Genomic DNA, 57,671 nt, shown 5'->3' with positions numbered 1-57,671 from the left:
GTGAAATCAGGGAATTTGCCGCTTGCGCGCCAGTCAAATTTTCCGCCGTCAACGAGGATGCCGCCGATAGCTGTGCCATGGCCGCCAATGAATTTTGTAGCGGAATGCACGACAACATCTGCTCCGAATTCAATCGGGCGAACAAGATAAGGTGTGCCAAATGTGTTGTCAACAATTAAAGGAATTTTGTTTTCATGTGCAATGTCGGCAACAGCTTCGATGTCCAGTACATTAATTTTAGGATTACCGATTGTTTCGCCATAGAGTGCTTTTGTATTCTCCTGAATTGCATCACGGAAGTTTTCCGGATCATCCGGATCAACAAAAGTAACGTCGATACCAAGTTTTTTCAAGGTAACAGCAAACAGTTCATAAGTACCGCCATACAAAGTGGAGGCAGCGACAATATGGTCTCCGCTGTTTGCAACGTTCAGAATTGCGTAAGTAATAGCTGCCAGACCGGATGATGTTGCGAGTGCTGCTGAACCGCCTTCAAGCTGAGCAACGCGTTGTTCAAAAACGTCTTCTGTAGGGTTCATAATACGTGCGTACACATTACCCGGTTTTTTTAATTGGAAGAAGTCCGCTGCTTCGTCCGCATCTTTAAATACGAACGAAGTTGTCTGATAGATCGGGACAGCGCGCGCACCGGTTGTTGGGTCGGGCACCTGTCCTGCGTGTACTTGCAACGTTTCAAATCCATATTGCCTTTCTTCTGCCATGTTCCATCTCTCCCTGTGTTCTTTGTTTTCATTAAATAAAATCTTAGAAAGGAGGTGCGCAGATTAAAAGGCTACATTCCCGCAGAGTAGATGGGGAATGCAGCCTTTTCGCCGATTCTTTTCTTATCTGCCAGAACTTAATCTGCTGGAATTAACACCATACACACAATCTGTGCTGGTTGTCGGGCTTCGTCGGGCCAGTCCCTCCGCCACTCTTGATAAGATTTATTTAATTGAGTTCAGTTTAGTCTCGTTAAATGGATTTGTCAAGCATAAATACAAGTAAAAAGGTAGTTTTAATATAAATAAATAAGAGTGGAGAATTTCATTCTAAATTCTCCACTCCGTATTGATAAAATTATACGATTTGTTGCTACGAATCAATACAATCCGTCAACAGTTTCTTTTGTGCTGATGTAGATGTTCTTCGTTTGTGTATACGCATCAAGAATGCTCTTGTAGGTTTCGCGACCGATACCTGATTTTTTGTAGCCGCCGAATGGTGCACCTGCAGGAAGCTGGTTGTACGTATTTACCCACATACGTCCTGTACGTACATTGCGCGCAACGCGAAGTGCTGTATTAATGTCACGGGTCCATACGGCGCCACCTAGACCATATTCAGATTGATTTGCCAGTTTAATTGCTTCGTCAGCATCTTTAAACCTAATGACAGTGGCAACTGGTCCGAAGATTTCTTCCTGAGCAATCCGCATGTCATTATTCGCATCAGCAAGTAGGGTAGGTGCCATAAATACACCTTTTTCCAAATTGTTGTCGCTTAGCTTATGTCCCCCGGTAACAAGTTTTGCGCCTTCATCTTGACCGATCTTGACATATTCTAGGATCTTTTCCAGTTGGCGTTTGTTAACTTGAGCACCCATTTGTACGCCGTCCTCCCAAGGGAGGCCAACAGTAACTTTTTCAAACGCTTCTTTTAAAGCGCTAACAAATTTGTCGTAGATGCCTTCCTGAACGAAGATACGAGATCCTGCGCAGCATACCTGACCTTGATTAAAGAGAATACCCAGCTGAGCACCTTCGATCGCGCGTTCCCATGGAGCGTCATCGAAGAAGATATTCGCAGATTTTCCTCCGAGTTCCAAAGTCGCCGGAATTAATCGTTTTGCAGCGGCTGCTGCTACTTCATAGCCGATTTGAGTCGAACCAGTAAATGCGAGCTTTGCAAATCCCGGATGGTGAAGCATATAATCACCGGAGTCAGAACCGCGGCCTGTAATGACGTTAACGACACCGGCAGGGAGCACTTGATCCAGAATTTTTGCTAATTCGAGCAGACTTAGCGAAGTTGATGAAGATGGATGAATCACAACCGTATTCCCGGCAGCAATAGCAGGAGCGATTTTCCATGCGGCCATCAACAGTGGAAAGTTCCAAGGAACGATCTGTCCAACAACACCGATTGGTTCTTTCAAGTTGATGGTCAATGTATTTTCGTCGAGCGCGTTAGCTGTGCCTTCTTCAGAACGGATAACTCCTGCAAAATAGCGGAAGTGATCAGAGCTGGCAGGAACGTCAATCGCTTTTGTTTCGCGAAGCGGCTTGCCGTTATCGAGTGTTTCAACAAGTGCAAGATGATCGGCGTTTTCATCAATGAGATCAGCAATTTTCAAAAGCAATGTGCTTTTTTCCTGAACGCTGACTTCCTTCCAGGATTCAAATGCTTTTGTAGCCGCTTCCACAGCAGCGTCGACATCAGCGTGGCTTGCATCTGTGAATTCGGTAAGCTTTTTACCGGTGCTAGGGTTATAGCTTGCTATTTTTCGGCTTTCAGAACCCTCTACCCATTTACCGCCGATGTATAGTTTGTAATCTGTATCTACTGCTTGCTCCAAGACGTTTTCCTGAATACTCATGACCTATCATCCCTTCAATGTTTGATAATGATTAATATCACAAATCCATTGTAATGCAGACTTTCAAAAATTAAAAAGAAAACGCTCTCTTTTTTTAAAACAATTGTAAAAATCCCTTAAAAGGGATTTCTCAACTATTCTTTTTTATTCGAACGGATAGCGGATCCCCCACTGATCTCGTACATCGGTCATGATCTTCATTACGCCTTCAGTTAGCGGAAGTGTCTTTTCTTCAAGCTCTCCATTGACCACTGCATTCATATAATCATATTCATAGACCATAGCTTCTGCGGTGTTCCCGGCTTCAATGGTTTCCGTGCGTCCATCCGGATAAGTGATCGTTGCTTTGTCAGCTCTTGGAAAATTATCCACAGTAATATAGGCTTTATCGCCGGTGACGATGCCGCGCTTTGGTAATTTGGCTCTCATCGTCAGTGCAATGACAGCCATTTGATCATCCGGATTCTTCAAAATAATTCCAGATTGTTCGTCCACCCCGGTTTCGAAAGGCTTGACTGTCGTCAGCACCTCGGTAGGCTGGCTTGTAAGAAAAAATCTGGTAAAGGACAGGGCATAGGTGCCGATATCCAGAAGTGCGCCTCCTGCTAGGTTCATATTAAAGAAACGACCATTGACATCGTAAGGCTTCAGGCTTCCAAAAGAGACTTGTACCATTTTTACTTCACCGATTACGCCGCTATCAACAATTTCCTTTAATTTTTGGTATAGCGGCATGTGATAAATGGTCATCGCCTCAGCAACAATCAGATTCTTTTCTTTAGCAAAGCGAACGACGGGATCTAGCTGGCGACTGCTCACGGTAATTGCTTTTTCACAGAGCACATGTTTTCCGTTCTCAAGGCATTTTATCAGGTAGCCGTAATGATTTGAATGCGGTGTCGCTAAATAAATGACATCGATTGCTGGGTCATTCAGCATTTCATCGTAGCTTCCGTATGCTTTTTCGATATAATTCTTGTCGGCAAATGCTTGAGCACGTTCTAGACTGCGGGATCCGACACCATATATCTTTCGACCGTTGGCGTGCAGTGTCTGTGCGAATTCGGATGCGATTTGTCCGGGACCAATAATGGCCCAATTTAGTTCCTTCATTAATTCTTCACCTCTTCTGCAGGTTTGCTATACCATTTCATGTTGTTTTCTCCTGCGACGAGTGCTTTCGTTGCGACGTCAACAAAGAGTGAAGTATCAATCACTCCATGTATCGCCTGCAAATCGCTTTCTAATTTACTAATATCCGCCACATGATCAAAATACACATCCATTAATAGATGACCATTGTCAGATACGGTGAATCCGTCTTTTGCGTCACTCTGCCGCATAATCGGCTTACCGCCAAGCAGCTCAGCTTTCTTTTGGACATATGCCATCGAGTCTTCAAGAATTTCAAGGACAACAGGCTTTTCAAAAGTTAGTACCGGCACAAATTTGGATTCATCGACAAGCAGAATGTAATCATCCGCCATTGATGCGATCAGTTTCTCCTTTGTATGGATGCCCCCACCGCTTTTTAGTGCATTGAGTTGTTCATCGACTTGATCACATCCATCGAAGGCAAGGTCGATGTGATCAACGAGCTCTGTGTGAAGCACGTCCAGCCCGTTTTTCAAGCAAAGCAATCTTGTACTTGTCGATGGAGTTACAACGCTAATCTTGAAATTCGGCTTTTCCCTTATGAATTCGATAAGATGGCTGATTGTGCTGCCCCCGCCTAATCCAATCACGGAATGATTTTGAATGATGTCTAAGGCTTCTCGAGCACATGCTTTCTTGATGTCTCCAGATATTGTCATCACCCCCTTTAGCTTGCACATATGTGCATAAAAAATGCATATGTGCCATCTGATGGCTTAAGTATACGCTTTCTTAATTTTACTGTCAAACGATTTTTCTTACTGCTAACAGAATAATGAAATTATTATTCTGTTCAATATTTTACTTTATTAAAAGGTTATTTTTCTATCTTATTTTGTTTCTACCCAAGTATAAACTGAGGAACGCGTGGTGCGAAACTCCTGCGGGATCGAACCAGTTGATGCAGGCCAAGGGAGACTCCGCAGAGCGACTAGATTATTTGTTTGTAAAAAAATGCTAATTCGATCAAAAGTCATACATTGAATCAACTTTAGTTCTGATGTAATAAATGAGTCGTTTATTTATTCACAAGATGATAGCTCTTTTTTCTCAGAGCATAGAATCTCAAAAATAAATAGTGTATTATGTACTATTTAAAGGAATAATTGACAGAAAATAATTGATTTAAAAATAATTACAAAAGTTGTATAATCACCTATAAATTGTATTTTTCAAAGGAGGAGTCATTTTTGGTTAAAAAGAAAAATATAGCCTTTAATGTGGCCATGGGCGCAGCATTTCTGATGGCTATGTCAGCAGTAGGACCGGGATTTTTGACTCAGACGGCCGCGTTTACCGGGCAGCTTGGCGCGGATTTTGGTTTTGCTATCTTAATTTGCATTTTGGTTGATATCGGTGTTCAGCTGAACATCTGGCGAATTATTTGTGTCTCGGGTAAGAAGGCGCAAACAGTTGCTAATGAGTTAGTGCCTGGTCTTGGTTATCTGCTCACGGCATTAATTGTTATGGGGGGACTGACTTTTAACATCGGCAATATCGGTGGTGTTGGGTTGGGATTTAATGTACTCTTTGGCATTTCTCCGGAAAACGGTGCATTGATCGGCGGTGCGATTGCACTTGTCATTTTTCTAGTACGCAATGCTCTTATTGTCATGGATCGCACCGTTCAGGTTCTGGCGGTCGTCAAAGTGCTCCTGATTATATTTATTGTTGCGATCAGCTCACCACCGGTCGGACAAGCGGCTCTGCATACGTTTGTACCTTCTCACATCGATTTTTATTCAATCGTGACCATTGTCGGTGGTACGGTTGGCGGTTATATTTCCTTCTCCGGCGGCCATCGTTTGCTTGAAGGCGGGCTGAGAGGAAAGGAAAGCATTCGATACATAAATGCCGGTGCCTTGACTGGTATTGGCGTAGCGTCAATCATTCGTATTCTTCTATTTCTGGCGGCATTGGCAGTTATTGCGGAAGGGTACAAGCTCAATCCATTAAACCCGGCAGCAAGCATTTTTCAGTCGGCAGCCGGGAACTTTGGTTATAAATTTTTCGGTTTGATCCTGCTTGCAGCGGGTATGACTTCGACTTTGGGATCGACCTTTACATCAGTATCCTTTTTAGACTACTCTAAATCTGATGACAGAAACAATTTCTATCATAAATTACGTCCTTATCTCATTATTTTCTTTATTGTATTTTCTACGGCGATTTTCTACTTTATCGGCAGTCCGGCCAAGGTTCTTGTTATGGTTGGTGCAATCAACGGATTGATTCTTCCGATTGCTCTGGCAATCCTGCTGGTCGCTGTGACAAAGAAAAAGATTATGGGTGAATTGTATAAGCATCCATTATGGCTGACCATTTTTGGATGGATTATTGTTGTGTTCATGGCTTATGCCGGCGTTCAATCCGTTATTAAGGGTTTTTCATCGCTCTTCTGAAAAGCGCATTGTGAAAAAGGAATGATTGATTATGACTCAAATTGATTTAAATTGTGATCTAGGCGAGAGCTTTGGTCATTATGTGATTGGATATGATGAACAGGTATTGCCGCTGATTACTTCGGCAAACGTTGCTTGCGGCTTCCACGCCGGTGACTTTTCGGTTATGCATCAGACGGTAGAACGGGCGAGAAAAAATGGTGTTGCGATTGGCGCACACCCAGGCTTGCCGGATTTGAAAGGATTCGGCCGGAGAGAAATGAAGGTATCGCCTACTGAGGTTTACGATATGGTGGTTTACCAAATTGGAGCATTGCAGGCGATGACAGCAGCGCAAGGAACGCGAATGAATCATGTTAAGCCTCATGGCGCATTGTATCACATGGCTTCAGATCAACAAAAGATCGCTGAGGCAGTGGTTCAGGCTGTTGTGGATGTTAATCCAGACTTGCTGCTTTTTGGCATGGATGGCACATTCCTGACTGAAGTAGGTGAGAAAGCGGGCCTTCATGTGATTTATGAGGCTTACGCCGATAGAACCTATCAAACGGATGGGTCATTAACACCACGGTCGAGGCCGGATGCATTAATCACAGATTCTGATCAGGCTTTGGCACAGGTTCTTGAAATGATTCAATACGGAACCGTCACAACGACGACGAGAGAAAAAGCGAAAGTCCGTGCCGAAACGATCTGCGTCCATGGCGACGGAACGGCAGCGCTGGCTTTTGCTGAAACGATCAGACGTGAGTTACAAGATCGTGGGATAACAATAAAAGCATGGCAATAAGTAATGGAGATGATGGAAGGAATGATGGATATTCTAGATCTTGCCGGCAAAAGACCATCTGAGGTTCGTAATCTGATTCGCAGAGGTTCATGGACTCAACCTACTAGCGGTCTGTCAAATGGTTATACGCAAGCAAACTTAGTGATTCTCCCTGAAAAATATGCATACGATTTTCTGCTGTTCTGTCAGCGTAATCCTAAACCATGTCCGTTACTAGAAGTTCTGGATACCGGTGATCCTATCATTAAATTAACGGCAGAACATGCAGATATTCGAACGGATCTTCCAAAATATCGGGTTTACAGGAACGGCTTGTTGAACGATGAGATCACTGATATCACTTCGTTATGGCAGGAAGACTTTGTATCGTTTCTCATCGGTTGCAGCTTCAGCTTTGAACAGGCGCTGTTGGAAAATGATATCCCAGTACGCCAAATTGAGCAGCAGTGCAATGTACCGATGTTTCGCACGAACATTCCTTGCAAATCAGCAGGAGTATTTGAAGGCCCAATGGTCGTGAGTATGCGTCCGATGACGGAAAAACAAGCCATTCGAGCTATTCAAGTGACCAGTCGTTTTCCTTCTGTTCATGGTGCGCCGGTTCATTTTGGCAATCCAGAGAAAATTGGCATTCATGATTTATTGCATCCAGATTTTGGCGATCCAGTCATCATCAGGGACGGCGAAATTCCGGTGTTTTGGGCTTGTGGTGTGACACCACAGGCTGCCGTCATGGCATCCAAGCCGGAAATTGCCATTACTCACGCACCCGGCCATATGTTCATTACCGATCAAAAAGATACTGTATTTAGTATTTTATAAATGTAGTTTAGACATAAAATTCATTTAAACTTGCCACTTGGCAAGTTTCTTTATTAAGGGGCAACAGAGATATGAAGGTAGAATCTTTTGGTGATCAGGCCGTTCGTGTCATTTTTGGCGACAGGATCGCTCCGTCTGTTCAATTTCAAATTAACCAGTTTCTTATTCTATTTGACCGTTCTCCTTTTCATGGATTTATTGAGTATGTACCCGCTTATACAAATGTTGTCTTCTACTATAATCCGTTGGACGTTATTTGCGGCGGAAGGAAAGACCGCTCTGCCCAACGACAGGTGATGGATTATCTGGAGGATTTGTTAAAGCGTTTGGACATCAACTTAGAAAATGAGGGGAAAAGACGGGTGATCCATATTCCGGTATGCTATGGAGGTGAATTTGGACCGGATCTCAATGAGGTAGCAGCGCTCCATCATTTAACATGTGATGAAGTTATTGCTAAGCATTCATCACCGCAATACTTAGTGTATATGCTTGGATTTGCACCGGGTTTTCCGTTCTTAGGCGGACTTCCTGAGGAACTTGCAACCCCACGACGGGCAACCCCACGTCTCAGAATTGCTGCGGGATCGGTAGGGATTGCCGGTAAGCAAACAGGCGCCTATCCACTGGACTCTCCGGGCGGTTGGCAAATTATTGGCAGAACGCCTATCCTTTTGTTCACACCAAAAGAGAATCCACCTACTTTGCTTGCTGCCGGGGATTTGGTTAAATTTGATCCAATTACAGAACGGGAATATGCTCAATTGAAGGAGGGACATTCATGACACTGACATTGCTTCAAAAAGGATTTGCATCATCCGTTCAGGATCTGGGGCGATTTGGCTTCCAGAAATATGGAATTATTGTTGGCGGAGTGATGGACCCTCCTTCAGCAAAGCTGGCAAACTGGTTAGTTGGGAATACGGACTCTGCGGCTCTAATTGAGTATTCTTTTATGGGGCCATCCGTTCTTTTTACTGAAGATACGCTGTTCGCGCTTACCGGTGCCGATTGCCATCCAAGCCTTGACAGGCGGGAGATTGGAACGGGACGACCGTGTTTCGCACGACAAGGTCAGATTCTGACTGTGGGTGGCTTGGTCTCGGGCAGCAGAGGTTACCTTGCTGTGGCAGGAGGTATAGATACGCCGGAATGGTTTGGCAGTCGCTCTACCTATGAACGGGCTGGACAAGGCGGCTTTAAGGGAAGATTGTTACAAGATCAAGATCAAATACCGGTTGGGAAGCCCTCAGAATTTGCAATGAGGATCCTAGAAGAAATGTCTCGATCTGGAGAAACGATGTCTAAATGGTTCTTTTCATTTCACAGGTCATATCGGGGGACTAAAATTATTCGTATTATTCCGGATATGCTTTGGAAACGTTTTTCAGAAAAGAGTCGGCATGCGTTCTTGACAACTGATTATCAGATTACTGCATCATCTGATCGAATGGGTTATCGATTGGAAGGAGAGAGTCTTGAATTGGATCAACCGCTCGAACTTTTTTCGGAAGCGGTGACAAACGGATCGATTCAGGTTCCTCGAAGCGGACAACCAATAATTCTCCTGACTGATCATCAGTCAACAGGAGGATATCCGCGTATTGCACAGGTCGCCTCGGTGGATTTGCCGATGCTCGCTCAATTGGGACCAAGCAGTAAGCTGCGTTTTCATAGCATTTCTGTTGAAGAAGCAGAAATGCTATTCGTAAATAGCAGGAAAGACTTTGATCTGCTGCGAAAAAGAGTACATGCACAAATAGCTTCTACCGTATGTTAAATCTCAAAAAGGATATGTCATAATATCTAACATATCTTCTCATCCTTCAATGTGTTACCTTTGCTAAGCTATTTTTTTAGACATATAATGGTTTTTGTTAGTGAACTTTAAGGGGGAGAATGAAATGGCAAAAGAAATTTCAGCATCAATGATTGAGAAGTTTTCTGACAAAATACAGACTACGGCAGAAAATAAAGTAATTAAAGATGCAGTAATGAAGAACGGAATCAAAGCGGCAACGTTAAATAGTGAGGCAGTCGTATCGATGAATCCGGTATTCTCGGAGGAAATCGAGACCGGTAAAGTATCTGATCAGAAAGCAAGTGGAAGATGCTGGATGTTTGCCGCACTAAATACATTTCGCCACAAATTAAGTGACGCATTTAATCTCAAAGACTTCGAACTCTCGCAAAATTATACTCTGTTCTGGGATAAGTTTGAGAAATCGAATTTCTTCCTTGAGAGTATTATAGATACCGCAAATGAACCACTCGAAGGCAGGCTTGTCACTTGGCTCATGGACACACCGCAACAAGATGGCGGCCAATGGGATATGCTTGTTGCAATTGTTGAAAAATATGGCGTTGTGCCTAAGCAAGTGATGCCGGAAACGTTCCAGAGCGGTAGGACATTGGAACTGAACCGCGTGCTGGATACAAAGCTGCGCGAGGATGCCGGTGTTCTGCGAAATATGAGTGCAGACGGGAAATCAAGAGAAGAACTTGAAGAAGCAAAAACAGGTATGTTGAGCGATATTTATCGCATTCTCGCGTTCGTGCTTGGTGAACCGCCGAAGACATTTGACTTTGAATATCGCGATGAAGATAAGGATTTCCACAGAGAAATTGGTATAACGCCACAGGCCTTTTTCAAAAAATATGTTGATCTTGATTTGAATGATTATGTCGCCGTGATCAACGCGCCAACCAAAGACAAGCCATATAACAAGACCTACACAGTTCAATACCTCGGTACCGTTGTCGGCGGCCATCCAATCAAGTATTTAAATGTCGACATGGAAACACTGAAGAGTCTCGCAATCAGCCAGATCAAGAATAAGGAATCGGTATGGTTCGGCTGTGATGTGGTCTTGTACTCAGATAATACGCTCGGCATTATGGATACGGACTTGTTTGATTATGATACAGCGTTTGGCACCGAGTTTAAAATGACCAAAGCTGAGCGTCTAGATTACAAGCACAGCTGTCTGTCACATGCAATGGTACTAACGGGTGTTAACCTCGTTGACGGCAAGTCGAATCGCTGGAAGGTAGAAAACAGCTGGGGCGAGAAGTGGGGAACAAAGGGCTATTTTGTGATGAGTGACGCTTGGATGGATGAATACACCTATCAAGTTGTGATCAATAAGAAATATCTTTCAGACGAACTGAAAGCTGCGTTTGAACAAGAACCTATTGAGTTAAAGCCTTGGGATCCTATGGGAGCCCTGGCTGTTATGCAATAAGAGGGAACCGCTAAGCCGCTCTGATCTCAGGGCGGTTTTTATTTTTGTCGAGAATTATTTGGTAGCTCCTGTATGCATGACCTAATCTAGGAAAAGTATCCATGTTGGTTCTGAAAAATTGGGGATAAAGCCATCATCCTATTGTTAGAAGACTCGTAGAAGAGTTATACTTATAAAAGTAGTTTCAATTCGTTAAATTTACAGAGAAGTTTACATATGATCCAAGCTTTAAATGTTTTCCCTCAGACTTTTGCCTCTCAGAGCATTAAGCCGTTATCCTCGAAAGGAGTCATTAATATTGGAAAGTCAATTTCGTATGAAACACATTTATTTTTCAGTGCTACTTGTCGTCATTTTGTTGTTGAGCCTTTTTTCCTACTACCCTGCGCAAGCGAAGAAATCTTATACATATTACGTGCATAAGACTTCGAAGCTGTACACGAATTCAAAAAGTTCCAAGCAGTTCATCCGTTATGTCCCGATCAACGCTAAGCTGACAACCACCAGCAAGAAATCAAGCAAAATGTACAAAGTGACGTATGGCGGGCAAACCGGTTACGTTTATCGCTCCAATCTATGGACACGAAGAACGACAATTGGCCGTTACATACACAAAACATCCTATTTGTACTCAAGCCGTGACGGATCGAAACAGCGCATTTGGAAAATAGCGGTTAATAAAAGTCTCACAACCGACAGCAACATGAATTCAACAATGTATCACGTGAACTACAATGGGAGACGTGGTTACGTATACAAATCAAACCTCTCTCCATATAAAACTACCGTTGTTAAATATGTGAAGAAGGACTCTAGGCAATATAAAGATTACAACCACACAAGGCGTTATTCAGGCACAATTCCGTTAGGGACAAGATTAGAGACACAAAGCCCTCAATCAAATAAGATGTTCTGGGTTACCTACAATGGCAGAAAGAGTTACGTCTATGCAAGCAATCTGACCAATGCTGAGTTGACTTACGCCTACAATAATCCAGTTGCAGACAACACGTACGGTGTTGTTTCTGAAGGCGGAAATCATGGGATTTGGGATCAGCCTTATGGAATCAGGGATGCGAGATCAGTTGGAAATATTGCGGATTATGAACGTGTGCCACTGAACGTACTTCGCGAGTCTGAAGTCGGTAATGTAGCCTGGTATCAGGTTGGCGCAGATGGTCGGACCTTGGGCTGGATTCACAAAGATATCGTCCAAATTACCTCAAACACCGCAAATGACGGAAGCATTCCTCATTTGGCTGTAGCTAATGTGTCGAACACTAACGGATTTTTGTATCAGACACCCGGCAATGGAATCATTTCCGGATTGAATATCTATGCCAATCTGAAACTTAGGGTTGACTTGATAGCAAATAATGGCGAATGGGTTCACGTTAAGAAATATACAGCTGGAACTTCTTTGGGTTGGGTAAAAGCAACTGATCTATCTATTCAAAATAATAAGTCCGGTCAAGCGCTAAATGTAAACTACAGTGCCACCATTTCCAGCAGCAAGGCGCCGATCTTTGATGATGAAGACCATTTTGTCGGCTATAGCGGGCAGTTCAATGCAAGCAATCGCTATGTTCAGATTAATGAAGAAAAGCAAGTGGAAAACGAAGAACGATACCGCATTTCCTATAACCATCATGTGATCGGGTGGGTAGTCAGCACGGCATTGAATCTTGAAAATAAGACGCAAGCCTACAAACAAGTTGGGGACGCCAATGCAGGGATTTATAACGGACAATACGGAAACGGTGATGTACCGGATACCGGCAGCCGCATTGGATCCCTTTCTGAGTACAGAAACCGAATGATTGAAATTATCAAGCAATATGGCGATTGGTCCTTTGTAAAATACAACGATTGGTATGGAAAAGCAGGAAAGGATCTTGATATTGGGTGGGTACAAACAAACAGCCTGTCCACGTTAAATGATCATACAACACTTTTTGAGCGGAAGCTGTCTGCAATGAGTGGCAATCAACAAGGCCTTGCGTACAATCCGAAGACAGACACTTATTACATCGGCTATGACTTAGGCGGCGGTTATGGCAAGATTGTCGCTTATCAGAATGGAGAAGCTGTTAATCAATCAGCGGCAATGCCGCTGGGTCATACCTGTGCAATTAGCTACAGCGAAGCGAACGATAAGATTTATGCTGTCAGCAGTGCCGGAGATACGCCGGTTCTCTATATCATTGATCCAAACAACCTTACTCAGCAAACAGATGGAATAAAATTGGATGGCAACAAGATCCCTTATGTAGCGATGATGACGGTAAAAGATGACCGTACATTGATCTTGATGACAGAATCTCTAGGCGGAGCAGATACGTTCTTCAACTATGATTTGATTTCCCATGAGCTGACTCGAACAGCACAAATTGCCAAAATGGGTGTTGTCCAGGGCATGCAGTATGACAATGGAAAAATCTATTTTCTGGCGAATAACTTCATTACCGTGCTTGATTCTAATTATAATATTTCGGATCGTTTCCGTTTCTCGATTCCAGATGGCGGAACACCGCAGGAAAGTGAAGGGCTCACAGTAGTTAACGGCAAACTTGCTATAGGCTTTGCTGATCATTCCGTTTATATTGAAAAATAAAAAACAGTTTAACACAGATGCCCGTGGCTCTAACGACCGTTCGGGCATCTTTTCATAACCGATATAGTACTGTGCTTCCAAGGTTAAGTAATTGTGGTAAAGCATAAATGGGTATGGCCGAGTACTAACGCATGTATCATATGAAAGGAGCTTTATTAAATAGTGAAACAGGCAACGAAAACAACCACTTTTTTACTTTTATTTTTACTCGTATTTAGTTTTTTATCGTATTACCCGGCGCATGCTAAGGCATCCCGTACTTATTATGTGCATAATACAGCATCGTTTTACTCTGCTTCAAATGCGAAGCAGCAAATTGGCCAGATCCCAATTAATGCCAAACTGAAAACGACCAGTAAAAAGACAAGCAGAATGTACAAAGTAAGTTATGCAGGCAAAACGGGCTATGTGTATCGATCGAGTTTATGGACAAAAAGAACGACAGTAAAACGTTACATTCATAAAACTGCATATCTCTACACTGGTTCGACTGCAGCGAAGCAGCGCATACAAACAATTGCCATCAATAACAGCCTGACAACAGACAGCAATCTGAATAATAAAATGTATCACGTAACCTATAAGGGCAAGAAGGGTTATGTGTATGCGACCAATCTTTCCACTCAAAAAACGCCGATAACAAAGTTTGTGATTAAGGCATCAACACGTTACAAAAATTACGCCCATACCAAGAAATATAAAGGCACCATACCAGTAAACACGGTACTGACGACAACAAGTCCCCAGTCTAACAAGCTTTATTGGGTAAATTACAATGGCGTGAATAGTTATGTTTATGCTTCGAATTTGGCGAACAGTCAAGTGAACTATTCTTATAATAATCCTGTCGCACCGGATACCTATGGTGTTGTTTCTGACGGTGCGGACCATGGAATTTGGGATCAGCCTTATGGAATTGCCGGTGCCAAATCCATTGGCCGGATTGCAGATTATAATCTGCTGCCTTTGACTATTCTCCGTGAATCTAAGGTTAGCAACACAGAATGGTTCCAAATAGGCGTCGATGGTCAGATTCTGGGATGGGTACATAAAGATACGGTACAGATTACTTCTGGAACGGCCGATGACGGCAGTATCCCGCATTTAGCAGTCGCCAGCGTAAAAAATGTCAATGGGCAGCTCTATGGAACAGTTAATGGAACTGCACTTCCTGTTTTTTTAAACATTTACGCAAATCTCAAGCTGAAAATCGATCAAGTTGCTGATAATGGTCGCTGGGTACATATAAAAAAATATACGGCAGGAACTGTTCTTGGTTGGGTTAAAACCGACGACTTAAACGTGCAGGATGTCGTTTCTTCAGGCACATTGAACGTTAACTATAATGCAACTATATCGAGCGATACAGCACCGATTTTTGATGACCGAGCTAACTTTGTCGGTTATAGCGGCCAATACAATGCGAGCAATCGTGTTGTTCAGATTAATCAAGAAAAGCAAGTTGAAAATGAAGAGATGTACCGAATCTCATTTAATCATCACGTTATTGGTTGGGTGCGAAGTAATGCTCTGAATCTCGTGAACAGCACACAAGACTATAAGCAAGTGCGCGACTTAAATACAAATGCAGGAATTTATAATGGCCAGAGTAGCGGCGATGCTCCCGATAGTAATGCGCGTATCGGAAATCTGGGCGACTACAGCAATCGGATGCTCGAAGTCATCAAACAGTCCGATGGCTGGTCTTTCCTCAAATATAATGACTGGTATGGAAAACCAGATAAAGATATTGACATCGGCTGGGTTCAAAATGATTACTTGAACGACTTAAGATTCCAAGGATTCAACGACCTATTTACCGCTGATAACGGCAATCAGCAAGGTCTTGCCTATAACAATGAAAAAAACACTTTTTATGTTGGCTATGATCTTGGGAATGGCATGGGTAAAATTATCGCTTATCCACTCGATGAAAATAATCAAGTGATTAACGATCAGATTAGAATTTCTAAGAGTCTGCCATTAGGTCATACGTGCGCAGTCAGCTACAGTCCATACACCAAAAGACTGTATGCGGTAAGCAGTGCAGGCGACTCACCAAAACTCTACACCATTGATCCGGATACTTTAACACCAGAATCAGAAGACGGGGTTAAGATTAATAACCAAGTCATTCCATATGTGGCCATGATGACAGTCAAGGATGAACATACACTGATCCTTATGACCGAATCATTCGGTGACGATACATTCTTTGACTATGATTTAAACAACCCGAACAATCCACTCAGCAATAAGGTTCAGTTAAAGAAAATGGGAGTGGTCCAAGGCATGCAATATGATGATGGAAATCTTTATTTTCTCACCAATAACTATATAACGGTATTGGATCAGAGCATGAAGCTTGTGGATCGCTTCCATTTTTCCATTCCAAATGGGGAGCTGCCGCAGGAGAGTGAAGGGCTGACACGAGTAAATGGGAAACTAGTTGTTGGGCTTTCCGGACATAAGATTTACATTCAACAATAAAGGTGAGATAAGAGGATGCACGTTTGTGCATCCTCTATTTCCCTTCCTTCATTTCTAATGATTTGTTTTGCATCTATGTTGAAAAACAACTAAAATAAAAGTATGTATCTGTTCCTATTACTAGATATAAAAACTTGGGACAGCAGAAAAGGAGAAAAGGAAACAGAAACTATGAATTTACTGATCGGGTACTTGCAAAAACAATCAATCAGACGTGTCCTGATTTTTGCCCTGCTGGTTTTTATCGTTTATCTGCTTAGAAGTTTGATTGATTTGCTGCTCCTTACGTTTATTTTTTGTTTTTTAGTGGATCGTTTGGAGACTTTTGTCCATCAAAAGATGAAGCTGCCTAGACGACTTGTGGTGATAGTGCTTTATTCACTTATTGCGCTAGGCATTTACGCGGCCGTTACAATCTATCTGCCGATCATTGCTGATCAGACTGTACAGCTATTTGATTCCATCATGAAGACGATTAAAGAATTCCGGGGTTCGGTAGTTGTTAATGCTATTTTTGATCAGCTTCAAAAATATAATGTCGAATCGTATTTGAAATCCGGTGTTAAATTTCTGATCGATTCATTTTCGTCCTTTGGTTCATTTACGATCGACCTATTTCTGGCGTTGCTGCTCAGCTTGTTTTTCTCACTTGAGAAAGAGCGATTGTTCCAGTTTTCGAAAGGCTTTAAGGTAAGTAAAATTGGGTTTCTATATGAAGAGGTTGCTTTTTTCGGTTCACGATTCGTTCAGACGTTCGGCAAGGTGATCGAGGCACAGTTTGTTATTGCACTCGTAAATACGGCCATTACCGCAGTCATCCTGGCCATTCTTCATTTTCCACAATTGTTCAGCTTGATTCTGATGGTGTTTGTGCTTAGTTTGATCCCGGTTGCTGGGGTTGTAATCTCACTGATTCCGTTGTGCACGATCGGATACACAATCGGTGGTATTCAGGACGTTATTTACATGGTGCTGACTATTCTCGTTGTTCACGCAGTGGAAGCTTATGTGTTAAATCCGAAACTGATGTCGGCAAAGACAGAACTTCCGGTCTTCTACACCTTTGTTGTGCTAATTTTCTCTGAACACTTCTTTGGAATCTGGGGTCTGATCGTCGGTTTACCTATTTTCGTTTTCCTGATTGATGTGCTTGGCGTAGAATACAAACGTCCGGCTAAGAAACGATCCTTCAACCGTTCAAAAGAATAATAATCAATCATACTCAAGACAGGGCTTGCCTTGTCTTGTTTTTGTATAGGTGTAAGGCTTATACAGGAAGCTTGGGATGTGTCTTGCTTATTTGGCTTTGATTCAGTATGATGAAATCATCACGCATTCTTAAAAGAGGTATTAAAGATGAGTAAAATGTCCATTTATGGATTAACTTTAGATAAATTAACAGACTGGCTTGTCGCTCAAGGGGAGAAGAAATTCCGCGCAGCACAGATCTGGAATTGGATTTATGTTAAGCGCGTCGATGACTTTGAGCAAATGACAAATCTCTCTAAGAAGACAATCCAGCTGCTTCAAAATTGTTACGTGATGGGCACACTTGAGAAGCAGATTGAACAAAAAGCAAAAGACGGCACGACAAAGTTTCTGTTCCGCCTATCTGACGGCAACCTGATTGAAACGGTACTGATGCCCCATGAATACGGACTTTCGGTCTGTGTCACCTCACAAGTCGGTTGTAATATCGGCTGCAGTTTCTGTGCCAGCGGACTATTAAAGAAAAACAGAGATTTGACGAGTGGCGAGATGGTCGAGCAGCTGGTTGCCATACAGCGCAGCCTTGATCAAAAAGGTAAAGATGAACGTGTGAGCCATATTGTGGTTATGGGCATTGGCGAACCGTTTGACAACTTTGATTACGTCATGGATTTTCTTCGGATCATTAACGATGGAAAAGGGCTGGCGATCGGTGCGAGACACATCACCGTATCTACAAGCGGTATTGTTCCGAAAATTTATGAATTTGCTGATATTGACTGGCAGATCAATCTTGCTATTTCGCTGCACGCGCCGAACAATGAACTGCGCAGTCGGATCATGAAAATCAATCGCGCTTATCCAATTGAAAAACTGATGGAAGCTGTAGATTATTACCTGAAAAAGACGAATAGGCGCATTACTTTTGAGTATATTATGTTAAAAGATATTAATGATCATAAAGAAGAAGCCCTGCAACTTGCTAAGTTGCTTGAAAACAAGCGACATCTCGCGTATGTGAACTTGATTCCCTACAATCCGGTTGAAGAGCATTCTGAATATCAACGAAGCGAGAAAGAGTCTGTTGTTGCATTTTACGAAACACTGAAAAAACGCGGCATTAACGCTGTTGTACGTAAGGAATTCGGTACCGACATTGATGCTGCCTGCGGCCAGCTACGCAGTAAGCAGATAAAAAAAGAGCGCGTACGTAAAGGTTGAGTCAATCAAAAAAATAGGGAATAAATAGACCCGGATGAAAGGAATATATTCCTTTCATCCGGGTTTTTAGTGCGACCGGCATGGGCGAGTATTCAATTTGTATCAAAAGTGTTTATCTATGCCCCGCGAGCGCAAGTTGGATGCCGAATCCGATCAGGATACAGCCGGTCACACTTTGAATTACGCGTTGAACCGCCGGTTTTTGCATCCATAGACTGAAAATGGTGATAAGCAGCACATACGAACTGAACAAAATAAAGTTAACGATGATATGCGAGACACCCAGCTCAAAAAAGGGCACAATCGATTGATTGTCCGACCGAACAAATTGAGGAAGAAAAGTTAAAAAGAAAACAGCAACTTTAGGATTCATCAAGTTGGTTAATAATCCTTGAAAATACCCAGCCTTTTTTGAAAGGTACTTTTTGGAGAAGGAAGGTTGCCCATTGATTTGAGCGGCAGTCTGATTTTTAACAGTTAATAATGTTCGGATGCCGAGATAAGCCAGATAAAGCGCACCAATGTATTTAAAAATGGAAAAAAGTAAAGCGGATTCTACAAGCAAGGCGGATAGACCGAGTGCTGCCGCGGTTGTGTGGAACATGAGCGCGGTGGACGTTCCGGTAATGGTACTCAAACCAACTGACTGTCCATAAAGCAGCGTATTCCGTGTTGCAAGCGCCATATCCGGGCCAGGAAGCATAATCAAAAAGCAAGAGACAATAATGAAAAGCAGATAATGTTCCACCAGTAACCACACTCCAACAATTAGTGATGAACGCTGTCTTGACTCAGATGTGATCTGCGCAAAGCCTTTTTCTTAAGCGAGCTGGCCATCTGGATCTGCGCGATCATGAGCGTCAAAACAATTAAAAAAGTAACAACATACATGGAAAAGATAAACACATTTTTGGAATCCGTGCCTCCCATGATGCCATGAGTAAGCGCTAAAAGGAATAGAAAATAAGCAATCAGATGGAAACTGCGCCAGAGCTTGACCGGCATTATCTTTTTCAGGTCGGTGGTCAGTAGCACAAACAGTAGACCATAGAGTGTAAGCGTACCGAGTCCATAGAGAAACGGTTCGCGCGGTGCCGTGAATGGAATGAGAAGCTGTGCCCATGAAAAAGGGACATAAGGATCAATAATAAGAAGCAGCGGGTGAAGCATGGCGACAAATACTCCGATTGTATTGAGATAAAAGTGAAAGCTCAGGAGCAGATCACGAGCGCCTTTTTTGCCTTTCCAGATCGGCATGCCTGAGATAATGCCAAGGCAGATGCCGCAGAAAAGGAGCAGGTACGCAATTATCCCCAGTACACGAACAATTAGCCAAGTAGGTGTGGAAGCGGGTAGGATGCCCGTCCGGCGTTCGATTTCAATGAATATACTTAAAATAAGGATTAAAGCCAGTCCAACGATCCATTTTAAAACTTTATGCTTTTGTTCCATGGCATATCTCTCCTTATTGAGCGGAAAGTATAATTTTTTTGGGAAATTGCTCGTGGATATAATCGTTTAGATTAGACGACATGATTAATTGACCATCTTCCATAATGAACAGGTAGGCACAATCGGGCTGTATCGCGCGAAGCCAAGCGGGTCCGTCCTGGCTTCCCAAGATCAGCAGACATTTCGCATAGATTTCACAAGGAAGAAGCGCTGGACCTATGACGGTTGCCTGGATGATATCAGAATCAGAAGGAGATCCGTTCCGTGGATCAATCAGGTGATGCAATGTGATACCACTGTCACGCCAACTCCGTTTGGTCTTGCTGCTCGTGGCGACACCCCATCGGCCAATATGAAAAGCAAGTTGACCGATGATTTGGTCATCCTTATAGGGATGAGACACGCCAATGACCCAAGGTGTCCGGTCATGTGTGTCGTTCCAGCACATGATGTCCCCACCGGCATTGACCAATCCTCTTGGTCGACCGTGGTCAATCAAGTTCAAGACAGCTTTCTGTACTGCCCACCCCTTGGCTATGCCGCCAAAATCCAGCATGCTGTCTGGGCTTAATGTTACGGATCGTTGGTCAAGATCAAACGTAAAAAATGTGTTTGCGGATTGAGCAGGATTTTCTTCCTTGTCTCTGTGCTCGTGCTGGTAATTTATTTTTTCAAAGGAGCAGTCGTAACCAATTTCACACATCAATTGGCCGAGAAAGGGATTGAAAATTCCACTGGTTTCTGAATAAAAACGAAGGGCCTCGAATAAAAGTTCAGCAAACTTCTGTGATACTAATGTAATTTGTCCGGCACGCCGATTGACGTGGCTCAGTTCACTATCTTCTAAAAATCTGGAAAACTGATTTTCTACTAATGACATCCATTCGAAGACTTCACAAGCGTCCGGCGCATTTATTCCGGAGGTTTGCACATGAGTGTTCATTTGATTGCTGTGAAATTCAGGCATGTTCAGGAACCTTGTGTGTTTGTTGGCGGATCTTGTTTGACGGAAGCGATGCTTTTGCCCGAATCGAAGTCAGCATGCACGTTTTCAAGCAAAACGCCGTGAGATTTTGCTCCGGCCGGCTTGTAGACCACCTGCGCGGCTGTCTGTGTATCTTTTTTTCCGACAGTGATCTTTCCGGTGAATACTACACGATTTTGCCAATAAATGTTACCTTCGACTTTATAAACATAGGTGCCTGGTTTCACGGCTTTGCCGGAAGCGTCGGTGCAGTCCCAATAGACGGTATGCACGCCGGCATTCTGTTCAGGCAACTTAACACGATTCACTTCTGTTTTCGACGCGTGTGCCCAATTCGATGCTTTACGCCATTCAGGAAGTGACTCCGGCCGCATATCGTAACCGCCACCGGCAGTAAAGCTGGATGCGCGCAAAGTCTTTACATAATTTCCTTTTTCATCTTCAATCCAAAAAGCAATTTGATTACTCGCCAATTGATTAAGATGAAATAGACGATAGTTTATGGCTACTAGACCGAGTGTCTGCACATCGGGAATATTGGCAGCGTTCGTTTGTGATGATGGTTCAGGTAACGATGAAGCATCAGAAGAGGATGTTGAATGAGAAAGGGAAAAAGGATTATCGACATGTGCAAAATTGGACATGCTGGAAAGGATAATGACACCAGCGCCCAGCGTTCCAACGACCGGGGCTAGAATTTTTTTCATGATCTTTGCTCCCTTTTAATCGCGTTTTGTCCGTTGGCCAAGTTTAATGGAACTTTCTTTCATTATTGTACTGCAAATCCGAAAATTTTTATATTGATGAAAATGACGTACGTGTGAATAAAACAAAAAGCGGTGGGAAGCCTTAAAGGCTCTTCCACCGCTTTGTTAAAGAGGATGTTCAAAAAGTCCGGGAAAAATTGCTGTCGAATCTCTTCGTCAACTTGTTTCTCCGCTCCTCACGTATTCTTTTCATACGCTCCGGTGCTCGAAACTGCGCTTCCTTGATCTTCTCGGCCCTTTTTGTCTTCCTTTTTGAACAGACTCTTAAAGAAATTACGATTCATAATTAATGTTATTTAAGGAAACCTCATGCGCGACGCCTGCAGGTTGAAAGTCTTCACCCGGGATGTTCAAAATAAAGTTTACGATGTTTTCGGGAATTTGCGGATCAACAAATTGCTGTTGTGATTTTTTGATCTTTTTCAGCATGGCAACATTGTTATCCAGTAATTCGTTAATAGTTGGAACAAGGTCACTCATTGAATCGCAAGTAATGGCCAGGTGATATTTTTCCGCGAACCTAGGATTTTCCGCTTCCTGACCGGGCAGCGCTCCTGTGATCACAATCGGAGTATTGCATGACACAGCTTCCATCATTACATTTGGACTGCTGCGCACGAACGCGATGTCAGAATTAGCAATCAAATCTTGGATGTTTCTTGTAAATCCATAGATCTTAACTTTGTCGCCATATTTCTTCACCAGCGTTTTTTTTAGGTGAGCTTGTAATTTTTCATTTCTTCCGGCTACAATGGTAATATTGAAACCAAATGTTTCAATCAATGTTTTAGCCATTTTGCCCATATGCCCGACACCTTCGCCGCCGCTCATGATCAGGCAGTTAAGCGGTTTGCTTGGCGAATACTGCTCGGCATCTTTGGATTGATGATTGTAGAATCGCTCGCGGACAGGAAAACCGAGCACTTTGATTTTGTTTGCCGGAACACCAAATTCAATACATTTATCCTTTGCCTCTTTGGTAGGGCTGATAATGTAGTCGGCGCGGCTGTCTGCCCAAAGCGGGGTGATACTGATCAAGTCGGCGATCAGGGTCACGAAAGGTATATGAATGTCGCTTTTTTCGAGAATGTTCAGGATGGAACCGTTAAAATTCGGATGAACGGTCAGAATGAGATCAGGCTTAACTTTGTCAAGTAGAGCAAGAAATTTTGTTCGAATTTTCATCTCGATCAAATGATTCACAAATGGCACTTTTACGGATGTGATATCCCAGATTATTTTCCAGAGATGCTCCGAGTTTCTGGTGATGGGTCCATACATCTTGCCGACTTTAAGCAGTGTATTGCCGCCCAGTGAGAAACCATCGACCACATGAATTTTTACATCCGGAACAATATCAAACTTTTCACTCAGCGATTCCGTAATGCTTTTGTGACCATGCCCGGTGTAATTTGAAGATATGATGAGTATATTTTTAATCATCGAAGATATCCTTTCTCTAACAATTGGACTGACTCGCTAGATAAGCAGTCTCTTCTGTCTACCTTACATTGTATGCTAAACTGGGACAAGAAACAATTTTTTTTTGAGAAGTTATTGCATAATCGTATCAGAGAGCGATGTAACGTGCAATAAAAACCTAAGGAGATTACGTGTGTATGTCACTGCAGAAATTTAAAACTGTGTACGCTATATCCGTTTATGTCAGCTTGGCGGCTTTTGATAATATAGTTATCGGTCTGTTTCCTCCGCTGTACAAGAGCATCTCGCATGATTTGAATGTAGCAATTTCTTCAATGGGCGTTATTTCGGCGATCAATATCCTCGCAACCGCTTTTTCATCTTTGTACTGGGGTTATCTGTCGGGCAAATACACGCGCAAGCGTCTAGTCATTATCGGTACGCTTATTTGGGTTGTCGGCGTCTATCTGACATCACTGAGCGGTTCCTTTATTCACTTACTGCTTTGCCAGATTATTACGGGTGTCGGGCTAGGCTGTATCGCTTCTATTGGGTTCAGTGCGCTTACTGACTATGTGCCGTACCATTCAAGAGGCATGATCCTTAGCCTGTGGGGCATGTCTCAAGGGTTTGGCGGGATCGCTGGCGCGCTGATCGCAGCGATCATTTCAACCATGTCCAACTGGAGGATTCCCTTCGAAATTTTGGCAATCATCGGCATGTTGCTGATCGTCTTTTATTTTTTTGTAGAGGAACCGCGTTTCGGAAACGCAGAACCTGAGTTGCAGAAACTGATGGATCGCGGCATGGATTATTCGTACCGTGTTGGTATCGGCCAAATCATGGACATGATCGGGAAACGGAGTAACTTATTGCTCTTCCTGCAAGGCTTTTTCATGAATATTGCGACCGGCAGTCTAATTTGGTTGCCCACGCTTTACATATCCAAAATTGAACAGCTTGGCTATGGAACGAAAATAGCAGTGATTGTCGCTGCATTCCTATTCGGTATTTTCCAGATCGGCGGCACGTTTTCCTCCTTTTTTGGCTATTTGGGTGATGTATTTCAAAGAAAAAGTTATAAGGCGCGTGCATTAATCACTGCTGTGTTCGTCTTTCTGACCATGCCTCTGTATATCTTATTATTTATTTTTCCAATCGATCAATTATCACTCCCAGACACAACAAATTCGGTAACTTTATTTATTAGTTTGCTTTGGGATCTGGTTTCTAACCCTTGGATTCTGTCGCTTTTTGTCATTTCTCTATTGGCGTCGGCAGCGCAGTCAGCAAATACACCGAACTGGCTGGCGCTGATTACCGATGTTAACTTGCCTGAGCATCGAGGCACGGTGTTTAGTATTGCAAATTTAGCAAACAGTTTGGGAAGAACGGTGGGTAACCTTGGAATAGGAGCCGTGCTGGCTATTGCGTCCATTTATCTGGATAGCCCAGGTAAATATATTTTGACGATGAGCATTTTGCAGCTTCCACTCATTCCGTCCGCGCTTTGTTATTATTTTATGGCAAAATACAACGTTCGAGATATTCATTCGGTCAAGAAAACGTTGGGTAAGCGCGGGAAAATTGTGTAAACGAGTCTGATCAATAACCCAACCGTTCCGCTCTAAACGTTGGTGCTATGGAATAAATTAAAAAACGCCGCTGAAATCCGTATAGGATTCAGCGGCGTTTTTTAGAATTTAGGCTTGTTCTTCAAACAATCGTGCGATCTCAACAATAGTCTTTGTTGCTTTAATCATGTCGTTGACCGAGATGTATTCAAATTTACCGTGGAAATTCTCTCCGCCGGTGAACAGATTTGGCGTTGGCAGGCCCATGTAAGAAATCTGTGCACCGTCGGTTCCTCCGCGGATAGGTAAGATTTGTGGTTCGATGTCCAGATTTTTCATTGCTTGGTAAGCAACCTCAACAACTTCCTTATGTTGTTCCACAATTTCTTTCATGTTGTAGTACTGATCTTTTAATTGAAGCTCGATAGTTCCTTCTCCGTATTTCTTTTCAAGTTTCTGGACGGTTTCTTGGACGAAGGCTTTTTTCGCTTCAAATTTTTCTTTATCGAAATCGCGAATGATGTAAACGACTTTGGTTTGTTCGACATCTCCGCTGAAGGTTAACGGATGGTAGAAGCCTTCGTAGCCATCGGTGAATTCCGGAGCTTCTTCAGGAGGCAGCTGATTCTGGAAATCAACAGCCATCTTGATGGAACTGAGCATTTTGTTCTTCGCTGATCCGGGGTGAACGTTGCTGCCTTTAAAGATCAGTTTCGCTTCGGCTGCATTGAAGTTTTCATATTCCAGGCCGCCAAGCGCGCCACCATCAACAGTATAAGCGAGGGAAGCGCCGAATGCTTTGACATCGAATTGATGTGGGCCGCGTCCGATTTCTTCGTCGGGAGTAAAAGCGACGCGCACTATACCGTGCTTAACTTCAGGATGCTGGATCAGATAGTCCATCGCGGTCATGACTTCTGTCACACCTGATTTGTCATCGGCACCCAGAAGCGTTGTGCCATCGGTTGTGATTAGTAAATGACCCTTGTAATTCAGAAGTTCTGGGAATGTTTTCGGGCTGAGCACGATGTTCAGCTTCTCGTTCAAAACGATGTCTCCGCCGTCATAGTTATCAACAAGCTGTGGGTTGACCCCATCACCGGTGAAATCGGTTGCTGTATCGACATGCGCCATGAAGCCGACAACCGGAACATTTTTGTCTGTATTGGCTGGGAGGGTGGCCATTACATAGCCATTCTCATCCATGGTGACTTCTTGCATGCCGATGGCTTTCAGCTCGCTTAAAAGTTGGCGGGCAAGGGTCAGCTGGCCGGGTGTTGACGGGCAGCTCGGACTATCATCGTCGGATTGTGTGTTTACTTTTACATATGAAGTGAAACGTTTAATCAAATCGTCTTTCAACAGAGTTTGCCTCCTTTTGTCATATGTATTATCTTACCACTTCAACGCTTTCAAATCATGCTTGCTCTCCTTTGATCGAGTCTGCTATTTTTAAGAGACAGAAGATATTGTTTCGTAAAAGAAAGGGTGCAGGTAATGGAACGAATGAATGTCTATTTTAATCACGATGCGGGTATTGATGATCTTGTGTCCTTATTTCTGCTGCTGCAGATGGAGCAGGTGGAGGTGACGGGTGTTTCGGTCATTCCCGCTGATGGGTATTTAACGCCGGGTATTGAGGCGAGTCGGAAAATAATCGACCGGTTTGGAAGGAAACCCGTAGAGGTCGCACGATCGAATTCGCGCGGGCACAATCCTTTTCCGAAAGAATGGCGTATGCACCCGTTTTTCGTTGATGCGCTTCCTCTATTAAATGAATCGGGAAAAGTAGAAGCGCCTTTGAGTACGCTGCCTGCGCATGAACATTTGGCGCAAACGGTTAAGGGTAGTGTTGGAAAAACAACACTCCTTTGCACCGGACCGTTGACCGATGTGGCGCGTGCACTCGACTTTGCTCCCAATATTGAGGAGAAAATCGAGCGGTTGATTTGGATGGGCGGCACATTGAATCCGGTAGGAAATGTGCAGGAGCCGGAGCATGATGGTACAGCGGAATGGAACGCATTCTGGGATCCTGAGGCGGTTGCGCGTGTTTGGCGCAGCAGCATTCCTGTGCAAATGGTCGCACTCGAGAGTACCAATCAGGTGCCGTTAACCGTACCAATCCGCAATCAGTGGGCGTCACTTCGGAAATATACAGGACTTGATTTTCTTGGTCAATGCTATGCAGCGGTGCCGCCGCTCGTTCATTTTGAAAGCAATTCAACGTACTACCTGTGGGATGTCCTGACAACGATGGTGGTCGGTGATCCCGAGCTTGTGCAGACTAAGACGGTACGTACCATTGTCCATACGGAGGAACCATCTCAAGGAAGAATCGAAGCCGCTGAGGATGGGCGTCCAGTCGAAGTTGTGTATGATGTGCAGGCGGATCGATTCTTTGAAGAAATAATTAACCTGGCGAAAAATGCATAAATAGTAGCTGAAGGAACTATGACTTCAAGATATGATTGTGGAGAAGCTGTAGTTGTACGAATACTTGTGTGTACTACTCTTAATGTTAATAAATGCTCAACCTGAACAAAAAAATGCAGAGGCAAATGCCTCTGCATTTTTTACACAATACGTTTGGTATCCATATGGAAGATAAGGGATCTTTTTTCGATTAAAAAACTTTCTTCCAAACAATCATATTCGCGATCAGCAGGCATGCAATGTAGATTAAAATACCGTATCCGGGAAGAGCCCAACGAATCATGGCATGCGCAGCTATAAACAGGCCTGCGATCAGAAACAGAAAGAGAATCATATAATTTCCGGTAGTCGGCGCTGAATCGAAAGGCTCGGAAAAGGGGAGCGTGTCGTCCATACAAAAGTGGTAGCTGATCACGCAAAAGATTGGAGCCGTCAGCAAAACGGCGATCACATCCGGCAGGATACGCCACTGAAAAAGGAGCAGAAAAAGTAGTGATAAAATCAGAAATACAGGCAGAAAAAGCTCCGTAAGACAGGCTTTCAGCGTTCCGGAAAAGATGGAGGATCGGTTTTTAATTGGCGTGGTGCCGTAGATCCAGGCACCCTTATAAGCGCTGGAGTATTTAAGCATGAGCAAGGAAGCGGGAATGAGAAGCAGACTAAAATAGACATAGTAGTAACCCGATCCTTTGCTCACCTGACTCCATGTTGAACCGTGCAAATTGTTCAATAAAAAGATAAAAGGGAATACGAATGACATGCCCAATGATGGATAGACCTTAAGCTTAAACATTCGGTCCTGTTTCATCATCAGTGATGCGAATCGGAAAAAGATCCGTTCTTCCGAGCTGCGGCAAAGCAGCTTAGCAAAAAAATGATTCATTTTGCCAAGCCGACGTTTGCTGGTTCCCTCTTGTGCTGATAACTTCGCAATGGCCGTTTCGAAGGCTGCGCTAAACTGCTGATAAACGAGGAACAGCACAATCGGTACAACCAGTCCTAAAAGTGCAAAAATTGAGAGCGTTGCGGCGTGCCGACCTCCAAGTAACCACTCAAACATCGCACCGAACCAGAGCGGCGGAACAAAAAGTTGCCACCATGAAAAGCCTATCGTGATGTTGGTCATCGTGACGTCGAATGCACGGATCACAAGTTGATAACCAACCGCAACCGTAAATGAGAGAAAGATTTGCACATAATTTATGACATCCTTAAGACGCTCTCCATCAAAGAATTTAAGAACAATTAAGTAGATGAATGTGGTGCAGGAAATAGCGATTAGGTCAATCAGGACAAGATTCAGCAGGAACAGCAATAAAAACAGCGGTCCGCTGCGCAGCAGCCCGGCGATTGCGGATGGCAGCGCGAGCGCGCCAGTAAGAAGGATGAGATAAATACAGATATGAACGGTTTTGGCCGCATGCAGCGTCTTAGCATCAATCGGCTTTGTTCGTAAAATCGATTGATCGCGAGTGTCCAGCAAAACCGAAGAAAAATCCGCGATCATCGCAGTCATCACCATAAAGAGGATGATGCTGAAGATCATACTCATTCTAAAGAGATAATCTGAACCGATGAAGTTTAGTGGGACGATAAATAGCCCGGTTAGTGCATAAACCCAAAGCGATTTGAGAAACAGATTCCCTTCTTTGTTCTTCTTTCTCGTTCGTTGATTAAGTAAAATCGGCGCCCGCCGAGTATCCATCAGTAATTTTACGGCTAAAATTTTTCGCATCGTCGTGTAATCGACACCAAGCCGTTCAAACAGCCAGTGCAGGCGATCAAGAAATTTGAGAAAACGGATCTTTTCCATTAATCACACCTCTTTGACAATGGAAACAAAGTCTTCAGCAATTTGTGCGTGCTGATGAAACCCGGTCAGCTGATTGAAAATCTCCTCTAATGTTCCCTCTTTATTTTGAGCTTTCAATTCTTCGAAACTTCCATCCGCAGCAATTCGTCCGTCATAGAGGAGCACAATGCGATGACTGATTTTCTCAACGATGTCCATGATGTGAGAAGAATAAAAGATTGTTTTTCCTTGCTCAGCAAGCCGGGCAAGAATTTCTTTAAATACCAGTACGCTGTTCGCATCTAATCCGCTCAGAGGTTCATCAAAAAATAACAAGTCCGGATTATGGAGCAAGCTGGAGATGATCAGCACTTTTTGCCGCATACCTTTGGAGAATGAAGACAGGCGCGCGTCAAATGCGTCGGCGAGACCAAACTGATCCATCAGAAGCCGCCCTTTTCGTTCTGCCCTCTTTTCATCGATACCGTAGCAGCCGCCAGAAAACACAAGATATTCCCGAGCAGTCAGCATATCGTAGACTTCCGCTGTCTCCGGAACATAGCCGATTCGTCCTTTGTAAGCAACACCGCTTGTGCGAATATCCTCACCAAAAAGAGAAACTTTACCGCCGTAGCCTTTCTGGAGACCGAGCATAATACGCACGGTCGTGCTTTTTCCAGCACCATTGGGTCCAATATAACCGATAATCTGCCCACGCAGGACTTCGAGGTTGATCCCTTTTAAAACGTAATGCCCTCCATAGCTCATCGTCAAATCTTCCATAGATAAAATCACTGAATGCTCTGCGTTGATTGTCCACATCTCCCGTCCTAAGTATTTAATATTTAACTATAGGAGTCTGTTCAAAAAGGAGACAAAAAGAGCCGAGAAGGTCAAGGAAACGCCGTTTCGAGCACCAGACGTACTTCTACAGGATGTAGTGACTTCAACGTTGCGTACAGGACGTACGCGGTCTTAGTTGAAGTTCTCCTGTTAATACGTGAGGAGCGGAGAAACAAGTTGACACAGAACTTCCGCAGGATGCGGTGACTTCTGCGTTATGCACAGGACGTGCATGATTTTAGCAGAAGAACCTTCTNCAGGATGCGGTGACTTCTGCGTTATGCACAGGACGTGCATGATTTTAGCAGAAGAACCTTCTTACCTTTTTCCCGGACTTTTTGAACACCTTCTAAGGTTAACACGTATCGAGAGCCTTTTCCGTGAACTATATCCTATTTCCAAAAAAGAAATGCCTGAATGATGACAAAGGACAAACATGACAGGATCTATTTTTTTATTACATCATCAATTGTGTGTCACGGCAGGTGCCCAGCGCATATATCAATATCAGAGCCCAAATTTATTAACTTAGACGTAAAAAGGATGGACGGTCAATCCCGCCGTGAGTGTTGCCGTTCTTCAATCGGCTTGATCTTGGACTTGATTCGAAAAGGCGGCGGAAAAGAAAAATAATGATTTGTCCATTTTTAATCGCGCAAACCACAAAAAGGATGTGGTCATAGGTGAGCGAGCTCAAGATTGTGAACTGTAGCAAGTATTACAAAAAAAACGGTGAACCGATGTGCGCCTTGGAAGAGACCGACATGCATGTGGAAAACGGTCGTTTTGTCAGCATCATTGGACCGAGCGGTTGCGGAAAGTCAACGCTATTTAATATCGTGGCCGGACTCATCAGGCCGTCGAGCGGTGAAGTGCTTCTTGATGGGAAAGACATTACCTGTGAGAGCGGGCATGTCGGGTACATGTTGCAAAAAGATCTGCTGTTACCCTGGCGGTCGATCCTCGACAATGTCATTATCGGCCTGGAAATTCGCGGAGTCCCAAAAAAGAAAGCACGCGAGCGGGCGCTTCCTATGCTTAAAAATTATGGACTGGGCGGCTTCGAATACGATCATCCCGATGCATTGTCCGGTGGGATGCGACAGCGCGCTGGCCTGATCCGCACACTATTGTACGACCAAGATGTCATTCTGCTCGATGAACCGTTTGGAGCGCTCGATGCGCAAACGCGTATGCAGATGCAGAATTGGCTCCTACAGATTTGGAAAGATTTCAAGAAAACGATTCTGTTTGTTACCCATGACATTGATGAAGCGATCTATCTGTCAGATGAGATCTACGTGTTTACCCATCGGCCTGGAAAAATCAAAGCAAAAATAGAGGTGGAGCTGCCACGCCCGCGCAATGAGAAGACGTTAATGGACGACCGCTTTCTGACATTAAAAAGAGAACTGCTTTTGATGCTCGGAGAGGAACGTGTTTCATCTGAATAAGCCGTTACAGATTATAGAACGGGCAAAAAGATGAACGGAGGTGAAACCTATGCCGGAGAAGCTGAAAAACAAAGAAATGATCATTGAAGATCCAAGCGTTGAGCAAACAAAATTACGGCGCCGTGCATTTGCCGGACAGATTTTGGTTGGTGTTATCATCGTTTTCTTTTGGGAGTTCCTGACACGAATTGGCTGGCTGGACAGCTATTACTGGAGCAGCCCGAGCACAATTGTCCGAACGGGCTGGACAGCGATTACACAAGGAACTTTGTTGCAGGATCTAGCCTATACATCAGGCTCCACTATTCTTGGCTTTATTTTAGGAACTGCGGGGGGCTATTTACTCGGTTTATCTTTTTGGTGGTCGGCACTTTATTCAAGAATTTTTGAGCCGTATATGATTGCGTTTAACGCCATCCCGAAACTCGCACTGGCGCCGGTGCTCGTTATTATGTTCGGTATCGGCTTTGATTCGAAAGTGATTCTCGCTTTCCTGATGACGATTATTGTAGCAGCAATTGCCGCATACAGCGGTGTGCAAAACGTCGACCCCGATCTGGAGAAAATGCTGGTTTCGCTTGGAGCAAAAAGACGGCATGTATTTATGAAGGTTGTCGTTCCCACCACGATTCCTTGGATTGTCAGCATTCTAAAAATTAATATTTCGCTTGCGCTCGCAGGCACAATTGTTGGTGAATTCATCAGTTCGAGACAAGGCATTGGCCGCATGATTCTCTATGCCGGCCAAGTGCTCAACATTGATCTCGTCTGGGTCGGTGTCGTTGTTCTTTCTTTATTATCGATTGTCATGTATTTGGGTACCGTCTGGCTTGAACGCGTGCTCATGAAAGGAAGAACCCCAAAATCATAATCGGAGGGATATGTACGATGAAAAAAATGAAATGGGTGCTGAGCGTACTTTTAATGGCGGCACTGGTACTGAGTGGATGCGGCACGCAGCAGTCTAAAACAAAGAAAATCGTGATTGCCGAACCTGTGCACTTGATCGCTTATCTTCCGTTATATGTTGCGGATGATGAAGGCTATTTTAAGGATGAGGGATTGGATGTTAATGTGATTACGGCGACAGGGGGCGCACATGTTACCTCCGTTGTCAGCGGTGATGCTTGGGGTGTCATTGGCGGACCGGATTCTAATCAGATTGCGAATAATAAGAGCAAGGATCCAATCACTTCCGTGGTGAATGTTGTCAACCGCGCCAATGTTTATCTCATGGCCAATAAAAAGCAAAAATTAACAGGTAACAGCAACAAGGATCTTGCCGAATTTATGAAAGGGAAAACGATCGCAGCAGGACGCTATGGCGGCAGCCCGAACCTGTTGACCCGTTACTTACTGTTGAAAGTCGGCTTAGATCCGAACAAAGATGTGAAATTGGATGAACCCGCGGATGCCGCAGCAGTCGTCTCGCTTGTGTCGCAAGGTAAAGCGGATATGGCTAATGGCGCAGAACCGCAAATCAATGAGGGTATTAAAAAAGGTGCTTGGGGCGAACCGTTCTACGGCTTTCCAAGTCTCGGCGATTATGCGTATTCGGTGATCAGTGTCAAAGCCTCAACGATTAAGAACGATCCGAAAACTGTTCAGAAAGTTGTCAATGCAATGCTCAAAGGTTTGAAGGTTGTCAATGAAAACAAAGCTGAAGCCTACAAAGTGCTTAAGAAAGAATTTCCGACAACTCCCGATGCCAGTCTTCATGCAGCGATGGATCGTGCGTACAAGGATAATCTCTGGAGCAAGGACGGCTATATCACAAAGGCATCAGTTGCCAAACCTATGGACGTTTTGAAAAAGACCGGCATTTATACCAAAGGCTATAAATACAGCAAATTGGTTGACATGGAATTTGTAAACAAAGCCCATAATAAATAAGTAAAAGAGATAGGTCCGGGCGACCGCACGCTGTTTTTAGGCCGTTATTAATGACCATTGGCCATTTTCGGAGTAATGCTCTTTGCGGCTGCTTAAGTAAGAGTTTTAGTTCAGAAAAACCAATGCCGGAGATAAGCAAATGGCTCAATAAGTGTCGTTATAGCAAATCAATGTAAAAAAAGACTGTTTCCGCAGGCAAACCTGGAAACAGTCTTAATTTTTACAGCCACTGGATGACAAGGGAGGTGATTGACAAAACGCCCCAACAAATAAATCCAAGCACGATGGATTTACCGCCGTTTTTTATAAGTTTCACGACATTAGTGTTCAGCCCAATGGAGACCATGGCCATCACAATCAGATACTTTCCACATTGCACTAGAACATTGATCGCTGCTGTTGGGATTGGCAAAAAAGTGCTGATCACAGAAGTCATAACGAAACCAAGCACAAACCATGGGAAGATTTTTGAAAAATGATACCCGCTTTGTTTTTTCTGTGCTGTTTTCCGTGAATAGTAAAAGGCAAGCACCAGTGTGACGGGCACGATCATCAGGGTCCGTGTCAGTTTGACAATCACAGCAAGATTGCCTGCAGCGTGACTAAACGTATAGCCCGCTGCCACAACTGACGACGTATCATTGACTGCCGTCCCTGTCCAGAGTCCGAAACTTTGATCATTCATACCCATGACATGTCCGAGAAATGGAAAGAGGAAAGCCGCCATCACATTAAAAAGAAAAATGGTGGATATTGCATGAGCCACTTCTTTTTCGTTCGCATCGATTACCGGCGCGGCGGCCGCAATCGCGGACCCCCCACAGATGGCAGTGCCTACCCCAATCAGGGTCTGTATTTTCCCCTCGATTCTCAACAGCTTTCCGGCGATATAAGCGGTCAGAAATGCGGCTGCCAGTGTAAATATCAGTAACTCAAGCGTCTGCCCCCCTACCTTAATAATGTTAAACAGGTCGAGTCCAAAACCCATCAGGACAACGGAATATTGCAGCACCTTTTTAGATGTATATTTGATTCCGTCATCGAACAGGACAGGCCTTCTCCAAAAGGAGGATAGTAGCATACCTGACAAAATACCCAGAACCGGACTGCCGACAATCGGGAAAAGAGTTCCGATCAGATAAGCAGGTAGTGCAATGACTGCCGCTAATACAATGCCCGGCAGTGTTATTGTGATTTTTTTCACGTGATCACTCCTCATGTCGGTAATTATATGACTTGTACATGGATAATTAAAATATTATTATTTTATTATTATAATAAGTAATTAGTTATGGAGGATAAACGGTGACATTCAGACATCTGCGAATATTTATCACGGTCTGTGACTTATTAAACATGACGGCAGCCGCTGACGCTCTCTTTATGTCTCAGCCTGCTGTCAGTCAGGCTATCTCAGATCTCGAAAAATATTATGGCGTGCGCCTCTTTGAACGGTTATCACGAAAACTATATCTTACACATGCCGGAGAAAAATTATTAAGCTATGCGCGTCAAATGATCCGAATGAGCAGGGATTCCGAAATCGAGATCCGGACGCTGAATGAGACAGGTACAGTCCGGATCGGCGCGAGCGTTACTGTTGGTGCCTATGTACTGCCAAAATTGGTGAGCGGTTTTCAAAAGTCGAATACTCAGGTAAAAGCAGAAGTGATTGAAGACAACACCGCTCAAATTGAAAAACTGATTCTTCGCGACCAGCTGGATCTCGCACTTGTTGAAGGCGAAACAGTCTCATCTGATCTGATCCAGAGACCTTTTACTGAAGATGAACTGGTGCTGATCTGTGGCAGGCAGCACCGTTTTGCTCCGCTTCCTGAAGTCGAACCGCATGATCTAGAGAAGGAGCCGTTCATTATCCGTGAGAAGGGGAGCGGCACACGGAAAACGTTTGAAGACGTGATGACCGGTGCTTCGTTGTCATGGAAAGCGATATGGACATGCAACAATGCCGATTCAATTAAGATGGCCGTTTCTGAGGGATTGGGCATTTCTGTCATTTCAGAGCGTGCGGTTAAAAATGAGGTCCATTCCGGTTTACTGTGCGTCAAAAAAATCAATGGATTGCGTTTTAAACGTCAATTCAAAATCATTTATCACAAAAACAAATACCTGACACAATCGATGCAAAAATTTATTGATTTATGTTTTAAATAGTATAAAGTCTGTTCGAAAAGGAGGACAAAGGGATAGGTTTGCGGGCTAAGAATGCAACATCATGCCGAACGGCTCCCATCCTTGGTGTCGCAAGAAGATCAAGGTGACGCAGAGATTCGCTGATCTTTTTTCTCGGACTGTTCGAACACCCTATTAAAGAATGGAGTAAATACACTGCACGAACACAGTAAGCAATGCAAGGTAAAGCATCGTGAACGAAAAGTTCCAATTAGATAATGTGAAGGGCTTTTCATCGATGAGGCTCGACATCATGCCGAGTGTCGCGTTATAGGGACCCATCAAGAAGGCAGGTATCGCGCCGCCCAGCATCGCGACAGTGACAACAATCGGAGACTGATGGAGCACTTGAGACCGGAGTGCCTCTGAAATCAACGCTAGCCCCACAGCAGGATGTAAGCCGATGAAAGCAAGCGCAAACGGAATGAATGGCAGAACCACTAAAAAGACCCTAAGCCCTGTGACCTGGATCAGCATGTCCACCCATTGGGTAACAATCGCGTCGGCATGAGAGACACGTAATGCGGTAATAAAAAATCCGGCGGTTAGAAAAATAAAAAACTGATTCTGCATTTTGGGAATATAGGTTTGAAAGTGGTGTCGAACACCGGAGAAAAAAGGTTTGGCCTGGCCGATCAATGCGCTCCAAAAATAAGCGAACGGGAGGACAATCAGGCTGACCAAAAAGAGGAAACTAACGTTAAAATAGTGATCAAGAAGTGTAATTATCCCGTTCAACAAGAGGATCGCTCCAGCGATGTGCAGCAGCTTTGCAGAATGATATCCGGCTATGGTTCCTGATTTGGAGACTGCAATTTCTTTTCGGGTCTTTTGCCAATGGCCGTTCATGAAGCGAGGAATCCGGTTGGCTGTTCCCCAGTCAAGCAAAAGACCACCAATGCTTAAAAGAAGCAGATAAGGGAGTACTTTCGAGTAGGCGGTTCCGGTCAAGTAAAGAACGGTACCGACAATGGGTGTGATCGGACTCCACAGCAAAGGCATTGCATATCCATGTGTAATTGCCCGGCTCAAGTAGCGATTTTTATTCGTAATTGGGAATTGGGAAACGGATGAATAAATCGACTGATAAGTCATTGGTAATGCTGCGAGATTCATGAACGAACTGAAGAAAAAGGAGATTCCGGAAGTGAGGGCATAGAACTGTTTCGGGCTGTTAATTTTTTGTTGGATTAGACCACGCACTTCATCTGAATAGTGCCCATAACGAATAGGAAGCGACAGGATAGGTATCAGTGCAAATAACGTGACCATTTGGATCATTTCGCCGAAAGATGTCACGAAATGGATCACTTGGGCATGACTGAGAAAAAGCATCAGACTGCCGGCACTTAGAAAGAAACCTCCAAATAGCAAAGCCAATCCTCTAACATCTCGTAAACTGACGCAAACCTCAAGCATACACAGAGCAGAAACGGAAACTCGAATAAAATATTGGCTGGGAAATAGTGACGAGAGTATATAACTTAGGATTGCCAATAAATAAATCGCGCGGCTCAATAAATACACCTCCAATCCGATGATTTATGATGAATTGTGTTTCAAAGCACCTTTATGTACGAGAGGATAAGACGGTCTTATTAACTTGCGCAACCTCGAAAAAAATACTACTGTGGTAATTAAATAACAAACGTGAATACGAAACGGTGGGGACAGGACGAAAATCCGAAAGCTCCATTGAAAGCGGGTGGAGAAAATGACGAAGGTGAAAAAAGGGAGCGCTATTTTTATTGCAACCATTGCGACCGGAACGATACTGAATCCATTGAATTCGTCAATGATGGCACTCGCACTCCATAGCATTCAAAATGATTATCAGCTTTCCTTCGCCACGGTATCCTGGCTTATCTCCGGGTTTTATCTGGTCAGTGCAATTGGCCAGCCGATCTCTGGGAAAATCGGTGATTTGATTGGCAGAAAAAAGTTGTTTCTTACCGGCTTGCTTATTGCTGCGCTCACCTCGATCGGCGCACCGCTCGCACCTGCTTTTGCACTGCTGCTTCTAATGAGATTGCTGCAAGCAGCCGGAAGCAGTTCCGTCTATCCGTCCGGAGTTGCGCTTGTTCATGATCATGTGCCTCATGAGAAACAAGCCACATCACTTGCCATTCTGGCGATTAGTGCTTCCGTCATGACGGCCTTTGGGCCAACGGTCGGAGGATTTCTGATTGTCTGGGGCGGCTGGCAAAGCATCTTCTATGTCAATCTTCCCTTCATTTTGTTCAGCTTTGCTCTTGGCTGGTTCGTGATCCCAAGAGATGTGAAAAAGAAAGAGATTAGTTTTAAGACAGTAATTGCTCGTCTTGATCTTACTGGCATCGCTTTATTTTCAGTCGGAATGATTAGTTTGTTGTGGTTTTTACTCACATTGGAGGAAGCCGTCAACTACCTCATTCTGATTGTTGGGATTGTCTGTTTTGCTATCTTGATTCTCCATGAATGGCGTTCCGGACAGCCTTTTATTGATGTTCGTCTTTTGAAGCATAACCACAAGCTGTCTGTGGTTTATTTGCTTTTTATTTTGTTGAATATCGATAACTATTGTCTTTTTTATGGGATGCCGAGCTATTTTCAAAGCGGGCTGCATCTGAGTGTGCGGATTAGCGGTGCAATGATGTTGTTCATGTCTATGGCCAGCGTGGTGGTATCGCTGCTTTGCGGTCGGTGGATTGAACATCGGGGAACATCGATGCCGATCAAGACCAGCACGATGCTGACAGTCTTAGGTTCTTTTCTTTTACTCTTTGTTTCGGACAGTGCGTTTTGGGTGATTAGCGCAGTGCTCATAATTCTAGGAGCAGGCTATGGTATTGGAAATGTGGCACTTCAGGCGACAATGCTTGATGCTGCTCCAAAAGACGCAGTCGGGACATCATCCGGCTTATTTCAAACCTGCCGATTTATTGGATCAATTGGTGCAACCGCCGTGCTCGGGTTGATTTTTGGCAAAACGGTTACCCAGAGCCATCTGTTCGAACTTTCTTGGGTTCTGATTGTTGTCAGCGGGATTGCGCTTCTCATCAGTCTGTTCTTCTTCAAAAACACACGTTTTTACATACAAAAAAATTAATGGTTAGTGGACGAACTCAGCACGTTTGTACATGAATTAAGGAGAATTTTGCTATTATTATATAAAGAAACGCTCAGGAAATAGTGAACCGACAGAAAGGTTTGATCGCATTTGGCATGGAGATTGTTATTTGGCATCATTGTAGCTGTTCTCGCAGCGGGAAAGAAAAGAAATGTGGTGGTTTGGTTCATTGCAGGTTTCATTTTACAATGGATTGCACTAATCATCATTTTGATAGTACCGAACGCGACTAGTGGGCGCATTTTTCGTGGAAACAGGAGGAGCGGCGAAGGAATACAATGGCGCCGCAAAGTTTCAGGCACATGTCCATACTGCGGCGGACACGTTGCGTTTGATGATATTCCAGGTAGCTGGACCTGTCCTAATTGCGGGCAAACCTTTACATACAGTTCAGATGGCAATGTCTATAAATCAAAAGAAGACACGCTCATGCCGCAGATTGAATGGATCGTTAAACTTTTTGCCAAATTGGCAAAGAAAGATGGCGTTGTCTCAGAAAATGAAGTACGTCAGGTCGATCAGATTGTCCGGCAGGCATTTCAGCCGACAAAAGCGCAGCTTCAGCAAATCATGGCGATTTTTAATGAATCCCGTTATTCGGATGAATCGTTTGAATCGATCGCGCGAAATCTGTATGCATCGGTAGGCGGTCATCGAGATATTCTTATCGATACAGTAACCGCACTTTTCGCTATTGCCGCCGCCGATGGGGCGCTTCGCCCGGAAGAAGAATCAATGATTCGTTCGGCTACGTCCATTTTCGGGTTCGGGAATGAATATGACACGATCAAAGCACAATTTTTTGGCAGAGCATCCGGAAGCAATACACATGAGATGAACCTGGATACATGTTATCGACTTCTTGGCTGCACGCCTAGTGATTCCGATCAGGTCATCAAGAGGAACTACCGGCAATTGATTAAAGACAACCATCCAGATCGCTTGATGAGTCGCGGGGCGTCTGAGGCAAGCATCAAGGAAGCAAACAATAAGGTCGCCGAAATCAAGCGGGCCTATGAGCAGATTATGACGGCTCGTGCGTGATCAAAAAAAGAGAAGACACTTATGAAAGATGTAGGTGTACTTCTTGCACTTTTTAAACCGAACGATTGAGGTGTCATAAATGAGTGCATTACAAAAACTGTCGAAGCAAGAAGAACCCTTGGTTTCAATGGCAAATTGTTCGTTAAAAATTAACATATATCCTTCCTATTTTTTGCAAAAAATACCTGGAACATCGGATGATCTGTTTCTTCGGCAGGGCGTTGCGGATAAGATTATTGAAATTGCAGAACACCTTCCCGAAGGGTTGTTTCTCGTTTTGATTGATGGCTGGCGTTCCATTGAAACCCAACGCTACATCTATGATCAGACGATTGTCCAATTTCGCGAAGCAGGGTATTCCGAGGAGAAAATACAAAAGGAAATATCAGATTTTGTCGCTTTTCCATCACGAGATCCGTTCAAACCTGCACCGCACTATACGGGTGCTGCAATCGATCTGACCTTATCTGACCGAAACGGATGGCTTGAGATGGGAACAGATTTTGATGATTTTCACCAAGAAGCCTATCTAGATTTTTATGAAGACAAGAAGAATCTCTCGGAAAAAGAAAAATTAGCAAAAGAAAACCGGCGATTTCTCAGAGAAAAGATGGAGAATGCAGGATTTACGCATAATCCGACCGAATGGTGGCATTATTCTTATGGCGACCGTACATGGGCGCGTGAAAACGGGACAGATCCGCTCTATGGAGGAACCGAATTGACATTTGGTCCGAGTTGATAGAGGGCACCGCACTGATTTTTTTCGGAGGACAAATATGATCGATCAACCTTTGCCAATTGAATTTTATAAACAACCAACACAGGATTTAGCGAGAGCCTTGCTCGGATGCCTACTTGTGAAAGAGTCGGCAGAAGGAACAGCATCGGGGTATATCGTTGAAACAGAAGCCTACATGGGTGCCGAAGACCGTGCGGCACATAGTTTTGGCAACCGGCGCACGAAAAGGACGGAAATCATGTTTTCAGCGGCGGGACACGTCTACACATTTATGATGCATACGCACACGTTTGTCAATGTTGTCAGTGGTCCGCTAAATACGCCTGAAGCAATTCTGATACGGGCGATCGAGCCCTTGAATGGTCTTGATCTGATCGCCGCGAGGAGAGGGACGAATAAAAAGCCTGTAGAGTGGACAAACGGACCGGGAAAACTAACAGAAGCGTTAGGCATCACAAAGGATGATTACGGACGGTTATTTACAGAATCACCGCTCTACATTGCCCCAGGCTATCAGCCGGAAAAAATTTTAAGTGGTCCGCGTGTAGGGATCGACAATACCGGTGAGGCACGCTTCTACCCTTGGAGGTACTGGATTGCAGATAATCCGTATGTTTCAGCGACACGGAAATAGTGTTAAAAAAGCTGACGTAAAAGGCTTTTTGGTGTTGCAATTATGACCTGGTCACATTTAACAGAAAATTTTAAAGAAAAATGTGAGATAGGTATTTACAACTTGAACAAATTCTGATAGTATCAGTGTCAACCACAAAAAGTCAGAAAAACAGGAAGTGAGAGTAATGGCACAAGTCGTCAACAACATACGAGTGAAAGGCTTGATTCGAATTATTTTGCGATTGCGCACATGAAGGACTGAAACAAAAACCATTTAATTGAAATGGAATTGTTTGAGTCCAGCTTATCTTCGTCAAAAATAGGCGCTCAAGCAATCGCGAAGAAGCGCCTATCCGAGAAAATCACGGATGGGTTTTTTTATTCGGATTTTTCGTATAGGTGTTGGTTGTACTGGGTCTGTTGTGTCATGTTCTTCTTAAATAGTACCTTTTGTGGCGGAATATTTTGATTATTGAAATCATAAGAGAAAAAATTATTAAGGAGCGAAAAAGGATGAATGCAGAGAGGAAACAGAAAATGAAGGATTATTTTATGGATCGAATGTATAAGGCTTCGGCGGGGATTGCAAACGCGATTCTGGTAACATTAGGTATCGGGCTTCTCTTTGAAACACTGGGCAGATTCACGGGTTATCATCCATTTATGGTTATTGGTGGGGCGGCTAAAGTATTGCTCGCACCAGCAATTGGCGCAGGTATTGCTTATCAGTTAAGAGCAAATACATTGACGATGTTCAGTGCTATGGCTTGTGCGGCAGTAGGAGCAAACGCGATTGTTATTCAATCGCCAGCGCCAACTCAAGTCTTTACGATTGCAACCGGACAGCCGGTCAGCGGTGTAATCGCAGCCTTGATCGCGATCTTCATCGGTAAAAAAATCAGTGGAAAAACTAAATTCGATATGATGGCAATCCCGTTCTTTTCCGTTCTTGTCGGAGGTATCTGTGGCTATGGACTTGCATTGGTCGTTACACCTGCACTGAACCAGGTCAGCGCAATGATCACGCACTCCGTTCAAGGTTCACCACTGATCGCATCAATGGTCATTGCACTGGTTTGGAGCGTCTTCCTGATGTCACCAGCTTCTTCAGCGGCTCTAGCGATTGCACTTCAGCTTGACCCGGTTTCAAGTGCTGCTGCGCTAATTGGATGTACCGTGCAATTTGTCGGATTCACTGTTATGTCATTTAAAGAAAATGACTTTGGTGGTTTCTTTGCTCAAGCGTTTGTCACACCTAAAGTGCAGTTCCCTAATCTCGTGAAAAATCCGAAGCTCGTTGTTCCACCATTCGTTGCTGCCATGGTGAGCGCACCGATCGCAACCATGCTCCTTCATTTTCAGGTTCCGTACGAACTTGGCGGACTCGGTCTCAGTTCATTCATCGCTCCGTTGAACATACTGGCCATCCAAGGTTTTAAAGGTCTGCTCACATTTGTTGTTGCAGGCATACTGATTCCAGGTGTAATTACCATTGTACTCTACCGTGTGATCAAGCTCTTCGGCTGGGTTAAAGCAGGCGACCTGCACATGGAAGTGCAATAATAGAAAGACCTTCATTAACTTACAGAGAGAAAATACTGGACCGCAGCGATCAAAGGATGTCGCTGCGGTCTTTTTTATTGTTTTTTTTTCGCCAGCAGATTGTTTTACACTGCGATTGCTCTCTTGGTGGTTCTGCATGTTTTTAGCGGCTGTGTTAGAATGAACAGGAAAATGAAAGGGAGTATGATCATTATGGCGAAAACCAAAGCGAAAACTAATGCCATGCGCCTGCTGGATTCCGAAAATATCCCCTATAAAATACAAACCTATGAAATTAGTGACGGATTAATTGATGGTGTTTCTGTTGCGAAAAAAGTGGGGGAAGATCCAAGGAATGTTTTCAAAACACTCGTGACTCAAGGACATAGTGGCACGCTGTATGTCTTTGTTGTGCCGGTTGCCGAGGAGCTCAATTTGAAAAAGGCGGCTGCCACCGTTGATGAAAAAAAGGTTGAAATGATTCATGTCAAAGATATTCAAAAACATACAGGTTATGTTCGCGGCGGCTGCTCTCCGATTGGGATGAAGAAGGAATATCGGACAGTTATCGACGTATCTGCACAAACGATTGATCATATTGTCATAAGTGGCGGAAAAAAAGGGATGCAAATCATTTGCGATAGTGCAGATTTAGTGAAAGCAGCACATGCTGAATTGGCAGATATCATTAGATGACAGATGTTCTGATCCAATGATGCAGTTAATAAATCCAGCTTGTTGGAATAAGGAACGAATACGGGGCCGCAAGAAGAGCGAAGATCAGCGCGATTCTTGCGGCTTGTTTTTTCGAAAGATGCCCTTTTAAGTAGATAAGATCCAACCAATAAATGATGAAACCGGAAAGAACAACAGCGGCGGCAAAGAACAGAATGCTCACCGGTGAGGAATAGATGGAATAGTAATCAATCAGTATCGTTTTTGTTTTTAAACTAATCGTGCCGATCAAAGTTAAAAACAAGGATCCACCAATATCAGCGACGAGACCAATCAGCCAAAGTGCGACCAGCATCCGCAATGCCTTTCTCCAGGCGATGTGAATACTGAAAAATTTAATCGCCAGAAAAAAAACAAGCGTATCGATCAGAAGATTCGCCGCAGCTGCCAAGCCGAGAAGGGGTGGGAAAAAATAAAACATAAAAATAGGGGAAATCACATCATGTAACAAAAAAGGGACGCTTAACATTTCATGTTTTCCTTCCTCCGGCGTATTAAAGGGTGAATTAAATTAACCTGTTGATCGGCCAACAGGTCAGATGAAAGTGATGATTATTAAGGATGTAATTTGTTTAACAGAATGTTTAATTCGCTAGACATCAAAAATCTAAAACGATGGCGCTTGTCCCCGCCCAAATTTATGGATAAACCGTAATCAATTTACAATTTTATTATTAGAATACACACCTTTGATTTCTTCGGGCGATTTTCCGCGAACCAGCAGACAGAAATTCTCATAGCCGATTTCTAAATGAGCATTCATCAATTGTTCCAGAGCCCGCAGGCCTTGAGGATGCTTGTGAATTTTTTCGATTTCATTTTTATAGAGATCAATAATCGACCTCTGAACAAAGTGAGGGGCATATTGCAGAGCATATGCATCTTTTCCGAGCATCAGCCCACAGAGGTATTCATATTTAAATTGAAGCTGTCGGGTGAAATTCACAAGATGCAACAGCCGATAGAAGGTGTTTGGGTAATTTTCCTTGAAATTCTCAATAGCAGTCTGTGCTTTTCTAAGATCCTGGATGCTGCTTATTGTTTTCATGAGATGAACCCCTCCTTGTCAATGGACCTTCACCGAAAGGTCTCCTTATATTGATTATATGCCTTCGCTTCGCGGACTGAAACACTGTCTGTCCCGAACCGGATAGATTTTAATAAGAAAGCGTTTGCTTTTTATGTGGTCTGTATGTTAGGGCGACTTCTATTCACTCGTATAAACGAGATAAACATCAACGGGTATTCGTTGTGTAAAACAATACACCTTAAGATTAACGCTTTTTCTTCAAGCTGTAAAATGATTCTTACTCATGAATTTGATGATCTGTTTATCATCAAAAAGAGGACAGGGGGCGATACTGCTCCATAAACGAAAAAATTTCAAGTATTAGCATCGCCAAACAGCTGCGCATGATACATTCTATCTGCAATCGGAATATAATTAAAGAAATAATCAACCTGTATCGTAAAGCACACGGATATTGAAGTTTCAGCCGGTGCATGTTATAGTTATAACTCAATAGAAGACAATAAATAAATAGAAAACCAAATTATAACATAACATAAAATGTATTTGTTGTCAAGTGAAATGTGCGGAATTTTCTTTCGAAATACGCCATGCCTTGCGCTGATCAAACAAACAAGAGGTGTTCCTTTTATGGTTCGGAGTGAACGCAAACAAGAACAAGAGCGTGTCAATGAAGTTGTTGATGTTATAGGAGAAAAAATAGAAAAAATCACGGGTAAAAAGAGCACGGTTAAGAAGGGTATTGTTGATTTACGGAAGAACTTTTGGGAAGATGTTACCGTCAATCTCGATGAAACCGACGATGTCTATGAAACACAAGCCAGTATCAAGCAACAGGCGGAACTCTTGTCCGAACGTGAGCGCCGCCACGGACAGATGAACAAGCAGTTAAAAACATTAACCAGACTTCAAGATACACCTTATTTCGGCCGTATTGATTTTCGCGAAGAGGATGAGAAAAGGGCGGAGTCCCTGTACATTGGCATTGGTTCGTTAATGGACGCAAAAAATGAAGATTTTTTGATTTACGATTGGCGTGCGCCGGTGGCGAGCATGTACTATGATTACGCGCCGGGGCCATCTAAATACGCATCGCTTGATGGCGAAGTACGAGGCAATATGACGCTGAAACGCCAATTTATTATCCGCGAAGGCAAGATCAAGGGCATGTTTGATACCGGATTAACGATTGGCGATGCATTGCTTCAAGCTGTGCTCGGGGGGAAAGCTTCCTCACATATGAAGAGCATCGTCGCCACCATTCAAAAAGAACAGAATCAAATTATTCGCAATGAGACCGACCGCTATCTGATTGTCCAAGGAGCAGCAGGAAGCGGTAAGACCTCTGCAGCATTGCAACGTGTCGCTTTCCTTCTCTATCGCTACCGCAAGACGTTAAGGTCGGATAACATGATGCTTTTTTCGCCAAATCCTCTTTTCTCAAGTTTTATCTCATCTGTTTTGCCTGAGCTAGGTGAAGAGAATGTGGTGCAAACGACATTTAAGGATTTCATTGAAGATCGTATTTGCCGAGATCTTCAGCTGGAAAATCCATTTGATCAGACAGAAGCATGTCTGACTATGGCAGATGGAGAGCAATTGAAGACGAGGATCGCCGGGATCCGTTTCAAAGCCTCACTTGCCTATCGTGAAATGATAGACAACTGGTTGGAACACTTAAAAGCTGAAGGTATGATTTTCCGTGATATTACTTTTCGAGATCATATCATTGTTTCTGGAAAAGAAATTGGTAACTATTTCTACGCACTGCCGAATGGGCAGACCCTATTAAACCGGCTTGAACAGGTTCGTGACTGGCTGCTGCGCCGCATCGCCGCTTTCTCGAAACGCGAACGGAAAGAGGATTGGGTCCTCGAAGAAGCTGAACTCCTCGACAAATCAGATTATGCAAGCATATTTGAGAAACTTCAGCAGAAGAAGCAATTTAGTGAAGAAACGTTCGATGATTTTGATCGTGAAGAACAGCTTTTGCGCAAGATTGTCATGAATCGACGTATTAAACCGCTCCGAGGCAAAGTGAAGCAACTTGAGTTCGTCAATTGCCAAAAGGTGTACAGTGAGATTTTTTATCAAGAATATACAAATGAAACCGTGCCTGATCGCTGGGGAGACATTTGCCGCTCAACGCGTATGCGATTTGAGGAAGGCGATTGTCCATGGGAAGATGCTGTTCCTTATCTTTATATGAAGGAAAAAATTCAAGGAAGAAAAGGAAACCATGAAATCCGCCATTTGATTATCGATGAAGCGCAGGATTATTCACCGGCTCAACTTTCCTATCTTCAAGCTGCCTTTCCAAGATGCCGGATGACTATTCTCGGGGATATGAATCAGGCGATCTATGCCCAGAGTCTTGCGGCCGATACGATGTTATCAGAGCATCTTTATAACCCGGATGAGGTGAAGAAGCTTACCTTGCTCCGCAGTTACCGATCAACCAAAGAGATTATGAATTTTTCACGTGCCATTGTGCCGGGCGGCGGACAGATTGAACCTTTTGACCGTAGCGGTAAGCTTCCAGAATGGATTGACACGACTGAATCAGGAAAAGCATCGATCATTTTAGATAAAATCTCAGCATTTAAAGCGAACGGTTTTGAAACTTTTGCCCTTATTGGCAAGACAATGAAAGAGTGCCGGGAAGCCTACACGTTGTTGAAAGGCAAGACGGATGTCAAGCTGATTACACAGGCTACCTATCAATTTGATAAAGGATTTATTATTATTCCCACATACCTAGCAAAAGGGATTGAATTTGACGCGGCCATTATTTACGATGCATCTGCAGATAATTACAGCCGGAAGAGTGAGCGAACTATTTTTTACACAGCCTGCACACGCGCGATGCATGAGTTAGTGCTGCTCTCAAGCGGGGATAAGAGCCCGTTTCTTAATGACGTTTCGGAGGAGCATTATCTGTATACCCGGATAGGCGATTAATTGGATGAATGCGTCTGCCAATCGGGAAACGTGAAGATGTGGTGACTTCTGTGTTGTACACAGGATGTGTATGTGTTTAGCGAAAGATCCTTTTCTTACAGGATAAGAGAGTATATAAAATTTCGAGTGAATTCAGGGTTCATATTAGCGGCGTAATGCCCGGAAAAAATTCTGATTCAAATACGGAAAGCGCGAGACGCCTGCGGAGCGATCCTGTTGATCGCAGGCCAAGGGGGAGGACCCCGAAGATGTTCGATTGATCGAGGAGGCTCCCGGACTGCCCGCGGTCGCACCAGTTGATGCCAGCAGCCGAAGTGTCGTTCAGACATAACGTAGCTTGGTTTTCTAATTAGCAGAAGATCCTTTTCGAACACCATACAAAAGTAGCATCAAAGTTGATCAAAACCTTGACTAAATGCAGGCTCAAGTTGGTGGACAAGCCCTTATAGGCATAATCATCAAGACAACCGCCGGGCGATTTGATTTCGACGAGTTATGTCACGATTTTTTATAAGACACATCAAAAGAGATAAGCGTGGAGTGGAAGGGGAAAAAGACTGACCACACTCGCAACGGAGAAAGTGTTACGGATAGTAAGCTTTCTTTTAGAGGAGGAACTGTAAGTGGTGAAGAAGTATCAAGCTGTGAGTTTTCTTGTTCTCGCCAATTTGTTTTGGGCGGGAAATTATGTGTTTGGCAAGTACGTGGTTAGTGAAATGACCCCCATCCAGATGACTTTTGTACGTTGGTTGCTCGCGGTATTGATTTTATTCCCGTTAGCTCAAGTACTTGAAAAGCCGAAATGGGGCCAAGTGTGGAAACGTTGGAAGATTCTACTGATTATGTCCTTGCTCGGTATTGTTGGCTACAACGTCTTATTATATGAGGCGCTTCGATTCACGACGTCACTAAACGCGGCACTTGTGAATTCAATTAATCCGGCAGTGATTGCCATTTTTGCTGTCTGGTTTCTAAAGGAAAAACTGTCAGTAACCAACAGTTTAGGTCTTGTTATCTCGCTTTTCGGTGTGCTTCTTGTCCTGACACATGGTGCATTGCTGCAGATTTTCACGATTCATTATAATCAAGGTGACTTGCTGATGCTGCTTGCGATTACAGTATGGACGTTTTATACATTAATTGGGAAGAAGCTGGGGAATGTGCCGCCTATTGCTGCTACGGCAGTATCTGCGACACTCGGCTTGATTGTTCTTCTGCCTTTCTTTCTTAATTCAGGATTCTCATACCGGCTAAGCCAGACTGCAACGATCGGCATTATTTATATCGTGCTCTTTCCATCGGTATGTTCGTTCGTTTTCTGGAATAGCGCCATTCGTGTGATTGGTGCAAGCAAGGCTGGCATTTATCTCAATATGCTAACCGTATTCACAGCATTGATCAGTTTGATCCTAGGGAAGCCCATTACCCTTCCACAGATTATGGGCGGTGTGCTCGTCATCATTGGCGTGTACCTGACCAACCGGAAAAGTATCGTAAAAACTGAAGCGAAAGTAAGCGCCTGACAAAAAAACCTTCCCGATAAAGCATGCGGGAGGTTTTTTTGTACTATAAGAAAGGATATAATTTTAAGGTTTATAGTATAAGCGCAACTAAGTCTTCGCCTCCGTCAGAGGCTTGGCGAAGCCAAGTTTTCTAACATGATAAAAAAGTATATAAAATTTCGAGTAAATTCAGGGTTCATATTAGCGGCGTAATGTTCGGAAAAAATTCTGATTCAAACACGGAAGCACGAGACGCCTGCGGGAATCGCGAGCCAAGTGAGACCCCGCAGATTACTGCTTGTTTGAGGAGGCTCACGGATCGCCCGCGGCAAGCGANTCGCGAGCCAAGTGAGACCCCGCAGATTACTGCTTGTTTGAGGAGGCTCACGGATCGCCCGCGGCAAGCGAGCAGCTGAAGTGTCGTTCAAGCAGAAGATTGATGATTCAAAGTCGCATATAGAGTGACAGGAAAAGACTGGGCGTTTTTTGCCCGGTTTTTCTAATGTTCCGCTGGAAATAAAGAAATTCGACAAACGAGTTGAGATATCCGCGAATATCGCTCTCGAACATACAACACAGGCTAAGTTTTACTTACTATGAAAAAAGTACGGACTGGTTGCCTTATTTCTCTGGAATGCTCATCGTAAAAGTGGTGCCTTTTCCGATGTTGCTTTGGATCTGAAGCTCGGAGCCGTAGAAATGCTTAAGTCTACTGTTGATGTTTTTGAGGCCAACGCTGTGCCCATGTTCCTTAACCAGCACGCTATGAACCAGTTCCTCACTCATGCCAATCCCATTGTCTGACACTGAGATCTCATAAAATCTTGCTTTGTGCTTAACGGATAAGGTAACCCGACCGCCTGCCTTTCGTTTGTTGATGCCGTGTTGAACGGCATTTTCTATAAGCGGCTGGATCATGAGTGGCGGCAGTGGGAAATCAATGTGTTCCTCCACATCGATGTTGACCTGAATCCGGTCCTGAAATCGCATTTTTTCAATCGTGAGATAAGATTTAACTAGAGAAAGTTCTTTCTTGAACGTGCTCATTGCCGATGTATTCTGGAAGTCGAAGCTTCCGCGCAAATAGGCAGCGAATTGCGCCGTCATTTCACGTGCCTGTTCGATGTCTTCATAGCTTAATGCGATGATGGAATTCAACACATTATAAAGGAAATGTGGTCGAATCTGAGATTGAAGGAAAGCGACTTCCATGTTTGTAGCCTGGCCTGCGGCTTCTTTCATCAGGATCAACCCTCGGATCCGGGCCGAGAATTCTGAGAAATTGTACGGCTTTTCCAGAATGTCATTTGCGCCTGAACGAATTGCGTAGTGCTTATCTTCGTTAATGATTGTAGTGGTGAGCATGAGTATGGGCAGCTCAGTCAGGTTGTACTGTTCCCGTATTCTGCTGCAGACTTCAAAACCGGGTAACCCCGCCATCATCAAGTCCAGAACCACCAGGTCAGGCTTTGAACGGGCTACTTCGCTCAACGCTTCCTCCCCGCTTTGCACAGCGATCACATGGTAAGGAATGCCCTCTAGCATATCAATCAGGATCTTTAGATTCTCTAGATCATCATCAACAACTAAAATCGTCGGTGCGTTAATCGGATGGGAATAATAAGGAGTAGTCAAGGATTCGCTGGGTATACGACCCGGAGCTGGATTAAGCGTCGGGACAGACGGGCCGGCAGTGACGACTTGGTTTTGATCAAAAAGCGGCACAGTGAAATGAAAAACTGATCCTAAACCGACCTCTGATCCAAACCATATCTTTCCTTTTTGGAGTTCTACCAGCTTTTTGGTAATCCCTAATCCAAGACCAGCTCCTTCGCTCGTATGTATCTCTTTTTGCTGAAAGGGATCAAAGAGTGTAGGACGAGCAGCCGCAGGGATCCCAGTTCCAGTATCTGCTACTATGATCTCCAGCTGATTATTCCATTGTTTTGTAGAGAGCGTTATTTTCCCATGATGTGTGTATTTAATAGCGTTATCAAGCAGATTGTTCAGAATCTGACGCAGACGATTTCCGTCAGCTAGAACAAGTGGAACACCTTCAGGTATCTTATTGATTATTTGCAATCCCTTTTTTTCGGCCATTTTTGCGTAAAATCCGTTCTCTAGGTTAATCAAAGAACCAAGGTCAACCGGTCCCGACTTAATGGTTAGCATCCCCTGATTGATTTTTTCGAAATCCAGAATGTCGCTAACCAGGTTCGACAATCGGTAGCACATACGTGTGATCATTTGCATTTTGTCTTGTTCGTTTCGGATCAATTGATTCTTGTCGCTTTTCAATAATGTCTGTGAACTCGTGACGATTCCGCTCAGAGGTACTTTGAATTCGCGCGCGGTCCGGGCGATGAACTCGTCTTTAAGCTTATCAATCTGCCGGAGCTTTTGCGTCAGCGCTTCTGCCCGGAAAAAAGCATTGTTAAATTGCTGGGACATTAAGAGAGAAAGCGAAAGGACGGCTCCGAGGACTGCAACCATATTGTAAGCCAAGATTTGGCTGGCATTGGACGCGTTAACCATTGTTGTGATGATGTACACACTCAGAGACAGTCCGCATAGGACAAGATAGCGGCTTCCTTCCATTCGCCGCATGGTGGCGAGCACAATGATATAGGTTGAATAGACCAGGATAAGTAAGATCAGAGGGAAAGAGATCATGAGAAAAATAATCGGTGGCACTCTAATAGAAACCAGGTTAATAAGCACCAGTGTGCCCACCCAAATAGTGATGACGCGAAGCACTTTTTTTGAAACCAGCGTTTTATAATAGGTGGTGAAGCTGTATAAGATCATCAGCATCCCCAAAATAGAAAATGTATTTTCAAGGCGTGCGTGCAGCCACAAAGGAATCCATGGAAAAGGAATATAGATCATGCCTTCCAAATCAAACATTGACAGAGCAATGGATGTAAAGAGGGACATTAAGGAAAAAAATAAGAAAGATCGGTTCTTTCTCATCTGTAAATAATGGCCAAAATAAAACAGACCCATAATGAAGAAAGGCACAATGATCATGCAACTGATGACAAGAGATCGGGCCCGGGCATTGGAAATACCTTGCTCGGTTCCGAATAAAACAGGCTTGGCAATGCCCCACCCATTGATGGTTCCATAATTGGCAAACTGGATGATCAGTTCGTTATCACCTTTACGAATGGGAAAGTAGCAAACATAAGAAACGGGTTTCGGAGTAAAACGGTTTCGTTCAACGATTCCGCCTTGACCAAGTTTTTTCCCATTTACATAGACTTTGCTTGCCGTATAAATTACTGACACTTTAATGGCGAAAATCTGATGCTTCTGACTGCTCCGGATGATCAGTCGATAAGTGCCGGAGCCGGGCTGGCCGCTGCCTCCGGAATAACCAATATTATTAATGGGCACTTTAGTCGAAACTGCTTGTTTTCCGTATCCCGATTGAATCTCATTCGGCGTCAAAAGCTGATTGCGGTAGAAGGTCCACTCGCCGTTCAGCTTAACATTTCCGTCACGCTCAAAGTTCCAGTGGTCGAGGTTCAGTGCGCCGTGCTTTGCATAGGGAGCATCTTTTTCCGAAAGGCTAGAAAGAAAAAGAATTAATATGAACAACAAAGAATAGCCAAGAACGATCAAACTGATGATTCTTATTTTTTTCCTCAACGATTTCCTCCTTCCTTTCTATACATCACTCCGGTACATTCTGCTACCCGATGGTTCATGTGATGCCTCAACGGTTATTGTGTAGGACACGATGGTGCCTTGACCGGTAGCACTTTGGATAACCAACTGCGTCCCAAAATAATGTTTCAGTCGTTCATTAATATTTTTAATGCCGACGCTACCGCTTTTTGTGTTTGATAGGAGGTTTTTCACTTTATTCTCATCCATACCTACCCCGTTGTCTTCGACAGTAATCGCATATCCATTCGGCCGGCGATTCACGGACAGAATGACCCGACCGCCTGCTTTTCGTTTACCGATCCCATGCTGAACCGCATTTTCAACAAGTGGTTGGATCATAAGCGGGGGCAGTGGAAAATCAAGCTGTTCCTCAACATCTATTTTGACTTGTACACGATCCTGAAACCGCATTTTTTCAATCGTAAGATAGGATTTGACGAGTGACAGTTCCTTCTTGAACGTGCTCATCGCTGATGTATTCTGAAAATCAAAGCTGCCGCGCAAATAAGCGGCAAATTGTGCGGTCATTTCACGTGCTTTTTCGATATCATCATAGCTGAGCGCGATAATTGAATTAAGCACATTATACAGAAAATGCGGTCGAATTTGCGATTGAAGGAAAGCGACTTCCATGTTTGTCGCCTGACTTGCCGCGTTTTTCATCAGGATCAGTCCTCGGACACGGGCTGAGAATTCCGAGAAATTGTATGGTTTCTGCAGAATGTCGTTCGCGCCTGAGCGAAATGCATAATGCTTGTCTTCATTGATAATCGCGGCGGTGAGCATCAGTACCGGAAGCTCGGTCAGGCTGTACTGTTCCCGTATTCTGCTGCAGACATCGAAACCGGACATGCCCGGCATCATCAAGTCCAAAACCACCAAATCTGGTTTCGAATGCACTACTTCGTTCAGCGCTTCCTTCCCATTCTTCACAGCGATCACGTTGTAAGGAATACCCTCTAGCATATCAATTAGGATCTTCAGATTCTCCAGATCGTCATCAACAACTAGAATTGTCGGTGCGTGAACCGCTGGGGAATAGTATGGAGTATGCAAAGATCCGCCGGGCAGCTGTTCGCTCGGCAGCTGGTCGGGAACCGCTTTGCTGACCCGGACGGATGCACCGGTGGCAACCGCCTGCTTTTGATTAAAAAGTGGCACGGTAAAATGAAATACCGACCCCAATCCGACTTCGGAATGTACCCAGATCTTCCCTTTCTGGAGCTCTACCAGTTGCTTGACAATGCTCAGCCCTAATCCGGCACCTTCACTTTGATTTAATTTGTCCCTGCGTTCAAATGCTTGAAAAACGGATTCATGCTCCGAGGCGGGAATCCCGGTCCCAGTATCGGCGACCATGATCTCGATTGCGTGATCCAGCTGTTTTGCGCTCAATGCAATTTTTCCTGTCGGGGTATATTTGACCGCATTGTCCACCAGATTATTAACAATTTGCCGAAAACGATTTTCATCGGCAAAAACAAGCGGCAGATCATTCGGCAGATTATTGACAATGGTTAGCCCCTTCTTTTCCGCAAGAAGTTGATAGAAAGCCAGTTCCGTCTGTACCGTTGAATAAATATCCAGGGGGACAGGGTTGACTTGAAGCGTTCCCTGTTTCATTTTTTCAAGATCGAGAATATCGTTAACCAGAGCTGAGAGCCGATAGCCGATCCGGGTAATGAGATGCAACTTGTCCTTTTCGTCGCCGATTGTCCGTTCCTTTTTACCGGCCAGCAGCGTTTGCGTAATATTGATAATTCCATTTAAAGGTGTCCGGAATTCATGCGAGGTTCTTGCGATGAACTCATCCTTCAGTTGGTCACTGCGGACCAGTTCCTGTGCCAGTGACTCGCTGCGCTTAAACGCATTAGCGAAGCGTTGCGACATTAGGAGCGACAGCATCAGCAGGAAAAGCAAAGATGATATAGAGTACAGTGAAGTTAATGTTTTCGAACTGTATACCCTGATGATTGTAATAATCACAAATATACTCATCGATAGTGTCGCGATCATTAGATAAATACTTCCTTCGGCTTTCCGTATGATTGCAAGGACGAAAATGTAGGAAGCATAGGCGAGAATAGAGACTGCTAGGAAAGAATGAAGAAACAGCTCGATCGGCGTTAGAAAGTCCCAGGGCATAAAATCCATGATTAGTGTAACAAAAGAGAGTACAACACCAGCAACCGTTACTTTTCTTGAGACTAGTTCGGGATAGGCAAAGAACAGGTAAAGGAGAAAGGCAACGCTGATAAATAAAGTTCCTGTGGCTTCCAAAATAACAAGTAGACGAAAAGGGAGGTCCGGAAAAAGAATATAGATGACTCTGCCGGGACTCAGCAAAGAAATGATCATTGAAAGGAGCAAGCAAATAATTGAGAAGAACAGCAAGTGAAAATCTTTCCTGCGCTGAATGAAATAACCGAAAAAGTATAAACCCATGAAGAAAAAGGCGGCAACCATCACCATATCATTGAATACAGATAAGTCGCGGTTCCTCGAAATCTGCTGCTGCGTGCCAAAAGCAATCGGCTTGGTGATCGCCCAACCCGTGACCCCCTCAGTCCGCGATACTTGAATCAATAATTCATTGCTGCCGCGGTGGATCGGGAAATAACTTACGGCAGGTTTAAGTGAAGCACGCTGATCACTTCCTAATGAAGGCTTGCCGCTTCCGCCGACAGGCGTGCCATTCATATATATTTTGCTTGAGCTGTAGACACTTGCTGCTTGCAATCCGAACATCTGGTCACGGTCGGAGCGAATCAGCAGCCGGTAGGTACCGGCATTCGTGTAGTACGGTTTCATACTATTTGAACTCCGCGTATTTTCGGGAACAGTGATGAATCGTTCGTTTTTTCCATTACCTGCTTTAACGGTTTCAGTCGTAAGAAGTTGATCAGGATAGAAACGCCATTGTCCGTTCAGTTGGATGTCGCCGTTCTTCTCAAAATTCCAGTGAGAAAGATCAAGAACACCATGCTTAGCGACCGGGCCGTTATACTCTGAAAAATGATTCCATGATAAAAAGATCAAAAAGAGTCCGGTATAGGTTAAAAGAACAATGATCATGGCGAACAGACGGTGCACGGCAAGTCACTCCTGAATCCGTTAAGATACTAGTATTCTATCAGTTGCTGTGTGTAAAATGAATAGCCTGTGAGGGTAGAAATACACCAACATTTGGCTTTTAGCGACTAAATGATAGTATAATAATTGTAATGAAAATGTAATGAACGAGCACGATGATTTTCCATTCAGGGCGAAGGAGGACTCCGGATGAAGGCATTTGTGATTGATGATGAAGAACTGGCATGCAAACAGCTTAAGAAGATGCTCCAAGAAACAGGTGCTTTCCAATCAATCTATTCGTTCACAGATCCAGAACAAGCGATTGACGAAGCGGCAAAGCAGAAGCCAGATGTGGTTTTTCTCGACATTGAAATGCCGGAAATCAATGGCATTGAGCTGGCGGAAGCTCTTCAAGCCGATGATGAAAAAATACAAGTTGTGTTCACAACAGCCTATGACGAATTTGCGATTAAAGCTTTTGAGCTAAATGCCATCGACTATTTGCTTAAACCCATGCTGAAGCCTCGTTTGGAAAAGGCAGTCGATCGTCTACTCAAAAATTTGCAAACGATAAAACCGGATGAACAAACAAAAGTTGAACAGTATGGAATCGAATGCTTTGACAGCCTCAAATTCTATAAAATAGAAAACGGTGTGAAAACATACATACCTGTAAAATGGCGCACATCCCGGGCACGTGAACTTTATGCCTATCTGCTTAAAGAACATGATCGCTTTGTCAGCAAAGAGACGCTGATTGACTTGCTTTGGCCGGGGGTAGATACGGCGAAAGGGACGACACAGCTCTACACGACAATCTACCAGATTCGCAAATTGATGGAGAAGCTGCCGATTAATCATCACATCATTAAAAATGACATCGGTTATTCCTTGACCCTAACAGGCATAGCCATCGATGTGGAGCAGTGGGAAGAGGAGTTGGTACAGCTGCCTAAACTGGAACGTTCAAGTTACAAAAAATATATTCAATTATTTAAAACATACAAAAATCATTATTTTGAAGAATATGGCTATTTATGGGCAGAACCTGAACGCGTCAGGCTGTCACAAATCTGGCTGGAACACGCCTATCAACTCATTGAGTTTCTGATTCAGCAATCCAATAAAGCGGAAGCGATGGACATTTGCCAGCAAATCGCGCGGATTGAGCCTGATGATGAGCGAACAATGAAAACGATCATAAAGCTCTACAATGAAATGGGTAATGTCGATGGTGCTATTCGCATGTATGAACGCTATAAAGAAAGTAAAGATGCAATGAATTGATTTTATAGAAGAAGAAAACGAAAGACCGTAAATCCCAAAAAAAGGATTTGCGGTCTTTTTGTATTGTCTAGAACAGTTGGTGATTAAAGAGTACTAAAGGATCTTTGTCTGTGATCATTTACACAATAATCGACTGATTTCGACGTTTTTTGTCTTTTGTTGCTAATTGTTCAGAAAGTGTATAGAACCAGCAGATAAAATGAAAATGGCAAAAAATCGGGAATGATGCACCTTTTTTGCATATTTTGCAGATAAAAGACATCTATTGATACAAATTTCAGCTGAGATTCTCGCAATCTACTATTTGCTTCCATCCGGCAAACACCGGATTCTTATAGACTTCAGAGATCATTACCCGGTTTACAAACAGAAAAAGGGGAGAAGTACATTGAGAGCCAAAAGACTGCCGCTCGGACTCAAAAAGACAAAACACAACAAAATGATGAAACGTCTCATGGTTATTGCCCTGTCACTATTCGTCGTATTCAGCCAAATGTCGCTGTCGCCATTGGGAAAGGCGTTTGCGGAAGACGGCACAACACAACAAAACAACAACCAATTTTTTGATGCAGTCAAATTAACAACTGGTGAAGGAGACAGCATCAAAGAAGTTAATGCGGAAAATCCGCTGAAACAAGGTGACGCTGTTAATCTAGATTATTCATGGACACAAAAGAATGGACAACAGCTGAGTGCTGATCAAGACGTTACCATACAAATTCCAAGCCAATTCAAGGTTGGGACGAAGGATGCTGACGGCAAATATACCACAGACATCACTGGAGATGTAAAGCTCGCCGACAACACAACCGTCATCGGTACCTACACCGTTAAAGCAAGCGACAGCGCCGCTGATGCCAACCAGCTGATTATTCACTTTGCTAATGAAAAAACGCAAAATCTCACTGGTGCCGTTGGGGAAATCGTCATTCCAACTGTATTTAACGATGAGATCAAGGCTGATCAAACAACCGACTCGGTAGATTTTGATTTGGG

At 43.8% G+C, this 57,671-nt stretch carries 44 protein-coding genes and 1 riboswitch (2 of these 45 cut by a window edge); of the genes, 26 read left to right on the top strand and 18 right to left on the bottom strand.

The features are described from left to right. From P343_RS27965 to rpiA, 4 genes are all read right to left on the bottom strand, one after another. On the bottom strand, positions 1 to 722 hold the 5' portion of the coding sequence (locus P343_RS27965) for an O-acetylhomoserine aminocarboxypropyltransferase/cysteine synthase family protein (RefSeq protein ID WP_023510140.1). 583 nt of this gene lie to the left of the window's left edge; the window shows 722 of its 1,305 coding nt (coding positions 1-722); the start codon lies at positions 720 to 722; its stop codon lies beyond the left edge, outside the window. Positions 723 to 842: 120 nt separating this feature from the next. Further along, a riboswitch (SAM riboswitch) is annotated at positions 843 to 947 on the bottom strand. 155 nt (positions 948 to 1,102) lie between these two features. Beyond that, complete coding sequence (locus P343_RS27960; protein WP_023510139.1) at positions 1,103 to 2,599, bottom strand: aldehyde dehydrogenase family protein; 1,497 nt, start codon at positions 2,597 to 2,599, stop codon at positions 1,103 to 1,105. Between the two features lie 144 nt (positions 2,600 to 2,743). Further along, complete coding sequence (locus P343_RS27955; RefSeq protein WP_023510138.1) at positions 2,744 to 3,712, bottom strand: Gfo/Idh/MocA family protein; 969 nt, start codon at positions 3,710 to 3,712, stop codon at positions 2,744 to 2,746. Further along, the gene (gene rpiA, locus P343_RS27950) at positions 3,712 to 4,413 is read right to left on the bottom strand and encodes a ribose 5-phosphate isomerase A (RefSeq protein ID WP_023510137.1); all 702 of its coding nucleotides are present in this window, start codon (positions 4,411 to 4,413) and stop codon (positions 3,712 to 3,714) included. The genes P343_RS27955 and rpiA overlap by 1 nt, the downstream gene beginning before the upstream one ends. A gap of 531 nt (positions 4,414 to 4,944) precedes the next feature. Between rpiA and P343_RS27945 the strand changes: the two genes are divergently transcribed. From P343_RS27945 to rlmN, 10 genes are all read left to right on the top strand, one after another. Next, the gene (locus P343_RS27945; protein WP_023510136.1) at positions 4,945 to 6,156 is read left to right on the top strand and encodes an NRAMP family divalent metal transporter; all 1,212 of its coding nucleotides are present in this window, start codon (positions 4,945 to 4,947) and stop codon (positions 6,154 to 6,156) included. 31 nt (positions 6,157 to 6,187) lie between these two features. After that, positions 6,188 to 6,946: a LamB/YcsF family protein gene (locus P343_RS27940; RefSeq protein ID WP_023510135.1), complete on the top strand. Its 759-nt coding sequence runs from the start codon at positions 6,188 to 6,190 to the stop codon at positions 6,944 to 6,946. Between the two features lie 12 nt (positions 6,947 to 6,958). Next, positions 6,959 to 7,768: a putative hydro-lyase gene (locus P343_RS27935; RefSeq protein ID WP_023510134.1), complete on the top strand. Its 810-nt coding sequence runs from the start codon at positions 6,959 to 6,961 to the stop codon at positions 7,766 to 7,768. Positions 7,769 to 7,839: 71 nt separating this feature from the next. Continuing rightward, the gene (gene pxpB, locus P343_RS27930) at positions 7,840 to 8,553 is read left to right on the top strand and encodes a 5-oxoprolinase subunit PxpB (RefSeq protein WP_023510133.1); all 714 of its coding nucleotides are present in this window, start codon (positions 7,840 to 7,842) and stop codon (positions 8,551 to 8,553) included. Continuing rightward, positions 8,550 to 9,548 carry a 5-oxoprolinase subunit C family protein gene (locus P343_RS27925; protein WP_023510132.1) on the top strand — a complete coding sequence of 333 codons (999 nt, stop codon included), beginning with the start codon at positions 8,550 to 8,552 and terminating at the stop codon, positions 9,546 to 9,548. The genes pxpB and P343_RS27925 overlap by 4 nt, the downstream gene beginning before the upstream one ends. Before the next feature lie 124 nt (positions 9,549 to 9,672). After that, positions 9,673 to 11,013 (top strand): C1 family peptidase, encoded by a 1,341-nt coding sequence (locus P343_RS27920; RefSeq protein WP_023510131.1) that lies wholly within the window; start codon positions 9,673 to 9,675, stop codon positions 11,011 to 11,013. Positions 11,014 to 11,311: 298 nt separating this feature from the next. Then, entirely contained in the window at positions 11,312 to 13,627 is a 2,316-nt protein-coding gene (locus P343_RS27915; protein ID WP_023510130.1) for a GW domain-containing glycosaminoglycan-binding protein, read from the top strand. Between the two features lie 162 nt (positions 13,628 to 13,789). Further along, entirely contained in the window at positions 13,790 to 16,117 is a 2,328-nt protein-coding gene (locus P343_RS27910; RefSeq protein WP_023510129.1) for a GW domain-containing glycosaminoglycan-binding protein, read from the top strand. 171 nt (positions 16,118 to 16,288) lie between these two features. Then, positions 16,289 to 17,326 carry an AI-2E family transporter gene (locus tag P343_RS27905; RefSeq protein ID WP_023510128.1) on the top strand — a complete coding sequence of 346 codons (1,038 nt, stop codon included), beginning with the start codon at positions 16,289 to 16,291 and terminating at the stop codon, positions 17,324 to 17,326. A gap of 147 nt (positions 17,327 to 17,473) precedes the next feature. Continuing rightward, the gene (rlmN, locus tag P343_RS27900; protein WP_023510127.1) at positions 17,474 to 18,547 is read left to right on the top strand and encodes a dual-specificity RNA methyltransferase RlmN; all 1,074 of its coding nucleotides are present in this window, start codon (positions 17,474 to 17,476) and stop codon (positions 18,545 to 18,547) included. A 112-nt stretch (positions 18,548 to 18,659) separates the two neighbouring features. Here rlmN and P343_RS27895 read toward each other — a convergent pair whose 3' ends face one another. The 5 genes from P343_RS27895 to P343_RS27875 form a co-directional block, all read right to left on the bottom strand. Beyond that, the gene (locus P343_RS27895) at positions 18,660 to 19,298 is read right to left on the bottom strand and encodes a LysE family translocator (RefSeq protein WP_031263928.1); all 639 of its coding nucleotides are present in this window, start codon (positions 19,296 to 19,298) and stop codon (positions 18,660 to 18,662) included. A 17-nt stretch (positions 19,299 to 19,315) separates the two neighbouring features. Continuing rightward, positions 19,316 to 19,999 carry a hypothetical protein gene (locus tag P343_RS27890; protein WP_023510125.1) on the bottom strand — a complete coding sequence of 228 codons (684 nt, stop codon included), beginning with the start codon at positions 19,997 to 19,999 and terminating at the stop codon, positions 19,316 to 19,318. Between the two features lie 13 nt (positions 20,000 to 20,012). Next, the gene (locus P343_RS27885) at positions 20,013 to 20,966 is read right to left on the bottom strand and encodes an FAD:protein FMN transferase (RefSeq protein ID WP_023510124.1); all 954 of its coding nucleotides are present in this window, start codon (positions 20,964 to 20,966) and stop codon (positions 20,013 to 20,015) included. Between the two features lie 2 nt (positions 20,967 to 20,968). Further along, positions 20,969 to 21,691: a DUF2271 domain-containing protein gene (locus tag P343_RS27880; RefSeq protein ID WP_023510123.1), complete on the bottom strand. Its 723-nt coding sequence runs from the start codon at positions 21,689 to 21,691 to the stop codon at positions 20,969 to 20,971. 333 nt (positions 21,692 to 22,024) lie between these two features. Further along, complete coding sequence (locus P343_RS27875; protein ID WP_023510121.1) at positions 22,025 to 23,194, bottom strand: MGDG synthase family glycosyltransferase; 1,170 nt, start codon at positions 23,192 to 23,194, stop codon at positions 22,025 to 22,027. A gap of 176 nt (positions 23,195 to 23,370) precedes the next feature. Between P343_RS27875 and P343_RS27870 the strand changes: the two genes are divergently transcribed. Continuing rightward, entirely contained in the window at positions 23,371 to 24,768 is a 1,398-nt protein-coding gene (locus P343_RS27870; protein ID WP_023510120.1) for an MFS transporter, read from the top strand. Between the two features lie 108 nt (positions 24,769 to 24,876). Here P343_RS27870 and pepT read toward each other — a convergent pair whose 3' ends face one another. Then, positions 24,877 to 26,109, bottom strand: a complete 1,233-nt coding sequence (gene pepT, locus P343_RS27865) for a peptidase T (protein WP_023510119.1) — start codon at positions 26,107 to 26,109, stop codon at positions 24,877 to 24,879. A gap of 126 nt (positions 26,110 to 26,235) precedes the next feature. Here pepT and P343_RS27860 point away from each other — a divergent pair, with 126 nt between their 5' ends. Beyond that, on the top strand, positions 26,236 to 27,183 hold the full coding sequence (locus tag P343_RS27860; protein WP_031263925.1) for a nucleoside hydrolase: 948 nt from the start codon (positions 26,236 to 26,238) through the stop codon (positions 27,181 to 27,183). A gap of 190 nt (positions 27,184 to 27,373) precedes the next feature. Here the strand turns inward: P343_RS27860 and P343_RS27855 are convergent, their stop codons facing one another. Together P343_RS27855 and P343_RS27850 are read right to left on the bottom strand one after the other, a co-directional pair. After that, entirely contained in the window at positions 27,374 to 28,996 is a 1,623-nt protein-coding gene (locus P343_RS27855) for a hypothetical protein (RefSeq protein WP_023510117.1), read from the bottom strand. Between the two features lie 3 nt (positions 28,997 to 28,999). Continuing rightward, the gene (locus P343_RS27850; protein WP_023510116.1) at positions 29,000 to 29,797 is read right to left on the bottom strand and encodes an ABC transporter ATP-binding protein; all 798 of its coding nucleotides are present in this window, start codon (positions 29,795 to 29,797) and stop codon (positions 29,000 to 29,002) included. A 704-nt stretch (positions 29,798 to 30,501) separates the two neighbouring features. Here P343_RS27850 and P343_RS27845 point away from each other — a divergent pair. Genes P343_RS27845 through P343_RS27835 form a run of 3 tightly spaced genes read left to right on the top strand, consistent with a single transcriptional unit; the run spans position 30,502 to position 33,165 of the window. Then, a complete protein-coding gene (locus P343_RS27845) occupies positions 30,502 to 31,272 on the top strand; it encodes an ABC transporter ATP-binding protein (RefSeq protein WP_023510115.1) in 771 nt (256 codons plus the stop codon). A 49-nt stretch (positions 31,273 to 31,321) separates the two neighbouring features. Further along, positions 31,322 to 32,143: an ABC transporter permease gene (locus P343_RS27840; protein ID WP_023510114.1), complete on the top strand. Its 822-nt coding sequence runs from the start codon at positions 31,322 to 31,324 to the stop codon at positions 32,141 to 32,143. 17 nt (positions 32,144 to 32,160) lie between these two features. Continuing rightward, complete coding sequence (locus P343_RS27835; protein ID WP_023510113.1) at positions 32,161 to 33,165, top strand: ABC transporter substrate-binding protein; 1,005 nt, start codon at positions 32,161 to 32,163, stop codon at positions 33,163 to 33,165. Positions 33,166 to 33,385: 220 nt separating this feature from the next. Here P343_RS27835 and P343_RS27830 read toward each other — a convergent pair whose 3' ends face one another. Then, complete coding sequence (locus tag P343_RS27830) at positions 33,386 to 34,369, bottom strand: YeiH family protein (RefSeq protein ID WP_023510112.1); 984 nt, start codon at positions 34,367 to 34,369, stop codon at positions 33,386 to 33,388. A 101-nt stretch (positions 34,370 to 34,470) separates the two neighbouring features. Here P343_RS27830 and P343_RS27825 point away from each other — a divergent pair, with 101 nt between their 5' ends. After that, entirely contained in the window at positions 34,471 to 35,340 is an 870-nt protein-coding gene (locus tag P343_RS27825) for a LysR family transcriptional regulator (RefSeq protein WP_023510111.1), read from the top strand. Positions 35,341 to 35,493: 153 nt separating this feature from the next. On the opposite strand, the gene P343_RS27820 is transcribed toward P343_RS27825, so the two are convergent. Continuing rightward, positions 35,494 to 36,876 carry a hypothetical protein gene (locus P343_RS27820; protein ID WP_031263923.1) on the bottom strand — a complete coding sequence of 461 codons (1,383 nt, stop codon included), beginning with the start codon at positions 36,874 to 36,876 and terminating at the stop codon, positions 35,494 to 35,496. 196 nt (positions 36,877 to 37,072) lie between these two features. On the opposite strand from P343_RS27820, the gene P343_RS27815 reads away from it, so the two are divergent. The 6 genes from P343_RS27815 to ybaK all read left to right on the top strand — a co-directional run bounded on the left by P343_RS27815 (position 37,073) and on the right by ybaK (position 43,106). Continuing rightward, a complete protein-coding gene (locus P343_RS27815) occupies positions 37,073 to 38,446 on the top strand; it encodes an MFS transporter (RefSeq protein WP_023510109.1) in 1,374 nt (457 codons plus the stop codon). 111 nt (positions 38,447 to 38,557) lie between these two features. Next, a complete protein-coding gene (locus tag P343_RS27810; RefSeq protein ID WP_031263922.1) occupies positions 38,558 to 39,511 on the top strand; it encodes a TerB family tellurite resistance protein in 954 nt (317 codons plus the stop codon). Between the two features lie 79 nt (positions 39,512 to 39,590). Next, positions 39,591 to 40,253, top strand: a complete 663-nt coding sequence (locus P343_RS27805; protein ID WP_023510107.1) for a M15 family metallopeptidase — start codon at positions 39,591 to 39,593, stop codon at positions 40,251 to 40,253. Positions 40,254 to 40,290: 37 nt separating this feature from the next. Beyond that, the gene (locus tag P343_RS27800) at positions 40,291 to 40,887 is read left to right on the top strand and encodes a DNA-3-methyladenine glycosylase (RefSeq protein ID WP_023510106.1); all 597 of its coding nucleotides are present in this window, start codon (positions 40,291 to 40,293) and stop codon (positions 40,885 to 40,887) included. A 494-nt stretch (positions 40,888 to 41,381) separates the two neighbouring features. Beyond that, positions 41,382 to 42,431: a PTS sugar transporter subunit IIC gene (locus tag P343_RS27795; RefSeq protein WP_023510105.1), complete on the top strand. Its 1,050-nt coding sequence runs from the start codon at positions 41,382 to 41,384 to the stop codon at positions 42,429 to 42,431. A 192-nt stretch (positions 42,432 to 42,623) separates the two neighbouring features. After that, entirely contained in the window at positions 42,624 to 43,106 is a 483-nt protein-coding gene (gene ybaK, locus P343_RS27790; RefSeq protein ID WP_023510104.1) for a Cys-tRNA(Pro) deacylase, read from the top strand. Between the two features lie 25 nt (positions 43,107 to 43,131). Here ybaK and P343_RS27785 read toward each other — a convergent pair whose 3' ends face one another. After that, positions 43,132 to 43,614 carry a hypothetical protein gene (locus P343_RS27785; protein ID WP_023510103.1) on the bottom strand — a complete coding sequence of 161 codons (483 nt, stop codon included), beginning with the start codon at positions 43,612 to 43,614 and terminating at the stop codon, positions 43,132 to 43,134. A 186-nt stretch (positions 43,615 to 43,800) separates the two neighbouring features. Then, a complete protein-coding gene (locus P343_RS27780) occupies positions 43,801 to 44,193 on the bottom strand; it encodes a hypothetical protein (protein ID WP_023510102.1) in 393 nt (130 codons plus the stop codon). Between the two features lie 612 nt (positions 44,194 to 44,805). Between P343_RS27780 and helD the strand changes: the two genes are divergently transcribed. Then, the gene (gene helD, locus P343_RS27775; protein WP_023510101.1) at positions 44,806 to 47,136 is read left to right on the top strand and encodes an RNA polymerase recycling motor HelD; all 2,331 of its coding nucleotides are present in this window, start codon (positions 44,806 to 44,808) and stop codon (positions 47,134 to 47,136) included. A gap of 626 nt (positions 47,137 to 47,762) precedes the next feature. Beyond that, complete coding sequence (locus P343_RS27770; protein ID WP_031263920.1) at positions 47,763 to 48,659, top strand: DMT family transporter; 897 nt, start codon at positions 47,763 to 47,765, stop codon at positions 48,657 to 48,659. Positions 48,660 to 49,259: 600 nt separating this feature from the next. On the opposite strand, the gene P343_RS27765 is transcribed toward P343_RS27770, so the two are convergent. Beyond that, positions 49,260 to 52,292 carry an ATP-binding protein gene (locus P343_RS27765; RefSeq protein WP_023510099.1) on the bottom strand — a complete coding sequence of 1,011 codons (3,033 nt, stop codon included), beginning with the start codon at positions 52,290 to 52,292 and terminating at the stop codon, positions 49,260 to 49,262. An 18-nt stretch (positions 52,293 to 52,310) separates the two neighbouring features. Next, a complete protein-coding gene (locus P343_RS27760) occupies positions 52,311 to 55,406 on the bottom strand; it encodes a hybrid sensor histidine kinase/response regulator (RefSeq protein ID WP_023510098.1) in 3,096 nt (1,031 codons plus the stop codon). A 189-nt stretch (positions 55,407 to 55,595) separates the two neighbouring features. On the opposite strand from P343_RS27760, the gene P343_RS27755 reads away from it, so the two are divergent. Continuing rightward, positions 55,596 to 56,675, top strand: a complete 1,080-nt coding sequence (locus tag P343_RS27755; RefSeq protein WP_023510097.1) for a response regulator — start codon at positions 55,596 to 55,598, stop codon at positions 56,673 to 56,675. A gap of 265 nt (positions 56,676 to 56,940) precedes the next feature. Continuing rightward, positions 56,941 to 57,671, top strand: partial view of a SpaA isopeptide-forming pilin-related protein gene (locus P343_RS27750; RefSeq protein ID WP_152525279.1) — the start only. It continues 6,484 nt past the right edge of the window; the window shows 731 of its 7,215 coding nt (coding positions 1-731); the start codon lies at positions 56,941 to 56,943; its stop codon lies beyond the right edge, outside the window.

It is taken from the genome of Sporolactobacillus laevolacticus DSM 442 (genome assembly GCF_000497245.1).
Classification (GTDB): Bacteria; Bacillota; Bacilli; order Bacillales; family Sporolactobacillaceae; genus Sporolactobacillus; species Sporolactobacillus laevolacticus.
The sequence above is the reverse complement of the archived record's forward strand: the minus strand, read 5'-3'. Positions and strand labels throughout refer to the sequence as shown.

What these genes read in the sequence shown, in the direction of transcription:
- P343_RS27870 (WP_023510120.1), top strand. Translation starts at nt 23,371, where the DNA reads ATGTCACTGCAGAAATTTAAAACTGTGTACGCTATATCCGTTTATGTC.
- P343_RS27755 (WP_023510097.1), top strand. Translation starts at nt 55,596, where the DNA reads ATGAAGGCATTTGTGATTGATGATGAAGAACTGGCATGCAAACAGCTT.
- P343_RS27890 (WP_023510125.1), bottom strand. Translation starts at nt 19,999, where the DNA reads ATGGAACAAAAGCATAAAGTTTTAAAATGGATCGTTGGACTGGCTTTA.
- ybaK (WP_023510104.1), top strand. Translation starts at nt 42,624, where the DNA reads ATGGCGAAAACCAAAGCGAAAACTAATGCCATGCGCCTGCTGGATTCC.
- P343_RS27885 (WP_023510124.1), bottom strand. Translation starts at nt 20,966, where the DNA reads ATGCCTGAATTTCACAGCAATCAAATGAACACTCATGTGCAAACCTCC.
- P343_RS27780 (WP_023510102.1), bottom strand. Translation starts at nt 44,193, where the DNA reads ATGAAAACAATAAGCAGCATCCAGGATCTTAGAAAAGCACAGACTGCT.
- P343_RS27795 (WP_023510105.1), top strand. Translation starts at nt 41,382, where the DNA reads ATGAATGCAGAGAGGAAACAGAAAATGAAGGATTATTTTATGGATCGA.
- P343_RS27800 (WP_023510106.1), top strand. Translation starts at nt 40,291, where the DNA reads ATGATCGATCAACCTTTGCCAATTGAATTTTATAAACAACCAACACAG.
- P343_RS27850 (WP_023510116.1), bottom strand. Translation starts at nt 29,797, where the DNA reads ATGTGGACAATCAACGCAGAGCATTCAGTGATTTTATCTATGGAAGAT.
- P343_RS27955 (WP_023510138.1), bottom strand. Translation starts at nt 3,712, where the DNA reads ATGAAGGAACTAAATTGGGCCATTATTGGTCCCGGACAAATCGCATCC.
- P343_RS27925 (WP_023510132.1), top strand. Translation starts at nt 8,550, where the DNA reads ATGACACTGACATTGCTTCAAAAAGGATTTGCATCATCCGTTCAGGAT.
- P343_RS27940 (WP_023510135.1), top strand. Translation starts at nt 6,188, where the DNA reads ATGACTCAAATTGATTTAAATTGTGATCTAGGCGAGAGCTTTGGTCAT.
- P343_RS27920 (WP_023510131.1), top strand. Translation starts at nt 9,673, where the DNA reads ATGGCAAAAGAAATTTCAGCATCAATGATTGAGAAGTTTTCTGACAAA.
- rlmN (WP_023510127.1), top strand. Translation starts at nt 17,474, where the DNA reads ATGAGTAAAATGTCCATTTATGGATTAACTTTAGATAAATTAACAGAC.
- P343_RS27960 (WP_023510139.1), bottom strand. Translation starts at nt 2,599, where the DNA reads ATGAGTATTCAGGAAAACGTCTTGGAGCAAGCAGTAGATACAGATTAC.
- pxpB (WP_023510133.1), top strand. Translation starts at nt 7,840, where the DNA reads ATGAAGGTAGAATCTTTTGGTGATCAGGCCGTTCGTGTCATTTTTGGC.
- rpiA (WP_023510137.1), bottom strand. Translation starts at nt 4,413, where the DNA reads ATGACAATATCTGGAGACATCAAGAAAGCATGTGCTCGAGAAGCCTTA.
- P343_RS27805 (WP_023510107.1), top strand. Translation starts at nt 39,591, where the DNA reads ATGAGTGCATTACAAAAACTGTCGAAGCAAGAAGAACCCTTGGTTTCA.
- P343_RS27815 (WP_023510109.1), top strand. Translation starts at nt 37,073, where the DNA reads ATGACGAAGGTGAAAAAAGGGAGCGCTATTTTTATTGCAACCATTGCG.
- P343_RS27785 (WP_023510103.1), bottom strand. Translation starts at nt 43,614, where the DNA reads ATGTTAAGCGTCCCTTTTTTGTTACATGATGTGATTTCCCCTATTTTT.
- P343_RS27905 (WP_023510128.1), top strand. Translation starts at nt 16,289, where the DNA reads ATGAATTTACTGATCGGGTACTTGCAAAAACAATCAATCAGACGTGTC.
- P343_RS27840 (WP_023510114.1), top strand. Translation starts at nt 31,322, where the DNA reads ATGCCGGAGAAGCTGAAAAACAAAGAAATGATCATTGAAGATCCAAGC.
- P343_RS27880 (WP_023510123.1), bottom strand. Translation starts at nt 21,691, where the DNA reads ATGAAAAAAATTCTAGCCCCGGTCGTTGGAACGCTGGGCGCTGGTGTC.
- P343_RS27935 (WP_023510134.1), top strand. Translation starts at nt 6,959, where the DNA reads ATGGAAGGAATGATGGATATTCTAGATCTTGCCGGCAAAAGACCATCT.
- P343_RS27835 (WP_023510113.1), top strand. Translation starts at nt 32,161, where the DNA reads ATGAAAAAAATGAAATGGGTGCTGAGCGTACTTTTAATGGCGGCACTG.
- P343_RS27875 (WP_023510121.1), bottom strand. Translation starts at nt 23,194, where the DNA reads ATGATTAAAAATATACTCATCATATCTTCAAATTACACCGGGCATGGT.
- P343_RS27855 (WP_023510117.1), bottom strand. Translation starts at nt 28,996, where the DNA reads ATGGAAAAGATCCGTTTTCTCAAATTTCTTGATCGCCTGCACTGGCTG.
- helD (WP_023510101.1), top strand. Translation starts at nt 44,806, where the DNA reads ATGGTTCGGAGTGAACGCAAACAAGAACAAGAGCGTGTCAATGAAGTT.